The sequence below is a fragment of the Mesorhizobium sp. LNJC394B00 genome, from assembly GCF_000502555.1.
In the GTDB taxonomy this organism is placed as follows: domain Bacteria; phylum Pseudomonadota; class Alphaproteobacteria; order Rhizobiales; family Rhizobiaceae; genus Mesorhizobium.
Window position 1 is genome coordinate 55,295 of record NZ_AYWH01000002.1, and the last position, 57,671, is coordinate 112,965.

A 57,671-nucleotide genomic window follows, 5' to 3' on the forward strand; every position below is an offset into this window, starting at 1 on the left:
ACATCGTTGAGGTACATTGAGGGGTCCAACATAATGAGCAGCGTCATCGTAGACTACTGGCAAGAGCGTAAGAGCAAGAAGCTGGGCAGTTCCAGTTATCGTTATCGGCGCGTCGTTGAGCGAGAGCTGCGCCCTACACTGGGCAAAGGCGAGATCACCATTCCGTTAGGGAACGCCAAGGGTGAGGCGCTGGCGAAATACCGGCAAGTCCATCGCGAGGTCGAGCAGATGCTGGCGTCGGCGTGGGACGAGGTGCGCGGCATCAGCCGCCCCAAGACTGCGCGCGAGTTATTCCAAGAGACCGTCGACCGGATTAGAGCGCTGGGTCTCAACCCTTACCGGCAGCCGACCGACGATGACGAGACTGGCGACGAGGACGAAACGCGTGACTGGATCGAGCGCAGCGTTGTGGCTGATGCCATCGCAGCCAAGTACCCGACCGACCCTGAGACCGATTACCCGATGGGCGTGAGCGCTGAAGACACGCGGCTGGTGCGGATGCTCTACACATCCAGCCCCAAGACCCCCGCACCGACTGTTGAGGATGCCAAGAAGCTCTACCTCACGGACCGCTTTGCGTTGAACGAGCCGGGGCCACTGGCGCGCAAGAAGGATGAGCAGCGGGCAGCCCGAGCGGTCGCGTACATCACGAAGGCCCTCGGGCGAGTGCCGACCGTGGCGAGCATCAGGAGGGAGGATGCGAGGAAAGTGCAGGGGTACATACGTGGCGAGGTCGGCAGCAAGGCGACGGTGGACCGATACCTCAATGACATTCGGGCCATAATCAACCACGCTATCGCTGAGTTCGACGAGTTGCATGGGCTGCCCAATCACTTCACCGGATTACCCGACTTGGCAGGCGGTCGGAATGGTGGGGTTCTGCCACAGGAGGAAGGTCGCCCGCTCACCGATAAGGAGCGGCGACAGATACGGGAACGCATCCAGGCCTATGCGAGGAAAGACGACCTCAAGCTGATTTGGCGAATGCTTGAGGGCACCGGATGCCGACTGTCGGAAGTGACGGGGTTGCGAGCTGCCGACGTGGTGACCCACGGAGAGATGCCCTACATCGAGGTCGAGTGGCACGAGGAACGGCGCGTCAAGACGGTCCCGTCAAGGCGAAGGGTGCCGCTTGTCGGGGATGCCCTCGACGCGGCTGGAGAGGCATTGAAGCTGGCCCGAGGTGCCCGGATGCTGTTCCCGAGGTACGGCAGAGAAGGTGGCGGCAATTCGGCATCCGGCGCGCTTATGAGGCACGTCAGGAAGATTACTGACGACCCCAAGGCGGTCACCAATTCCCTCCGGCATAACATGAAGGACATGCTACGGCGCGCCGATGTCGACAAGCACAAGCAGGACCTAATTCTCGGGCACACCCTTAGCGGCGTGGGGGAGCGCTACGGCGGGCCTGACGTCAGACTTGAAGTCGCTACGAAGGCAATGCGACAGGCGCTGCTAGGGTAAGGATCGCCGCGCTTCGTTCAATGACTGTGCCCTTCAGTGGCGCGCGCGCCGTCGTGGTCTTGGCACTGTCCATGATCGGCAAGTGAACTGATCATGTGTGTGACAGGACGCGCTGGTGAGTACAGGGCCGATGCGCTCAAGCCTGACACTGGCGCGATTGTGCTGGTGAATGACCGGGTTGGCGAGGACCCGCTCAATCCGCGTCCTCAAGTAGCAGGGAAAGTTGAGCCCCGGATTTCGGGAAGGCGTCCTCGAAATGCACCATGAACGTCGCCCAATCCTTGGAAATCCGCATGATCGCCACAAGCTGAAGAAGGTGGTCCCGAAGATCGGGCTGGCCGAGGTCTTCAGACAGGAACTGATGGTGTTTCCATTTGCGCCGCCCGGTGCCTGGCTCGGTCGGGTTCCGCTTGCGAAGTTCCTCTAGCACGCCGTCAGGCAGACGATCATAGACGATCTTGTTCGTCAGCTTCCCGACCAACGGGGTCTTGGCTTTGCCCACGGGCCACCCCCAGCCTCTTAGCCGATAGAGCTGTCGATAGTACTCGTTCGGGAAACGCCGAGCCCAAGCCAGCTTCTCCTCTGAGAGGTAGAGCGAGAGCAACTGGTGGAGGGCGTCCCTGTCTCGCTCGTCTTGGAAACCTGTGGCTTCATCAACGAGGGCTACAATGCCCACCTGAGCGAGCGCGCGAACGAGGATTTCGCACTTGTCGGCGATCTGCTGCTGCTGAGCCGTCAGAAGGTCGAGCCGGCGAGCTTCAAGGAAGAGATCGCAGACCTTGGGCAACAGTTCTGCCCTGTACCCCAGAGCCTTGCCGCCCGTGGGTGTCCGAAAGACGATTGGCACAGTTGCGGCGCGAATGTCGTCGGTGATCAGGGAGGAAAGGCTCACCGTGGCAAGGAACGGCGGCAAGTCCTCCGAGGGCTGCTGCGAGCGACCCTTCGGCTTCGTGGATCGGCCCAGCGCGCCGAGAAATCCTTCCTGCGTTAGGAGGCGCGTGCCATCGGGCAAAACCGCACACGGGATTTCGCTGTTGCCGATGACGAGCTTTCCGGCGTGCGTTGCCTTCGGCAGGGTACGGTCTACATCCCACCGGGTCTTTGCACCTTGGCGAGCGATCTCCCGCTTTTGCTCGGCGGTCAGTTTCTCAGCGCGCGCTTCGCCACCACGGCTCTGGGGAGTTTGTTTGGACATGACGGTTCCTCGTTGCAAGCATGATGTCGATACCATGCTTGCTGTCGTGGCGCAAGCATCGGTTCTACTTGATGCTTGCTGGAGACGAGAAGCGCGTGACACGGCGGACTTCGCAAAGAGCGTCTTGCCTCTTGCTCTACGCCCGCTGACCCGCAAGGACTGGTCGGGTTATGGCGCGCGAACAAGACGTGCCTCATCCGAACATGCGATTGACGTCAAAGTCCAGCTTGGCGGCGTTCATCTCCTGTACGAGCTTCGCCCTCCACCCATCTGACGGGTCCAAGTCGATGTAGAGAACGCCGTAGAGGTCGGATGGTATTTCGACATTGCGTTTGCGGAGCAGGCATACCCTACCGCGCCCAAGGTGCCCGGCAAAATAACCAAGCTCAAAGATTAGGTTTTGCCGTGCCCGATGGTCTGGTCAGTCGCAGTCTTGGAGGCTCCCACATCGTCTGGGGTGAGCAGTACCACCGCAAAAGCCACCTCACTGGCGACACGCCTCGTCCACAATACTCGGCAGCGGAGCGGATGTTAATAGATGGTCACTGGTCGGTGATCTCTGCCACTAGGACCCCCTCCTCCTTGGCTGCCAGCCGGAAGAGCCTGCGGACCTGTTGAGCTGAAGCCCTATGCTCCCCGAAGGCCACGCAAGCCTCGACCGCACGTCGCCATGCAGCGCCCTTCTTGGTGAACTTCAGGAGCAACTCTGCGGCTGCCTCGACCGAGGAGACGTTATAGCGGAGACCTGGGCGTTCCCTGATGGGGACTGCTGGGGTGAACCATGAGAGGACCATCAGGCGAACCCTCCGGGGAACCTGCCGTGGGACAGCCTCCGCTTCAGGTCGTTGGCATTCAGGATGGCCGCCAGTTCCTCAGCGTACTCCATGTCGGGAAGGTCGACAGATGGGTGGCCCGCTACTATAGCCGGCAGCCCGGTGAACAGGTCCAACACAGTCCACGTCCCATCCGGTTCCTGCCTTACCTCGTACCGCAGAGTTGCCATTAGGGAGTTCTAATGCGGGCGGGGAAGTTTTGGTAGAAACTTTCGAGCGGGGGATCGGAGAATTGGCTGGCGCGGAACTCCCCCGTGCCCGGTCGACGTCCATACGGCTGCCGGTTCGCGGGCTAGTCACCATGCTTCTTCGAGCTGGTCGCCGCCTCGCCTCTCAACGTCAGGCCGAAGACAATTGCACTTCACACACAGGGCAGCCGCACCTCGGCTCGGAAGGCAAAGCGCTAGGGGGAGTAGCGTCAAGGGTAGTTCCCGTTGGAGCTTACGATCCACCCTTCAGCCGCCTGATGTGGTCGACCACGGTGGCCGGCTCGTATGGCTTCGCAAGGTGCGGTCCTTCTTCACAAAGGTCGCCCGCCGCGCTCGCAGTTCGTTCTACTGCGGCAGAAAGCACTACCTTGACCTCAGGCTTGTTCTCGCGAACCCACTTCGACAGCTGGAACCCGTTCATGTTGCCAGGCAGGTCAACGTCACACAAGATCGTGTCGACAGCGAACTCCGCATGGTTCAATGCTTGTTGCGCCTCACGGGCGTCATGGGCCTCAATGACCCTGTAGCCACAGTGGCGCAGATAGTCCGAGATGACGGATCGGGTGATGACGTCGCCGTCAACCACGAGGATGGTTTGGCTCTGTTGGTTCGGGGCTTCCATTGGGTGGAGAACGGTCTGCAGCCGACACGGTTCCACGCATCACTGCCTGCAATTCTGGGGCAACCATAAGCGCAGGCTTGGAGAAGAAGCAGTCGAACAGGTGCTGATCTTGTTGCGTCGGCAGGTAATTGCCTGACATGACAGCTACCTTGACGGTCGGACGCTCGCGTCGGACAAAAGCCGCCAAAGCAAGGCCATCTAGCCTGCCGGGCATCTGGACATCGGTTAGCAGCAAGTCGATGTGTATCGGGCTCTGAAGGAACTCTATGGCGTCATCCGCCGTACCCAGTTCATAGACGGTCCAACCGGCCTCCCGTAGTTGATCACCTACGTCCATGCGGATGAGGATTTCGTCCTCAACCAAGAGGACAATCCCGGCGTGCCGCCCATCGGCGGGACCTCCCGCGAGAGACCCGGCCCATATTGTTTCTGCTGGTTCGCTTGCCACTGCGCCCTCCTTGCAGACACCTACCCACAACGCCCACCGAACGTCGCGAGGACATAAAGGTTCCATATTGGGGAAGGCCGGAATGTTTGGTACAAAACCCTGAGCGCATGATCCGATGACAGGCACGCGCGCCGACCCCCCGTACTCCCCTCTCTTCGGCGGATTGCGAACGCGGGCGAATACCTACCTGCTATGCCCGCACGGTGCGACAAGAGACAACGGAACGCCTCTCAAAGCGAAACCTTTACGCTCGTTCTTCCGTGTATGAGGGTGAGCTAATGAAAGATGATACGTTAATAGCCACGCTTGACCTCGCATGGACGCTACGCGAGCAACTCGCGCTAGCTCGGCTTGAGATGGTTCATGCGCGCGACGCTCTTGCCTCAGTCAGGATGCAGTCGAGAGATGCCTCAGCGTATCGGTATCACGAACGGCTCGGCGTCGCGATGCGCCTTAGCTCTTGACCGCCCATCCAAGCTGCCCCGCGCAGTTCTTCTCCTGACATTTCCCCGCGCGGCCCCTGTGCGTGACACAACGCAGACGCGGAAGGCAGCATGGTTCGCTGTGGTGTGCCCTTTCCGAACCGGATCGAAGGTGGTTCGATAAATGCCGCTTGACCAGCCATACCGAACCACGTATTAGCGAACCAGTCAAACCGAACTGGAGCGCAGAACCGTGACATTCATCAGAGCCTACCTCAGGGCGTCGACCAAGGAGCAGGACGCAGGGCGCGCCCGAGGGGACCTTGAGGCGTTCTGCAAGGAACGTGGGCTGACCATAGCCGCCACCTACGAGGAGAACGAGAGCGGGGCTTCGCTGCACAGGCCAGAGCTATTCCGGCTGCTCAGGGACAGCAAGCCCGGCGACATCCTGCTCACCGAACAGGTCGACCGTCTGAGCCGCCTGTCGGATAAGGACTGGGACCAGCTCAAGCGCGAGATCAAGGACCGAGAGGTCAAGGTCGTGGCGCTGGACTTGCCAACCTCGCACATGATGATGAAGACCGAGGACGCCTTCACCGGGCGCATGTTCGACGCCATCAACGGGATGCTGCTCGACATGCTCGCCGCCATCGCCCGCAAGGACTATGACGACCGACGCCGCAGGCAGGCTCAGGGCATCGCCAAGGCGAAGGCTGAGGGGCGCATGAAGGGTCGGCCCGAGGACGCCGAGCGTAACGAGGCCATCATGGACATGCTGCGCAAGGGGCAGAGCTGGAACACCATCGTGAAGGCCACCAACTGCTCACGCTCGACGCTCGCGAAGCTGGCAAAGCGCCTTGCGCCTTCTCCCGTTGCCGTGGCGACCCCCTGACGCTGAGTAATGAGGACGGGACACATTTGTGGTTGTCCCTGCCGCTCGCCCCGCTGTAGACGCTTGCCCTCCCGCCAATGCGGGGTGGCTACTTTGAGGATGATGACCATTGACCAACTGGACGGCTAAGCGCGAGCGGAAGGCCGACGTTAAGGGCCGGGCGAACGAGCCCAGCGCGATGTTTACCCGATGCCGGGTGGTCGGCTGCGGCAGGCCGGCCCGTGCGGGCACAGGGGACGGCTTGGATACGCGCTTCTGCCGTTCCCATGCTGATCACTACGCCCGCCACGGGAGCCCTTACAGGCCGTCGTATGGGGCACGAGAGATGAACCCTTACCGAAGCGCCGCGCTGACATGGCTGGAGGCCAACCAGAATGACACCTACGTAGCCAACGCGGTCGAACGAGTGGCCACGCTTTTGCGGACCGCAGGGCCTCATGTGGAGGCTTTCCGGCTACGTGGGCTCTCGCCGCAGGAACGCGCAAAGGCCGCCTGGGCGAGGCTGCGGAAAGCCGCAGTGGACCCTCGTCGGGTGGTGGCCGCGTGGCTCACAGTCGAAATGATCATTCGGGACGATCCGCTGGCCGAACGCAAGGCGGAGTTCAAGCAGGTGCAGGCGGCGAAGCTGATCCACAAGATGGCCTCAGGGACGCATAAGAGGTGGGGCGAGGGGGCGAACGCTAAGGAACTCCACGTTTACCCTAGGTCCCGTGGCCGCGTCCTAAGGCACGTTGGTGAGGCTCTGGAGGAAGCGTGCGCCCTCCTTGTCGACCATCACAGGGCCGGCTTTCCAACTGCAATCCAACCATGAAGATGCGATAGCGATGGACGCAATGAACCCCCAGATCGACGACCGCGTGACTATCCGCCTTGACGGCTTGGTCATGGACCCTGCGACACAGATCAGGCAGGAAACCAACGCCGCGACTGTGAAGCAGTACCGGGATGCGATGCGGGCCGGGGCGGTCTTCACGCCCATCACGGTCGCCCCGGTTGACCCGCAGGACCCTGATAAGGGATTTGTGCTGATTGACGGATGGCATCGTGTGACCGCTGTGCAGGCCCTTGGCGGGGCCACGATTGACGCTGTAGTGGTCACCGGGGCGACGCCGAACGAATATCGGTGGATCGCCGCTGAGAAGAACCGGACCCATGGCCTTCGGCTGACCAGTGCCGACAAGCGTGAGGTCTTCAGGGCGTATGTGCAGGCCGGAAGGCACCGGATGGAGAACCGGGGTCGGCGGGTGAAGTCGGCTCGGGAGATGGCGCGCGACTTGCAAGGCATTGTCAGTGATAGGCGCATTCCCGTCTGGATGCAGCAGGATTTCCCGAAGGTCTACCGGGCGATGCGCGCAGGCGGCTTGGAGAAGAACCCCGGCTCCGACTTCGGAAGGAAGGACAGGGACGTGATCCATGCCGAATTGGCGACCACAGCCTTGGTGCAATTCAAAGCCTCTTTCTCGGCGATACGGTCGAAGGAACAGCAACAAGCCCTGTTGGTCGAGATCACAAGGGCCGCTCAGGATGTCGCGAAGGTGGCAACGGGTGGGCGCGAACTGCCAGCAGTGATCCCCGAGGACTTCTAAGGAATAGAGCAAAATCAACCACATAGATGGCATGGTGCGAAAGTTCGCATTGCTGGGGGCGCGCTGGCTCACCTATTGCCTTGTTTCTCTTATGGAAATCGGAACTTACTTCGGAACGAGGAGAAGCCTCGACCGGGTCTCGGAAAAGCGGCTTCGGTCGAGGGCAAGCAGCCTTGACGCTGAGGTACAGCATTTGATACCCATTGAGGTACATTGAGGCTTTCGCGCCTCGGGGAGCGACTGACCTGCAAGGTCTTGAATGAAAAGGCTAAATTCCGGTCTGGAGCGATAGTTCGATCCAGCGTGGAGACCCCGGCTAGGGGCACCATTTTTCTGCTGAAAATGCTTTATTTACAGTAGAATACAGGAATTTTGTGGACTTCCATCCACCCGAAAGTCCACCTTAGAATGCTTCGTTGGCAGTTATGAGGCTCGCGTCCTAACTGTACCGTGGCGGTCTGGGCGAAGGGCATCAGTCATCACATTGACCTTGCGGGCCGTATCAAGATTGTCCAATTGGTCGCCCTCAGCTCTAAGCGCTGCGCACTCTGGATAGGTCTGCTTTCGGTGAAAATTTCGAAAAACAGAATCTATCTGGCGGGACCTTTGGCCGGCGCTATCCGCCGAAGATGCGAATGACCTAGCTTTCCAAGACGAACGAACCCTGCGCGGCCGATGAGAAGGTGCCCGGCCCCTCGCCAAGGGTTTGGAGTTTTCCGGAGCAACGCAGGAAAAACAAGAAGTATGGGTCAGCGATATCGAGTGTTGCAGAGTCCCAAGATATTGGACTTGTACCGGGTTGAACCTCTTCGGCAATGATGTGCATCTGTTCCAGAGCGGACGTGACGCTCGAACCGACCGGAGGGTCGCCCAAACAGGCCTTTCTAACTCGATCTAAGATAGCGTCATACGGAAAGGAGAGTTGGGCCGGATCTTCCTTAATGGCAATGAGGATGGCCCTATAAACGTCGCCACCGGACGCGTCCATAAAGTCGTGAAGTTTTCTCTCGGTTCCCCGTGTCCGCGGGCCAGTGTGGAGGGCCGTCAACATTTTGGAGAAGTCCGAAAAAGACGACGTCCGGAGCAAAGTCTCCGTCAAGTCGCCAGCCGTTACCTCAACGCGCTTGTGCTCAGGAATCGTCTCTTTGATCGAAAGCTCATAACAGAGGTTTAGGCAAATGCTCTGCATCAGTTGTGGAGAACCGAAGGACTCGCTGGCCAGTCTGTTTTTGATCGCTGTAGCCAAATCGATGTTCAACTCGGAAAAGCCCTTCTCCGCAATTTGCACTAGCTCGTCGTTTGTCCAATATGCCAAATCGAGTGAGGCGACACGTCCTCTCAGCTCGGGATTACTCCTTACAACGTCGTCCGAGCGGTGTGGGACTGACGCGGTGATTATCTTGACGCCATTCTCTGCTGCAGCCTTGATCTGGCGACCAATCTCCCCCCGGATTTCAGGCTTGATGTAGTGGAAATCGTCGATGAAGACGACGAACTCGCTGCCTGCTATTTCCTTGATGACCTGGGTTAAGCCATCAATGCGAGTAGTAGCGCTTTGCTGCGATCCCCATGATGTGGCAGTCGCTGCCTGAACGGATGCTGTTCCCTCGGCAAAAAACGGTACCCCGATCTTTCCACCAGCTTCCGTCCCGCCTGAGACTTCACCGCCCGAAACCTTTGTTTCGGTCGTCTCCATCGGAGTTCCCATCCAGTGCAAGACCCGCTCCCAGAGGTTGTCAGCACTCGATATCCCTGCTCCGACAACTGGGATTAATAAATCTTCCGACACAACTTTCTTAATCAAAACGGTCTTGCCGGACTTCGACGGCCCCGACAGTGAAATCACTATATTCGGTGTCTCGCAGTAGTCGCGCAATTTCTGCTCGAGCTTGTGTTCACTCCGGTCGACATATGTCACCGTCGGGGTATCATTTGGTGTAAATACTTGCTGGACTTTCACGCGTACCCCCTACAGCAGAAATTGCGGCACTGAGCTGCTTCCTGCCAATGTTCTAACAGTCGCACAATGTCACCGCTGTTGGATAGTCTAAGCAAAGGGGTCTTTGCCGAATTGACCGCAATTATCACACCCTTGTTTGTGCCACCCTTGCCACTGCAAATCCGGACCGGCCCCTTCCGAGCTTGAATTGGGACCGGCCCCTCCTTGTCGGCCCGACTGCCCTGGTGTGGGCAATGGGTCAGTTTGAAATCTTGAATCCACGGATGACCAGTAAGACCAGAACGATGGCGGCACCAAGCGCCAGCGGTGGACCTATCATAAGCTCGGCCAATTCCAAATGAGTTCGGTTCGGCAGGAAAAGACCGGTGATGCACCATGGTTTTCTACTAGTCAGGTCAAAGCCTAGTAGGCATGCAAAGTCGTCATGCCACGACCAGTACGCAATCCACGGCGCTGATAACGCCAGCCAAACCGTCAACAAACCGCGCTTGATGTTCATGCCTTCAGCACCAAAGTCTCTGGCGAACAACAGTCCGCCAAACGCTTTTGAGTATGGCGGCTAACCACCGCACTGGCCTTGCTGCCCGGAGGCCCCGGACATGAGGCTGTCGCGTAGTTGGCTAGCTTGCCGGTGTAGGCGCGCCCGTCAAGCGTGCAGCGGCACTGTCCGGTCACTTGTCGGCCACGACAACGCCATCAGCCCGCCAAGCCCACCTATGCCGTATCCGTCCTTTCTGGAGCTGTGCAGGAAGTCACGACGAAAGGAGCATTGCTGCATGCTGGCTTCGGCGTGTGGTGTAAGAACGGGCAATCTCCACCATAAAGGTACCTCACTTTTCAATGGATGCTTCTTTTCCTTGGAAAGATGATTCCACACGCCACACCCTAGGAAACCAGTCGTTGACGTACCAGGCAAAGCTCAACTCGTAGGTGAGGTGTTTTCCCAGGTCGTCGTGGTTCTATAGTCGTTCGCTGGGTATTCTACGTCGTTCTATCTTTTTGATAGTTCATATGAAAATAGGGGTATTGGTTGGTATGCCTATCTATTAGGGTCGTGACCGCTACGGCTTTCCAGCCTCAGGCGCAGTCGGATGGCAGCTTTGCGATGCCGTTCGTACGTCCGCTTTCCCAGTCTACGGCGGACCGCGCCTCGGCCCAGAGCGGACAGGGCTTTACTCGCTCAAGAAAGACCGCTGGAGAGCGTGAAAGGGGCTTGGCTGCTTGCAAGTACCGGCCACCTACCAAAACGCTGCTGTCGGGCCTTTGTCGTGGCGATGACAGGCATTGCTAGCTGATCGCACGGTCGCCTGGGTCGTTATCGCCGGTCCTTGATGGTGACTGAAGATGCTGGCGCGTGGGTCATCAGCAAGAAGTCAGCAAAGAAATCTGCTGCGATTTCGAAGCAAGGTAACGTGAGAAGGGGACCCCTCCCCATCCGCAAAACTGGACCGGCCCCCCGGCCGAGTTGTCCGTGCTTATGAGCAAGGAGGCGGGGCGTATTTCGCTTACGACCGTTTGGATGCTTTTCCGAGACTATGACAAAGGACCTCAGCCTGATCAAAGTATTCGGACGCTGCACGGGTCGGATGCCGGGTCAGGATCGCAAACCGCCCAGCCGAATGGCCTAAACATATGAACCCGTCGGGCGTCTGGACTTTCTTCTCTGGGCCATAACCCAGACCCGACAACACGGCTAAGATGTCGTTCTTGAACTTGGAGCCAGTAACGAACAGCGCGACTTGCGGTCTGAGTGAAACCAGCTCCTCTGCCAATGCAGCACAGCAGGCACTGGCCACTTGGCGCCATTCCCCGTCCATAGGGGTCTCCGCCGTAGTCGGTTCAATTTTGCAGACATTCGTCCACGCCAACGCGCGTCTTGAGGGATCAAGGCGATCAGCCAACTTCCAGAAAGCTCGGCTGCCGGGATGACTGCGTTCGCGCTTCAGCATCCAACTCAGCGAATTCTCGGCGCTAGTTCCTTGGTGATAGTTGATGCGGACGTGCGGACCTGCCGGACCTAGGCTTTGCCCCACACAGAGAATGCTGGAAAGATCCCCAGGGCGATAGTCCGGGCCGACTGCGCCTGAAAAGACACCGTCTGCCGCCCAGCCGTTGGCTACAGCAGCCTTACCGGCTTCCGCCAAACCGTTCCAGGCTTTCCGACTGATCGGAGACATTCACATCCCTCATGCTTCCGCGTTTCGGACTTTCGTCGCGTATGGCACACGTAGGTCTAGATCATACATGAAGGTGCTTTGACCGGACACCAACGACCGCGAAGTTGGTCGCTCACATTGGAATTCCTGCCGCACTCAATCCATCTTCGAACCGACTGCCCCAACAACTCGGCACGTTGAATGCCTCCTTCATGCGAGAGATCGTGACGTCCGGCCAGATCTCCAGCACCCGCGAAGCCGCGTGTCTTGCCGATTCGAGATCGCTTTTGCCGACAAAGGACGCCGACAAAATGGCGTAGGGCACCCAATAGTCCGGCTTCAACGCGATCGTCTGGTTCGCCCAATGCAGCGTCTTGACGTGGTCGTTCTTGGCAAAGCTCACCGCCGCGAGGATGGCATAGTGAAAAAATGCGGTGGGCGCCCTCGGGTTGAGCCGGATTGCCCTTTCCGCATAAAGCGTCGCTTCATCGGGATTGCCCATGACTAGTGTGACGTCGCCGAGCACCCCATGCGCCAAAGCGAGGTTGGGATTGAGGTCGAGCGCACGCGTCAACAAAGACAGCGCTTCCTCCGGCCTTTTGAAGATATCTAGAAGAACGCAAGCCAGGGCATATAATGCATATTCGTCACTGGGGTCCAGCCGCACCCCTTCTCGCACTTCGCCTAGGATTTCATCCTTCAGAGCCTTGCTACCATCGCGAAACCCCATCAGGGCTTGGGAATAGATCCCATAGCCGAGCATGGCGTGCGCGCGAGCAGCCTCCGGGAAGCGGGCGACGAATTGCCGGTTGATCTGCTCGGCTTTCACCAGGCTCTCGGAAGTGAAGCGGTTGAGTTCGCGAAAGCTCTGGGTCATCAAAGACCATTGATCGAGGCTTCTCGAACGCTGCGATGTCTCTCCTTCCTGGATCAGCACAGTCACCTGCGTGGACGCGACGACTGCCCGCACGACCTCGTCCTGGACTTCAAACAGTTCGTCCAGATTTCGATCGAATTTCTCAGCCCAAATGTGGGTGCCTGAATGGGTATCGATTAGCTGGGCGGTGATCCGGATGCGCGGCCCCATGATGCGGATGCTGCCTTCCAGGACATAGTTGACCCCGAGCTCCCTGCCAACTTGCCCGACGTCCACGCTCCGGCCCCTAAAGGTGAACATGGTGTTGCGGGCAATCACCAGGAAGTGCTTCAGATGCGAGATCTCAGTGATCAGGTCCTCGGTGAGGCCGTCAGCGATATACTCCTGCGCCGGGTCGCGGCCGAGATTGACGAAGGGCAGCACGGCGATCGAGACCCCGCCGGCCTGCGGCAGGTCGAGCCGCCTGTCGGCTTCCCGGATCGCGGCAGGCGCCGCGCCGATCTGTGGCGCCAGAGTATAGGCCTGGACTGGGCGATCGATGTTCTTCAGCATCTGCTCGCCCATTGCGGAAAACGACGCCGGGAGCTTGCCTTGGACGTCGTCCCGGACCGCGCCCGAGGCGACGATGCCGCCCGGTTGCGCGATCCCCTCCAGACGCGCGGCGATATTGACGGCGGTTCCGAGCACGTCGCCGTTGCGATCGACAACGTCGCCCAGATGTATTCCCATCCGGATCTGCAGACCCTGGTTCTCCTGCGCCTGCTGGATCATGACTTCCTGGATAATGAGCGCACAACTCACTGCATCGACGGCACTGGCAAACACCGCGATGATGCTGTCGCCAGCCGTGTTGGCGACCCGCCCGCGATGCAACTCGATTTGTCTTCTGGCTGTTCCGTTGACGATCTCGAGCGCTTGCAAGGTCCGCGCTTCGTCAACCTGCATCAGTCTCGAGTAGCCGACGACATCCGATGCCAATACCGCCGCCAGCTTGTGCTCCAAATTGGGTCCGTCACGCATCGAGTTTCCCGCTCCTCGCAGGAAGAGATTCCCGGTTCCGTTTGTGCTCGTCGGATCAATTTGGGCTGTACGATCCCCGATCGCCAAGCAAAGTACGATGAAGCTTGGCGTTTCTCGTGTCAATCCATTAACCTATTGATCGGGCTGCCTTCTCAGGCGATCTATATTTTATGCAAGTTCCCTCCGGCGCCGCGTAAGGAAATGGCATTTGGTGCAGGAGCACGGGAAGGCTGATCGTAAGCCGAGTTTTTCATGCAGAATGGCAGCTTACAGATAAAATTGCCGGCTTCCACACTGGCCAAATGCCGCAAGCCACTGTGCGGCCTTTTCTCGGGTCACCAAGCCCGCTCGCCGCAGCCGATCACTTGTGCCTGTGATGTATGGTCTAGACCTTTGAGTGGATGGCGCCTGGTCCGGACTGGCTCATCCCGCCAACGCCGATGACTGCGGTGCGGGAAAACAGGTCCTAGAAGCGCACGAAGGCGGTTTGCCAGGGCTTGGCCGGCTGACGTGCCGTTCCAAGCTGTATCGCCCGTTGTCGGCCTGTAAAGGCTGACCTGCCCACCAGCGTTGAACACCGGGAAAGAGCACCGTCCGTCAAGGCCTTAGCGTTAAGCCGACAACGGTGGCCAGCCCTACCTTTTTCGGAGCCGGCAATCGTTTGCACTAGATGGTTCTTTTCCTGGACAGGAAATTACATGTGACCATCACATTAAACAACGCTGTCGTGTTGGTGACGATCAAGGCGTGTTCATCGTGGTCATTCTATGAAAGTCGTGGTTGTCTTATCTCACTGTAATTTCGTGGGAATTAGGCGGTGGTGGTGTCTACGCTTTACATTAGGGTTGTTATGGCGGCTATTTTCTCAACCGTACGCGGTTCCTTCTCAGTGAGATTTTTGTGAAGCAGGTTTGTAGCTTCTTCATTGTAAGCGGGTGTCGCTGAAGCCGTCGCTTGGCAGGCTTTTTTGCGTGTCGCTTTGCCTGCATTTTTCTGATGGCATCCCGGAACCGTCCCTTTATCTGTGCGGGGGAGGATCGCCAAACTTCTTCGGGCACACTGCGGACTTCTTCTATCTGTGGCCATTCGCGCTGTTCGAGCACTTTGATCGCAAGGTGGGCGACCCTACTTGCTCGGTAGTCCGCATCCCGGAAAAGAGCGGTTACCGGAATGGCGTTCGCGCGGGGGTTGCTCGACGTAAGTTTCGCGTGCCGCATCACGGTCCGTGGTGCGAGCAGCTTGCCGAGTTTGACGTAGTCGATCTGTTCCAAGATCAGGAACCGGTGAAGATAGCTCTCCAAGTTCGCATTGATGAGGTCCGAAAGCTGGTCGCCGCCAAAATGAGTCCTCACGGCTCGGCCGCCTTTCGATGTCCATTCTAGGTGGGCAATGATCGATCCAAACTGCCCCAGCGCCAGCTTTCTTCGCCGAATGTATATTTTTAAGTTGTGGGCCGCCTTATCGTGCTCGAAGTAGATCGTGGGGTGGTCGAATAGGCCCCGACGCTTCAGTTCCTTTGCCGTAAGCCTCGGACCTTTTTTCGCCTTGCTTACGAACCCTATGTATCCGCGTTCGTGGTTTATCTTACCAAGGTGCCGAAGCAGCCAGTCTCGAACAAGAAGGGCGGTTTTCTCTGACCTGGCATCAATGTCGAAGGCCGCTTCGACCTTGTTTACCCAATACGAGCCAAGTGCAGCTTCATGTTTTTGGAGCAGCTTCAGGACCGCCTTGTCGGGCAGGCAAACGATCTTAAGCCGGCTGCCTCGCTTCCCGTGTCTCTTCTCAATCTTGAATGAGTGACTGCGCCGCTCGAGTTCCTCGATCGGCAGGAGTTGTCCTAGCTGGTCTTTTGGTACTTCGGTGCAAATGTTGATTGCGTCGAACGTGGGCCGAAACGTCCCAATTCCAGGTATGGTCAAGAAGGCTGCCATGTCGCGCTTACTTCAAGCCGCTTCTATCAAGGTGCACACGAAAGCGATTGTTCTTGGTCTTCGATGTCGGTACCGGCAGTATCGACGCATTTACGTGCGTTTGGCGGATCGCCATTTTCTTCTCAATCACAGCCAGAACTTCCGCCTCAATCCACCACGTATGACCATCTATCCGGACTGGTTCCGGCAAGGTGCCGCGTTCCGCGTAGCGCCAGATGGTCGCGACTGACACATGCATCGTCACGGCAACTTCCTTGACGCTCAGAAATTTCACAGCCTGAGCCATCACCTAACTCCTGTGGCCACGCCAGGCAGGTCTGATTTTATGAGCAGCACGTCGCGGACAAGGAACAGGCGTTGCCCCTTTGGACTCAGTCGGTAGATCTTGAGTTCTCGGCCTAGTTTGCGGAACTGAGCAGCGCTGACGCCGAGCATGTTGGCTGCCACGCTCGCCCTAACGTACCGGTGCTCCCAACCGAAAAACCCCAAGCGTAGTGTGCGCCGCTGGGCCGGGGATAGCAGTTCATCCCGCTCCCGGTCCGTCAGCTCGTGCCAAGTTCTTATCGGCTGGGGGCCTGTGGCATGCTGCCTTACCCGTGGTCCCTTCGTGATCTTTTTGTCCATCGGCGCAACCTTATAGTTTGCATAGGTTGCGGGTCGTTATCAGCACGGTATTGGGTCGACAAGAAATCCGAATCCAGCAATCCGTGGCATGTATTTTGCTACGCGCTACAGTCTCGCGGGCGCGTAACACCCGCGCGTTGGAGTACGGGAGAAAAAGTATTTCAGGCGGTTGAACGAAATCTGACTTTCGCACCTAGAGTCTCACCCGAGCACGATAGTTCTTTCCAACGTGGCTTGCGACATGGCCCGCCCAGCGATCCAGCAAATCACGTCTTTGGTCCAAGAAATCGGTCCGGCGGTAGGACCTTTCAACGCTTGACCCGATCGTATGGCCAAGGATGGTTTCGGCTACCTCATGCCGGGCGTCGGTCGTTTCCGCCAGCCAATCCCTCAATGATGATCTGAACCCGTGCGGTCTGTACTCCAGCTTGGCGCGCTTCATGTGTTGGCTCATGGCCATATCGCTAATGACGCCCTTCTTCGGATTGGCAAAGAGGTATCCGTCACGCTCAAACGCCTGGGCTTTCTCAATCACGGCCAGCGCTTCCGCCGACAAAGGCACCCTGAATTCCGTGGTGGCGTCCCGCCGCCCCTTCATTGCCTCAGCCGGTATCGTCCACACGTCACCTTCAATCTGATCCTCGTGAATATACCTGATAGGCGCCGACCTCACCCCCGTGAGGATTAGCAAGCGCAGGGCCAGGTGCGTAACGTTGTCGTCTTTAAGCGTGGCGTAAAACGCCGGTAGGTGCGACCAGGGCATGGCGGGAATATTCTCGGCTTTGTGCCGCTGCTTTCCCAGCAATGCCCTTGCCTTATCCGTCGCCTGCAGGTCCACTTCCAGGCCCAGCGCGGCGGCGTGTTTGAGACATATACTCAGCCGGTTCATCGCCTTGCGTGCTGTGTCGGCCTTGGCATGCCAAATGGGTGCTAGCGTGTCGCGTATGTCCCGCTGGTCTATTTCCCCGACGGGCACCTTTCCAAGCTTCGGTAGCACGTGCAGTTCCAGCGGCGTGAACCACCGGCCAGCTTTGCCGTCGCCTTTCAGTTCTGCCTTGCGCGATTCAAAGGCATCTTTGGCGATGTCGGCCAAGAGGTGCAGGTTGCGCGCGGCTTCCCGCTTCTCGTGGTCGCGTACCCTGATGGGGTCTTTTCCAGCCCGCACCACCGCCCGCCATTTCTCGGCTCCGTCGCGGGCTTCCTTGAGGCTGACCCCCACGATGGAGCCAAGGCCCATTTCCCGCCGCCTGCCATGCATCGTGTAACGCAAGAACCATTGGCCTCCGCCGTCTTCGCGCCTGAGCAACCACAATCCACCGCCGTCGGCGTGCTTGCCCGGCGCCAACTTCTTGACGGCAATGGCACTTAGTCGGTTGAGGGCACGCATCGCATCCACCTCTCCAAAATTCCCAAAATTCACCTATCACAAACCACCGTAAAATCCACCTTTCTATCTATGATAGGTTGCATTCAATTGCGACAGTGTGAGGCATGAGAATTGGCTAAGTATATGCCCTAGAAGAGAATCTGAGACGCGCTGATACAAGCTGAGGTCGTATGTAAATGCCGGCTAGGGGCACCATTTTTGATCTCACGCCAGTTCGCTTCGCTCATGGGCTCCGATGGGGCGGCCTGACCGGCCGACGGGCGGTCGCCCTTGCGAAACCTCCGGGTTCGAACAGTGCCTCGAACACAGAGCCAACCGCGGCTGCTGAGGATGACAGCGATAGCGCCAATCAGCGGCGGCCGGTAGCCCCGCTCTACGTGCTCTCAGGCCGCCGCACGGTGTTCTTCACGGGCAGCTTCCCACACTTCGCGGGCCGCGTCGGCGTTCATGACCGCGATCCCCAATCCCACCGCCAAATCGGGCCACGCGGAATGCCAGAGCAAGGCCGTGACCAACCCTGCGGCAATAATGGCGATGTTGGCCAAGGCGTCGTTGCGGGCCGACAGGAAGGCCGCCTTTGTGAGGCTGCCGCCACGATGCCGGTGCGCGGCCAGCATGTAGGCACAGGACAGGTTGACGGCGAGAGCGCCAAGTCCCGCCAAGGTCAAGGCGATGGGCTGCGGCGGCACCGGCACGTTGAACTTCTCCCAAGCCGTCCAGAGCGTTGCCAGACCCGGCATGAGAAGGATGAGCGCCAATGCCATCCCCACCCGCGCACGGGAGCGCACAGACCACCCAAGTGCGAGCAGGATAAGGAGGTTCACGGAAGCATCTTCAAGAAAGTCGATGCTGTCGGCGAACAGGGACACTGATCCAATGGCGAGCGCCACAGCGAACTCGATCCCGAAATAGGCAAGATTGAGAAGCGCGACGATGAGGACGATGCGGCGAAGGTTCATCTTCTGGCAGTATCCGAAACCAGTGTGTGGAGCTACAGCTTCGCGGTTTCCAAGGAAAGCCCCTGCTCGTTCCGGGTCCCGGCCGATGGGCGGTTGCCCTTGCGACCTTTTGCGTTCGAGCCGCGCCTCGAACACGGACTTAGCGCATATTCCCCGTATGCCCTTGCGAATACCGCCCCGGCTGTGGCCACACCGTCAGGCCGTGCGGCTCTGAGCCAACCCGAAACTTGGTCACCGCGCCTGATGTCGTGTCGATCATGTAGGCGGCACTGTCGAAGCGGCCGGACAGCCATAGTTGTTTGCCGTCGGCGCTGACATTGCCCATGTCGGGGCTGCCGCCGCCGGGGATCGGCCATTGCGTGACGACCGCGCGGGTAGCGAAGTCGATCACGCTCACGCTGCCCGGTCCCTTTGCCTGGCCCTGCTCCATCTTGTGCGAGCCCCGGTTCGAGACATAGAGCCGCTTGCCGTCGCGGCTGACGACGAAGCCATGGGCGCCGATGCCGGTCGGGATGAAGCCGATTTCCTTGAAACTGTCGCCATCGACGAGGAACACGCCGTCATTCATCATGTCGGCGACGAAAAAAACCTTGCCGTCGGGCGAGAGGCGGATGTCCTGCGGCATGCCCATTTTCGAGAAGTCGAGATGGCCAAGCACCTTCTGGTTCTTCAGGTCGATCTTTGCCAATCCGCCATTGCCGTATTCGCAGGTGAAGATCGCGTAGGCCCCGTCGACCGAGAATTCGGCGTGGTTGATGCCGGGGCAAGTGGGCGTCGGCAGGCTCGACATTAGCGCCATGGTGTGAGGATCGCGGAAATCGAGCCGCTCCAGGGCTTCGTCGACGACGATGGCCGCGCCCGGCATGAAATACAAATTGTAGGGATCGTCCACGGCGATCTGCGGGCCGGGCTTGCCGGTCATCGGGTCGATCGGCGTCAGGCTGCCGTTCTTGCCGGTGCCATTGTTGGCGACCCAGAGCGTCTTCAGGTCCCAGGACGGCACGACGTGCTGCGGTTTGCTGCCGACCGGGAACCTGTCGACTTCCTTGAGTGTCATGGTGTCGATCACCGTGACGCTGTTGGAGGAGCGGTTCGGCACATAGACGCGCGGCAGTGCACCCAGCGTGGCCGGGCTGAGATGGCTGGCGGCGGTGTGGCTGTAGATGTTGATGGACGGCGCGGGCTCGCTGCAATCCTCGGGACAGCTATCGGCCCAGGCGCGGACAGGCAGCAGCGCAAGCAGCAAAAAGGCCGCACGGGGACCGGCGTGACGCAAAAAGGTTCTGATCATCAGGATGGCTTGTCGTGAAGGCCGGCCGAAATTGCCGCCGGAGCCATAGCTGGTGTCTTGCCGTTGATCCAGTGGCTACCGCCGTCCCAGCAAACTCTTCACGCGATTGCGCAGCAGGCGGGCCATGTTGCGGGTTTCGCGGTAGAGATGCAGCTGCGAGGCGGCCTGGCGGGCGAGGCGGTCGGCATCCGGCGTCAGCCCGATCACCAGCGAGCCCATCGGCTTGCGCTCGCTCCACAGCCGGCTCATCACCGGGTGGTCGGGCACGGCGCAGGAATCGGTCATCATGATGTTGGGGTCGTCGAGATGCTGCCTGGTCACCTCGATCATCAGCAGCGTGCCCGGCGAATAGGGCGCCAGCGTCTCGTCATAGGCGGTCTTCCAGGTGTAGGCGACGCCGGCCTCGACGAAGACGACCAGGCAGGCGATCGTGCGGCCGTCCAGCGTCAGCGAATGGATGCGGCACATGTCGTGCTCGGCCAGCCGGTGCACGGCTTCGCGGGCAAAGGCGGCGCGGTAGCGGTCGATGGCCATGGCGGTGCGCTCGCGGCCCTTCCAGCCGGCCGCCTCCAGCGTCAGGAAACTTTCGATGGCGTGGCGGATTTCGTCCGGTCCCCGCGCCACGACATGTTCCAGCCTGCCGAGATCCCCTAGGCGCCGCTTCAGGCGGCGGAATTCGCGGTAGTGGTGCGCGCGCAGCGATGCCTTCAGATAGGCCTCGCCGTCGAGCGTGCTTTCAAGCACCGGCCGGTCCGCCTTGCCGGTGGTGACCATTGTCAGGCCGCGCGTCTCGGCAACGGTGGCAAGCACGCTGGCCAACGGGCCGTCGAGGCGCATGTCGGGCAGCACGAAGACCTTCGGCAACTTGAGATGCGGCCGCGATAGCATGCCGAAGAAATCCTCGACGACGCCGATCGGGTCGTCATGGTCGACCAGCGGTGTGCCGATCGGGCCGAACGGGCTCGACCAGGTGCGCATCACCGGAACGCCGAGCGGCACGGCCGGCCGCTCGACCGAGAACGGCACCAGCAGGCGCAGCCGGTTGCGGTATTCGTCGCCGTCGCGGATCACCGCCAGCTTGACCTCGCGATCTTCCAGCCGGGGCATGGCCGGCGCCAGGAAGCGCGGGTTGAAGAAGACGTTGGGCTCGATCGTGCGGGTGCACAGATAGTCGAGTTCCTCGACCAGTTCGAAGCCGGCCGAAGCCGGATAGATCGCCAGCTTGCGCAGCGGCCGGTTGTTGGCGAGGATCTCGAGATGCGCCGGATCGGCGTCGCGCGCCAGGCCGGCAAGGCCCGACACCATTGCGCCGGCCGGGCCGCCGCTGGTTTCCTCGATCAGCGGGATGGCGGCCATCAGGCGGCTCCCTCGGCAGCGGGCACGAAGATCAGCATGACGATGCCGAGCTTGCGCCAGACGGTGAAGGACAGGGCGCTGGCCTCGAAGACCATGGCGAGGCTGGTGGCGATCGCCGCCCCCCACAGGCCAAAGAGCGGGATCAGCACCACGTTGAGGCCGATGTTGAAGGCCAGCGTCATGGCATAGACGGCGGCGCAGATGTTCTGGTTGCCGCTCATCGTCAACAGGCTTTCGCAAGGGCCGACGGCGGCGCGCGCCACGACGCCGAACACCAGCAGGAACAGCAGCGGATAGCCGGCGGTGAATTCGGGCCCGAACAGCACCAGCATCGGTTCGCCGAGCGCCAGCACCAGCAGCGCCATCAGCAGCGACGGCCAGAACGTCCACGACACGGTCTCGCGGGCGAAGGCGGCGAGCTTTTCCGGCTCGCCATGGGTGAACTGCGCATAGCGCTGGGCAACGCCGGCCTTGACGGAGAAATAGACGAAATGCACCAGCGCCAGCGTCTTGACGGTGGCGAAATAGACGGCGACGTCGTTGGGCTGAAGATAGGCGCCGACCATCAGCACATCGGCGTTGGTGAGCAGGAAGAAGAAGCTTTCGACCAGGAAGATCGGCAGCGAGACGATGAACCACTCGCTGAAATGCACCTTCATCGGCCCGGCCGGGATATTCCTGCCCATGCGCGTGGTCACGCCGATGAGCTGGCCGAGCGTGGTGGCGTAGGTGGCGGCGATCGAAGCGAAGATCGCTGTCCTGGCGTCGGGCGCATAGCCCATTGCCAGCATCAGCGCCATTAGCGCCAGGATCAGCACCGGCCGCACCAGATAGGTCGGCGACAGCGCAAACAGCGCCCAGGAATTGGCGCGTGACTGGCCTTGCAGCAGGTCGCCCATGGCGATCATCGGCAGGCAGAACAGGCCGAGGATGAAGGGCATGACATAGTAGCTCTCGATCCAGTTCGCGCACAGCCAGACGCCCAGTGCGCCTAGTCCGGCGATCGCGGTTGAGGCAATCAGCACGAACAGGCGGCTGGCGACCACGATGCCGCGCAGCTCGGCCAGCATGTTGCGTTCGCGGTATTCGGGGATGAAGCGGATGACCGAGGTGTGGAAGCCGAGGCAAGCAAGGTTGCCGACGATGACCATCGTCACCCAGACGAGGACGAAGATTCCGTATTCGAACGAGCCCATCCAGCGCGCCATCAGCACCTGGCTGATGAAGGCGATGACGGCGCTGACGATGCGGATGGCAAAGGCGATCAGCGACATGCGCCCGGCTTCGCCGCGCTCGTCGGCGGTGAACAGCACCGCATCGATCCGGCCAAGCAGCGGCCCCATGCGCAGCGCCAAGCGCTGCGGCAAGAACCGCCCGGCCGTCGTCGCCGCGGAAAACCGCACCCCGATGTCTCTCCGTTTTCCGCCTCTTTTCAAGGTTTCGATGTATCCGAAACACCTTAAGAAAGGGTGGGCAGGTGCGGGTGCGCCGAGGGGCCAAGGACGGCCGCGTGTGCAAGGTGCGTCATCGTATGCCGGGGCATAACAAAAGGCGAGCGAACGCCGGGGAAGACTGGGGAGCCGGTCGGCGTTTCGCTCGCCCCTCCCCCGCCAAGGGGGATGGCCAGGCACCGGATGTCCGGTGCCCGAGGTGTCACATGTGAGGCGTTACATCCCCTTCATCGCGTCACAGGACACGTTCGGGTTCATGTCGGCGAAGGCGCCCGTCGGGTTCTGTTTCCATGCCCAGACGTGCAGTTCGTAGAACGGGCCGAGGCCGTAGCGATTGGGGGCGCTGTTGAAGTTGAACAGCTGGCCTTCGAGCGAGGCCGGGCCTTTCGAGGTGATGTATTCGACCGCTATCAGCTTCAGGCTGCCGTCGGCCGTCGGCTCGTACATCACCGCTTCGGGCTTGGCGACATCGACGGCATCGTCCTTGAGATAGGCGCCGTTGACATAGTGGATGCCCATGGCGCCGCCGGTGATGCCGCTGGCGCAAGGGATGGGGGCATAGCCTTCGGCCGTGGCAGTTGCCACATTCTCGAACCGGCTGTTGGCGGCGCGCACCTTTTCGGCCAACGGGTTGGCGTCGTGCGCCTGGGCGGCCGCACCCGCCGCGATCGAGATGGCGGCGAAAGCCGCGAAGCGTGTCGTCCAAAGAGTTATGGTCATGGTCTTCCGTCCGTTTGTTGACGCTCGAGGCGACGGCGGCCGATCAGGCTGCCCGAAACGCTGCGGCGTTGGTTTAGGATTTGGTTTGTCCGTCCCGGTTCATGCGATGCGGCTTCCGTTGCCGGGCTTTGGCCGCAGCCCCTAAAAACCGTGCAAAATCAACGATCCCAAAAATAGTATTGCCAATACTCATGCGGGATCTCTCGCTCCGAGAGCCCGATGTCGCGCCTCAGATAGTCGCCTTCCGGGGGCAAGCGCCGCCTTTCAGACAGATACGCCGGCAGCTTCGACGCGAACCGCCATAGACGGCCGAGCACGGAGGTTGGCCGGCCGGTCTTTCCCAGCACAGGCCCGATTCCACCGAGCGGCAGGCCATCAGGCAGTTCGCCATGGCCGCGAAGGACAGTTTGATGCTCATCATCGTGGCGACCGAACGCAGGATCAGAGGTAAAAGTAAGGGTCAAGAACCCGCACCTCCGTGATCTTGTCGACCGGCAGCGAGTTTTTCTGAGCGGTGCTGCGGATAGCTTCGGGCGTCGGCGCGTCGTAGATGCAGAAGCTGTGCTTCTTGTCGGGCGTGACGAAGGACTGGATCCAGGTGACGCCCTTTTCGGCATTGCGCATGACGACGCCGCCGACCGCAGTGGCGCCGATATCGGTCATCGGAATGTTGAGGCCGTCCGGAAATGTGCGTTCAATCAGGTAGCGAGGCATGGAAGGTTTCCTTTTCCATTGGTTCACGCTCGATCGGAGCGTTGCTGGACGTTGACCACGCCGGCCCGGCCCGCGCATCGGAACGATTCCCCATATTTGGCGGGACGATTCCCTATATTGGCGTCGTTCTTTGTGGAAAGAGGCACGGCAATGTGTGCAAGGTCACATTGCGTCGCTTTCTTCACGGGCTAATCGTGAGCGGCCCGCCATGGTGGGAAAACTCCGATCCTGTGAGACGATGACAATGATGCTTCTGGAACGGCAGACGCAGCTGCAGCAGCTGGAGACACTGCTTGGCGATGCAATAGGCGGCCATGGCCGCGTCGCGGTACTGGCGGGGGAGGCCGGCGCCGGCAAGACGGCGCTTGTCGAGGCATTCGCGGCCCGCGTCGGGCAAAGCGCGGCAATGTTGCGCAGCGCTTGCGAGGATCTGTCGATCCCCGATCCGCTGGGGCCGCTCTACGATCTGGCCCGTGAGGCGCAATGGGCGCTGCCGCGCGCCATCGACGCCCGGCATGGGCAGAGACTGCCGCTGTTTTCCGATGCGCTCGACGCTTTTGCGGCCAAGGGACCGAGCCTGCTGGTGATCGAAGACCTGCACTGGGCCGACGATGCCACGCTCGATTTCGTGCGCTTTCTCGGCCGGCGTATCGCCAACACCCACATCCTGCTGTTGCTCACGGCGCGCACCGACCGCAGCGAAGGACAGATGCGCGTGCGCCGCGCCCTTGGCGAAATCCCGGCCGGCAGCGTGGCGCGCATCGACGTGCCGCTGCTTAGCGAGGCGGCCGTGCTGTCGCTCGCCGATGCGGCCGGACGCGATGGCGACGCCATCTACCGGGCGACCGCAGGCAATGCCTTCTTCGTCACCGAATTGCTGTCGGCCGAAAACGAAATGGCACTGCCGGCAAGCGTGCGCGACGCGGTGCTGGCAAGGGCCGAGCGGCTGTCGGTTGGCGCCCGGGCCATGCTCGACGCGGTGTCGGTGTTTCCGCGCCGCGCCGACGCCTGGGCCCTGCAGGGCCTGTGCGGCGTTGCCAGCGCCGGCCAGTTGGCCGAGTGTGTCGCCAACGGCCTGCTTGACGATCTGGGCGACGGCTACGCCTTCCGCCACGACATCGCGCGACGCGCCATCGAAATGATGCTGACGACGTCGCACAGGCGGCAGTTCAACCAGCGTGCGCTGGCGGCACTGCTCGAAAATGGCGACGTCTCCACAGGCCGCCTGGTGCATCATGCGGTCGAGGCGCACAATCTGGCGGCGGTGCGCGAACTTGCGCCAATCGCCGCGCGCGAAGCGTCGCGTGTCGGCGCCCATCGCGATGCCGCCGGCTATTACGAAATCGCCTTGCAGCAGGCCGACAGCCTGCCGGCCACGGAACGTGCGGTACTCTACGAAAGCCATGCGTTCGAGTGTCATCTCATCGGCAAGATCGACGACGCGCTTGCGGCGCAGGGCGAGGCGCGCCGACTGCATCAGGCAGACGGCAACAGGCTGAAGGAGGGCGACAGCCTGAGATGGCTCTCCCGGCTGAGCGAAATGGGCGATGACCGCGAGGCGGCGGCCGCCTACGGAGCCGAGGCGGTGGCGATGCTGGAAGCGGCGCCCGCCGGCCCCGAACTCGCCATGGCCTATTCCAACCTTTCTCACCTGGCGATGCTGTCGGAGAGGGTGGAGGACACGCTGTTCTATGGCGAGAAGGCAGCGGCGCTGGCTGCGCGGATGAACCGTCCCGACATCGCCTCGCATGCCCTCAACAATGTCGGCTGCGTCGAGCAGTGGCTCAATCCAGATGCCGGACGCCTGCGCCTCGACGAAAGCCTTGAAATTGCGCTCCAAGGCAATTTCCAGGAACATGCCGCGCGCGCCTTCACCAACCGCGCCTGTTTCGAGATCACCCAGATGAGCTACGACGCGGCACGTCCGGTGCTCGAGAGCGGCATCCACTATTGCACCGAGAACGACCTCGGCACCTGGCGCGACTATCTCAGGGGCATGCTGGCCGATGTGCAACTGCGTCAGGGCCAATGGGATGAGGCCGCCGCGACGGCAAGCGATGTCATCGACAATGAGCGGACAACCACCGTGGGCCGGTTTCCGGCGCTGCTGGCACTGGCGAAACTGCGCCTGAGGCGCGGCGATCCCTCGGCCGAGCCGCTGTTCGCCGAAATGGCGCGCCTGGTCGGAAGCGGCGGCGACCTGCAGATGCTGAGCTCCTATGCGGCCTTGATAGCGGAGCAGGCATGGCTGGGCCTGGCCGACAGGCAAGAGGCGCTGGCGCTGATCACCCGCGCCGAAACGCCGGTGCGCTCGCGTGCCCATGTCGGGGAGCTGGCGCTGTGGCGAACATTGCTCTCTCCCGATATGCCGGCCGGCGACACCGCCGACATGGCGACACCATACCGGCTGCTTCTAACCGGCGACTGGCGTTCGGCTTCTGCACTCTGGGCCGAATTGAATGCGCCATACGAGCGCGGACTGGCGCTCATCCTCGGCGACGACGAGGGGCAGCGGCTGGCATTGGATATTTTCGACGGCCTGGGGGCAAGGCCGGCAGCCCAGCGCCTGCGCGATATCATGCGCAAGAACGGCGTTGGCGGCATCGCCCGCGGCCCGCGCCGCTCGACGCGCGCCAACCTCGCCGGCCTCACCTTGCGCCAGATGCAGGTGCTGCAGCTGATCGAACGCGGCCTCTCCAACAAGCGGATCGCCGAGCAATTGACGATTTCGCCAAAGACGGTCGATCACCATGTCTCGGCGGTGCTGGGCAAGCTGGATGCGGTGTCGCGCGGCGAGGCGACGGCGGCGGCGCGCGATTCGGGGTTGTTGTGAGAAGCTTGTTTTAAAATTTCGACTGAGAGGTCGCGATCCTTCGCGCCCCCCTCTGTCCTGCCGGACATCTCCCCCTCAAGGGGGGAGATTGGCTGTCACTGTGGCTTTCGCCAATTGTCGAAATTGAAAGAAAGTTACGGCGCCGAAGCTGCTGATCTCCCCCCTTGAGGGGGAGATGGCCGGCAGGCCAGAGGGGGGTGCTGTCCCGCCGACCTAATGATCAAGCAAACGCGCCATGGCAGTGCTTGTATTTCTTGCCTGAGCCGCAGGGGCAGGCTTCGTTGCGGCCGATCTTGCCCCAGGTCGCCTGGTTGTTCGGATCACGGTCTTCAGGAGCGACAATGGCGTTGCTCTCCTGGCGGACCAGAAGTGCGGTCTCGCCACCCTCGAAATCGTCCTCGCCCGTGGTGCCGTCAATGTGGCTGCCGAACATTTCAGGCGCTTCGGGCGGCGGCGCTTCGGCGGCCTGGCGGACCAGTTCGACGCGCATCAATTGCGCGGTGACGGCCTGGCGCAGATTGCCGAGCAGCGCCTGGAACAGCTCGAACGCCTCGCTCTTGTATTCCTGCAGCGGATCGCGCTGGGCGTAGCCGCGGAAGCCGACGACCGAACGCAGATGGTCGAGGTTGACGATGTGCTCGCGCCACNCTCGCGCCACAGATGATCGAGCGTCTGCAGCACCACCGAGCGTTCGACATAGCTCATCACGTCGGGGCCGAAGCGCTCGGCGCGCTCCTTGGCGGCGGCGTCGGCGGCCTTGGTCAGGCGCTCGCGGATGTCGTCCTCGGCAATGCCTTCTTCCTTGACCCAGTCCTCGACCGGCAGGTCGAGATTGAGGAATTCGGCGACCTCGGCCTTGAGGCCGGCGACGTTCCACTGCTCGGCATAGGCGTTTTCGGGGATGTTCTTGGTGACGATCTCCTCGATGACGCCTTCGCGCATCTCGGCGATCGTCTCGGACAGGCCTTCGCCGTCCATCAATTCGATGCGCTGCTCGAACACCACCTTGCGCTGGTCGTTCGAGACGTCGTCGTATTTCAACAGGTTCTTGCGGATGTCGAAGTTGCGCGCTTCGACCTTCTTCTGCGCCTTTTCCAGCGCCTTGTTGATCCACGGATGGATGATGGCCTCGTCTTCCTTGAGGCCAAGCTTCTGCAGCATGCCGTCCATGCGCTCGGAGCCGAAGATGCGCATCAGATCGTCCTGCAGCGACAGGAAGAATTTCGAACGGCCGGGGTCGCCTTGGCGGCCGGAGCGGCCGCGGAGCTGGTTGTCGATGCGGCGCGATTCATGGCGCTCGGTGGCCAGCACGTAGAGGCCGCCGGCGGCCAGCGCCTTTTCCTTCAGGCGCTCGACATCGGCAATGATTTCCTTTTCGCGCGCCTCGCGCTCGGGACCAGCAGGCATGTCGCCCAGTTCGTCCTCGATGCGCATCTCGGCGTTGCCGCCGAGCTTGATGTCGGTGCCGCGTCCCGCCATGTTGGTGGCGATGGTGATGGCGCCGGGTTTGCCGGCCTGGGCGACGATGGCCGCTTCGCGCTCGTGATGGCGGGCGTTCAGCACTTCGAAATCCTTGAACCCTTCCTTGCGCAGGCGCTCGGCCAGCTGCTCGGATTTTTCAATGGAGGTGGTGCCGACCAGCGTCGGCTGGCCCTTGGCGCGCGCTTCCTTGATCTCCTTGACGATCGCCTTGTACTTCTCCTCGACCGTCCGGTAGACCTCGTCGTCCTCGTCCTTGCGGATGACCGGCAGATTGGTCGGGATCTCGGTGACTTCGAGGCCGTAAATGTTGCCGAACTCCTCGGCCTCGGTCAGCGCCGTGCCGGTCATGCCGGACAGCTTCTTGTAGAGGCGGAAATAGTTCTGGAAGGTGACGGATGCCAGCGTCTGGTTTTCCGGCTGGATCGCCACATGCTCCTTGGCTTCGAGCGCCTGGTGCAGGCCTTCCGAATAGCGGCGGCCCGGCATCATGCGGCCGGTGAATTCGTCGATGATGACGATCTCGTCGTTGCGGACGATGTAGTCCTTGTCCTTCTGGAACAGCCGGTGCGCCTTCAGCGCGTTGTTGACGTGGTGGACGATGGCGACGTTCTCGACGTCATAGAGCGACTCGCCCTTGAGCAGGCCGGCCGCGCGCAGCAGGTTTTCCAGCTTCTCGGTGCCTTCCTCGGTGAAGATCGAGGTCTTCTGCTTCTCGTCGATCTCGTAGTCGGCCGGGCCGAGCTGCAGCATGAAGGCATCGATGGTGTTGTACATTTCCGAACGGTCCTCGAGCGGACCGGAAATGATCAGCGGCGTGCGCGCCTCGTCGACCAGGATGGAATCGACTTCGTCGACAATCGCGTAATTGTGGCCGCGCTGCACCATCTGCGCGCGCTCATACTTCATGTTGTCGCGCAAATAGTCGAAGCCGAGCTCATTGTTGGTGGCATAGGTAACGTCGGACGCGTAGGCGACGCGGCGTTCCTCGTCGGACAGGCCATGGACGATGACGCCAACCGAGAGGCCGAGGAATTTGTAGACGCGGCCCATCCATTCGGAGTCGCGGGTGGCGAGATAGTCGTTGACGGTGACGACATGGACGCCCTTGCCGGCAAGCGCGTTGAGATAAACGGGCAGGGTGGCGACCAGGGTCTTGCCCTCGCCGGTACGCATTTCGGCGATGCCGCCATTGTGCAGCACCATGCCGCCGATCAGCTGCACGTCGAACGGGCGCATGCCGAGCACGCGGCGGGATGCCTCGCGGACGGTGGCGAAGGCCGGCACCAGCAGGTCATCGAGCGTAGCGCCGTTGGCGATATCCTGGCGGAATTTTTCCGTGCGGGCCTGAAGCTCGGCGTCGGACAGCGCCCGCATCTCGTTTTCCATGGCGTTGATCGCCTCGACACGCGGCCGGGTCGATTTTACGCGACGATCGTTGGAGGAACCGAAAACCTTACGGGCGAGACCGCCGAGACTGACCATCCGATGGTCCTTTCGATAGAATTCTCAATTTTGAGATGAGCGCCGGCCGGCCCCATCAATTCCGCGTGAAACGCGGACAAACACAAAAAGCGCCCGGAAAACGGTTCTGGACGCAAAGTCGTTGGACAGATAAGAGGGGGCTCAACTGATGTCAACGCCGCGTTAGCCCTATGGGCAGCGCCAAATTCCGCCACAATCCGGCTGATCTGCAAGCCCTACCAATCCCCCCTTGGAGTTAATCTTGATGTCCTTACTGTTTCGCCGTGCGTCGCTCGCCAGCCTTGGCCTGGCCTTCGGCCTGTCGGCCCTGTCGCTGTCTCCGCTGATGGCCCAGGAAGCCGCTCCCGCCCCGGCCGATGCCGCAGCAGCGCCGGCGGCAGCCCCCGTCGATCCGAACGCCGTTATCGCTACCGTCAATGGCCAGAAGCTGACCGAGGCGGACCTTGGGCTTGCCGAGGGCGAGCTGTCGCAGCAGTTCTCGCAGTTGCCACCCGAGCAGCGCCGCGCCGCCGCCCTTTCGGCGGCCATCGAAATCCGCGTCATGGCCGCCCAGGCGGTCGCTACCGGGCTCGACAAGGATCCCGAATTCCAGCGCCGCATGGCGTTCCTGCAGCAGCGCGCGCTGCATGGCGAGATGGTCGAGAAGGGCGTCGTCGACAAGGTTACCGATGCCGAGGTGCGCGCCCGCTACGACCAGGAAATCGCCAGCACGCCGCCGGTCAATGAGATTCATGCCCGTCACATCCTCGTGAAGACGAAGGAAGAGGCCGAGGCGATCATCAAGCAGCTCGATGGCGGTGCCGACTTCCAGAAGCTCGCCAACGAGCATACCAGCGATCCCTCGGGCAAGACCAATGGCGGCGATCTCGGCTGGTTCGGCCCGGGGCAGATGGTGCCGGAATTCGACAAGGCGGCAGTTGCGCTCGAAATCGGCAAATACACCAAGGAGCCGGTGCAAACGCAATTCGGCTGGCATGTCATCAAGCTCGAGGACAAGCGCACCAAACAGCCGCCGGCCTTCGACGACGTCAAGGACCAGGCCAAGCAGGCGGTGATCCGCGACAAGTATTTCGCACTGGTCAAGCAGCTGCGCGGCGACGCAAAGGTTGAAATCCCCGACGCCAATCTGAAGAAGGCCGTCGACACGATGGAAGCCGGCAAGTAAGGCCGGCACCGAAAACATGCAAAGGGCGCCGTTCGGCGCCCTTTTCAATTGCGGGAGATGCCTGACATCACATAGCGGACAGTGGCAAGGATTGTCGCCTCATCTTCGTCCAGCCGGTTGGTCAAAAGGTGTTTCCAGGCATAGGAAGCGATGAGGTCGGCGACCAGCGCTGCGTCGATATCGGCCGCAACCTCGCCGCGCGCTTTGGCGCGCTCGATGATCCGAGCGGTGTGGGACACGCGCCCATCGGCATAGCCAGTCAGGGCCGCGGCCGCCGCTTCGTCCGACTGGGCCTCGGCGATCAGCGAGCGGAATACGCTGCCCGAGGATGTGTCGCGCCAATGCGCGAAGAGGTTCCTCAGGAAACCGACGAGGTCGTCTTCGAGACTGCCGGTATCGGGGACGTCGACACGCTTTTGCCGCTTGTAGACCTCTAACAGCAAGGCCGCCTTGCTCGGCCACCAGCGATAGATCGTGGGTTTGCCGGCGCGCGCCCGCCGCGCCACGGCCTCTATGGAGAAGCCGGCATAGCCGGCCTCGACCAGCACCGCCTCCGCGGCCTCGAGAATGGCCTCGGCGCTGTCTGGGTTGCGCCGCGCCCCGATCGATCTGCGCGCCGGATCCTCGCCCATGTCTGTCCTCGCCAGCAATCTCGCCGGCAATCCTGGCCAACAATCTCGCCGGCAATATAGGTGAGCTGGCAGGCAAACGAAACGGCCCGTTTCCAGCGCTTGTAGAAGCAGGCCTCACGTTCGCCCTGCGCGGGGATTTTCAGTTCATCGCTTGCGAGGTTTCCGAGGCGATCCGCCACTGGCCGTCGCTCTTCACCAGCCCAAGCGTGACGCGTGCCTTGCCGGTCATGCGCGCCGCCGATTTGTCTTTCGACATATAGTCGTAGCTCATCGCGAACACGGCTTCGGCGCGGTTCTCGCCCTGCCGCGTCACATTGAGGCTGCCGGGCTCGAGACTGAACGACCAGGATGCAAATTGCGCGAACCAGTCCGTCTTGAGCTTGACGACGGCGTCGCTGTCATAGCGCGTGCCGAAGATGGTGGCGGAAGGCGCATAGAGCCGCTTGACGGTCTCGCCGATCGCCGCGGCATCGGGCGCAAGATAGTCGTCGCGCAGGAATTTCTCGATTGCGGTCTTGTCGTCGCCTACAGACCGTTCGAGTGCCGCAACCTTTGTTTCGGGCGCCGGGGGGACGGCGGGCTTCGGCTGTGCAACCGTTTCGCCGCCGGGCACAAACTCAAACCGTTCGAGCAGCGAACCCTGTTCCCATGGGCGCTGTCCCTCGCGGGTTTCGGAGACCACGTCGCGGCGCACCGCGATCATCATGTCGTTGATGCTCTGGCCGGGCTCGGCCATGTGTCGCAGCAGGGCGGCGGCGAACGGCGAATTGCGCCCGGTGCCGTCCATGGCGACAGCGCCTGGCGCCGTCGAGAAGGCGATGAAGGAGCCGCGCGTCGAATCGAACTGCGCCAGACCGGCAAGCGCCGTTGCCGAGCGCGTGGTGGCGGTGCGGCTCAGGCTGCGGGCAAAGGGATTGTTGCGGCAGGCGTCAAGGAAAACCAGGCTGACCTTGGTCTGCTGCTCCATGATGTCGAGGACTTCGTCGATCGGCACGGCTTCGAGCTGCAGCTTGACCGGCATGTCGAGCCGGGCGTCGACCGGCACGATGTAGTTGCGCCCTTCCACCTGCAGGCCGTGGCCGGCGTAATAGAAAAGCCCGACGCCCGCACCTTCCAGCGCATCGGAAAATTCGCCGATCTTGCGCTCGAGTTCGCGCTTGCCGAGATCGTTGCCCTCGATGACGTCGAAGCCGATCGAGCGCAGCTTGCCGGCAATATCGAGCGCATCGTTGACCGGATTGGTGAGCGTGCCGGCTTCGGCATAGGTGCCATTGCCGATGACCAGCGCCACGCGCCGTTCCGGCTGCGCATCGGCGCTCAGGACCAAAAGCCCCATAAACGCCACCGCCAAGATCACCAGCCTGCCCATGGCCGATATCATAACGCCAGAGGCCCCGCCGACGCCAACGGATTTGAAATGCAAGCTTAATCCCTGGTGGCTTGCCCACAGCGGCGGCCAAGAAAACGCCCTTGCGCCGGGCCGTGCTATCGGGCAAACCGGCCTTCGCCCAGCGTTTTTCCGTCGCCCGAGGTCCCCAATGTCCGCAACGATTTCGCCGCTCGCGCCGAAGAAATATCCCAAAATGCCTGCCATTGAGGGCGTGCGCATCGCCACCGCAGAGGCCGGGATCAAGTACAAGAACCGTACCGACCTCTTGGCCATAGTCTTCGATGCCGGCACAGCGGTTGCCGGCGTGTTCACGAAGTCGAAATGCCCCTCGGCGCCGGTCGACTTCTGCCGCGAGAACCTTGGCGCCGGCAAGGCGCGGGTGCTTGTGGTCAATTCCGGCAACGCCAACGCGTTCACCGGCAAGAAGGGCCGCGCCTCCACCCAACTGACCGGCGAGGCCGCGGCCAAGGCCGCAGGCTGCACGCCAGGCGAAGTGTTCCTCGCTTCTACCGGGGTAATCGGCGAGCCGCTCGACACCACCAAATTCAGCCATTTGCTGGCCGGACTGGTCAAGGACGGCAAGCCGGATCTGTGGACCGAGGCGGCAAAGGCCATCATGACAACCGACACCTATCCGAAAGTGGCGACAGCGACGGTCAAGCTCGGCGACACCGACGTCATCATCAATGGCATCTCCAAGGGCGCCGGCATGATCGCGCCCGATATGGCGACTATGCTGTCCTTCATCGCCACCGATGCGCCGATCGCCGCCCCCGTGCTGCAGGACTTGTTGTCGCGCGGCACCGCCAAGACCTTCAACGCCGTCACCGTCGACAGCGACACCTCGACCAGCGACACGCTGCTGTTGTTCGCCACCGGAGCCGCTGCCAAGCGCGGCGCGCCCGCCATCAGCGATCCCAAGGATGCGCGTCTCGGCGCGTTCCGCCGGGCGCTGGGCAAGGTGCTCAAATCGCTGGCGCTGCAGGTGGTGCGCGACGGCGAGGGCGCCCGCAAGCAGGTCGAAGTCACCGTTACCGGCGCCAAATCGGCGCGCTCGGCCAAGCGCATCGCGCTGTCCATCGCCAATTCGCCGCTGGTCAAGACGGCGGTTGCCGGCGAGGACGCCAATTGGGGCCGCGTCGTCATGGCCGTCGGCAAGGCCGGCGAGCCGGCCGATCGCGACCGGCTGTCGATCTGGTTCGGCGACAACCGTCTGGCGCATGAGGGCGAACGCGACCCGGGCTACTCCGAGGAAGCGACCTCGGCCTATATGAAGCGCGACGACATTCGCATCCGCGCCGATATCGGTATCGGCCGCGGCAAGGCGACGGTGTGGACCTGCGACCTCACCAAGGAATATGTCGCCATCAATGGCGATTACCGGAGCTGATGGAGTTGGCTTCCAGGCATCCGGCAAGCATGCTGGCCATCGTGCGCCGCTACGAGGCGGCGGGTTTTCGCGCCTGGCCGGCGGCGGCCGTGCATTATGACGGCACCTGGGTGGTGCGGCTGACAGCCGGCCATCCGGCCAAGCGGCTGAACTCGGTCAACCCGCTCGATCCCGGCGACACCCAGCACATTGCCGAGCGCATCGGCCGCGCCAGCCGGCGCTTCGACGCCTATGGCAGGCCGCTGACCTTCCGCATCTCGCCGCTGTCGGGGCCGGACCTGGCCAAGCATCTCGACAATGAGGGCTGGAGCACATTCGACGAATCCCTGGTGATGCGGCTGCCGCTGGCAGACGCGCAACTGGCGCCGGCCATGGACCAGATTCCGCTGAAGGATATCAGCCGCTTTCTCGGCGCGTCGCTCAAGGTCAGCGGCTCGGATGCATCGCTGCGGCCCGGTCTTTCGGAAATCATCGGCGCCATCCAACCCGAAGTCGGGCTGTTTGCGCTGGAGGAAGGGGCCGACCCTCTGGCGGTGCTGATCTGCGTCCATGACGGCGATCTTGCCGGTCTGTTCGAGATCGCCACCGCCAAGTCGGCGCGCAATCAGGGCCATGGCCGCAACCTGATCCTGTCGGCGCTGAAGTGGGCGAGGCTGCGTGGCGCTCGCGAAGCCTGGCTGCAGGTCGAGGCCGGCAATGCGCCGGCGCTGGCGCTCTATCGCTCGCTGGGCTTCGACGAAGTCTATCGCTACCACTATCGCCGGCCGCCGGGCGCATGAGCGAGATCACCGGCAAACGCCTGCTGCTGGTCGCCGCGTGCGCGCTGGTCGATACCGATGGGCGGGTGCTTCTGGCGCAGCGGCCCGAGGGCAAACAGCTTGCCGGCCTGTGGGAATTTCCCGGCGGCAAGGTAGAGCCAGGCGAGACGCCGGAACAATGCCTGATCCGCGAACTGCAGGAAGAAATCGGCATCGAGACCGACATTCCTTGCCTGGCGCCGCTCACCTTCGCCAGCCATTCCTATGATGATTTCCATCTCCTGATGCCCCTGTTCGTCTGCCGCCGCTTCCGCGGCATCGCGCAGCCCAGGGAAGGGCAGGCGTTGAAATGGGTGCGGCCAAAGCAGATGCGCGACTATCCCATGCCGCCGGCCGACGCGCCGCTGATCCAGTTCCTCATCGACCTGTTGTGATACAAAGCCATTTCGCGGTCTGATCTAGCCAGCGTTAATGGAAGATTTATCTCGTCGTGAAAAATTGCGGCAAAGCGGGTTCGCGGGGAGCGATTGCATGAGCCTCGACAGGGAATGGGACTCGATCCGGCCAGATCGCAGCTTTCGCGCCGCCGGCGTCGGCTTATTGCGCGTCACGCTGTTGTTCGGCTCGGCCGCAGTGGCGCTGGCGCTGATCGCGGTCCCCGTGCTGGACAACCAGACGCGATCATCCAGCTGCGATGCTCTTGCAGGCGGTCTCGACCCGATGAGCACGGGTTCGATCGGCTCGCGGGCCACCTATACGCTGCGCAGAAGTGTGCTGCAGCCCTCACCGAGCTCAGTCTGCATCATCCGCGCCGACGGCCAACGCAGCGGCGACTGCTGACCAACAAGGTGGACACCAGCTTGAGAACTTCCTCAACGCAGGCCCATTTCACAGCCTGTTAAGCTTGTGCCGTTAACCTTTCTTAACAGGTCGGCGATATGGTCGGGGATGAGAGGGATCGACGATCATGAAGCCATTGCTGCGCCGATTTTTGCAGGACGAAACAGGCGCCACGGCCATTGAATATGGCCTGATCGTTGCGGTGCTGTCGCTTGCCATCGTCGGGGGTGTCGGCAAGGCCAGCAATGCGATCCAGTTTCTGTTCAGCGACAACAACAGCAGGCTCGCAAACGCCTTCGCCGAGCACTGATCCGGAGCGCCGTCACCGCCCGCCGGGGTTTTCCAGTATCGTCTTCAGCGAGACCTTCGCCGAACCCGGTTTCAAGGGCTTTTGCTGCGAGGCATCGGGCGCCCAGCCCGACATCCAGACGATGGAAAAGCTTGCCCTGATGCGGCCATCAGCGTCCGAAAAGCGTTCGGCATAGATTTCGGCGGCACGGGTAAAAAGCTTTCGCGCTCCCGGTCGCCGGCTGCGATCAGTCAGCGCGCTGGTTTCGCCCATCGCCCTGAGATCGGCAATGAGGTCGAAGAGGGTATCGTAGCGGACGGTCACCGATTCGACGTCGGCCACCGGCAGCGCCAGTCCGGCGCGCTGCAGCAGTGCGCCGGCGTCGCGAACATCGGTGAAGGGGATGACACGCGGGCTGGCGCCGCCATAGAGTTCGNGTTCGGTCTCGGCGGCGAGCAGGCTTTCGCGCAATTCGGAAAGCGTGCCGGCGCCGGCAAAGGCGCCGAGGAAAAGCCCGTCGGGCCGCAGAGCGCGGCGGATCTGCACCAGCATGCCGGGAATGTCGTTCATCGCCTGCAACGACAGAAGTGAAACGACGAGGTCGAGGCTTTCCGGCTGGAACGGCACTGTTTCCAGCGGTGCTATCAGCCCTGGCCGGCCGTCCAGAAACGCTGGATCTGCCTCGACGCGCACGATCTCCGCTGCCTTGCCGCTTGCAGCGACCACGTCCGTTGCGTCCGGCGTCTGGCAAAACAGCACCGCGGCCTTGCCGAATTTCCGCTCGACCGCGCCGAGCCGGTCGGCAAGGTCTTCCGCCGCCCGCCGCATCAGAAAATCCGCGCCGGCTACGGGGTGGGCCAGCGCCCTGCGCTTGCGCACCAGCCAAAGTTCAGTATCGATGATCGGCTGCAACGGTAGACATCCCTGTTTGTCCGTCTAGTGATATCCTGGCGCGGACGACAAAACCACGTGGCCGATCCGGTGATGGAGATCAAGAGCCTCGCTCAAACCATGTTGAAACTGGCCATGTTGGACTGGCCGGCGCGGATGCTGTTCCCGCCGGTCTGTGCCGGCTGTCGCAGGCACGTCTCGCAACCCGGCGTTTTGTGCGGTGCCTGCTGGCCGAAACTCAGGCTGCTGGAGCGGCCATGGTGCGCGGTGATGGGCACGCCATTCACGCACGATATGGGCGAGGGATTCCTGTCGGCCGAGGCGATCGCCGATCCGCCGCCGTTCGAGCGGGCGCGGGCGGCCGTGGCCTATTCAGGTGTCGCCGGCCAGATGGTGCAAGGTCTGAAATACCAGGATCGCACCGATCTGGCGCCGTGGATGGCGCGCTGGATGCTGCGCGCCGGCGCTGAGGTAATTGCAGACGCCGATGTCGTCGTACCGGTGCCGCTGCACTGGCGGCGCTTCTTTCGGCGGCAGTTCAACCAGTCGGCGGAGTTGGCAAGGGCGGTTGCGCAGCTTAGCGGGCTGCCTTTCTCGCCCTCGGCGGTCCGGCGCGTCAAGCTCACGCGCCAGCAGGTCGGGCTGGAGCGGCAGGAGCGCGAGGACAATGTGCGCGCCGCCTTCCGTGTGCCTGCGGAAGCCGAAATCGAGATCACTGGGCGCCGCGTGCTTCTGGTCGACGATGTCTACACCACCGGCGCTACCGTGCGCTCGGTCGCCAAGGCGCTGAAGAAGGGCGGCGCCGGAGCGGTCGATGTGCTGACCTTTGCGCGTGTCCTGCCGGGGGACTTTCGGGCCGACGAGTCCGCGATTATATAAGGTCAAAGAAAGGCACGGACCGATGCTCGATGTGACGATTTACACCCGTATGATGTGCGGCTATTGCGCAGCGGCCAAGCGGTTGCTCGACCGCAAGGGCGTCGCCTACACCGAGCATGACGCTTCGTTTTCGCCGGAATTGCGCCAGGAAATGATTTCGCGGGCGCATGGCCGCTCGACCTTTCCGCAGATTTTCATCGGCGACACGCATGTCGGCGGCTCCGACGACCTCCACGAGTTGGAGGCACGGGGGCAGCTGGATAGGCTGCTTGCCAACGGCTCGACGACAAAGAGCGGTTCGTAGCGCCGCTCTATGTCTTTGTTTTTACGCAATTCCGGACGGAAAACCGTTACACACTTTTCCTGGAATTGCTCAAAGAGGACGTGACGATGGGTATTTTCAAGGCGGCGGCGATCCAGATGCGTTCGGGCGAGAGCCCCGAGCGCAACGCGGTGGATCTCGAACGGCTGGTGCGCGAAGCGGCAGGCCTCGGTGCAACCTACATCCAGACCCCGGAAATGACCGGTGCGCTGATCCGCGACAAGGAAGCCAGGGCTGCTTCCTTCACCTTGGAAGACAAGGACATCGTCGTGGCGGCCGCGCGCAAGCTCGCCAGCGAACTCGGCGTCTTCCTGCACATCGGCTCGACCGCCATCCTGCGCACCGACGGCAAGCTCGCCAACCGGGCGCTGCTGTTTGGGCCGGACGGCGCCACCCTTGCCACCTACGACAAGATCCACATGTTCGATGTCGACCTCGACAATGGCGAGAGCTGGCGCGAATCCGCCGCCTATGAGCCGGGCACCGAGGCCGTCGTCACCGAGATCGACGGCGCTAGTCTCGGCTTTGCCGTCTGCTACGATCTACGCTTTCCACAGCTGTTCCGCGCCGAGGCGATGGCCGGCGCCGACCTCTTGTCGGTGCCTGCCGCCTTCACCCGCCAGACCGGCGAGGCGCACTGGCATGTGCTGCTGCGAGCCCGTGCCATCGAGAACGGCGCCTATGTGGTTGCTGCAGCACAAGGTGGCCTGCATGAGGATGGCCGCGAAACCTATGGCCATTCGCTGATCGTCGACCCATGGGGTCGAATTCTCGCCGAGGCCGACCATGACGATCCGGAGGTGATCATCGCCGAGATCGACACGGCGCAGTCGTCGGCCGCGCGTAAGAAAATCCCCAATCTCAAGAACGCGCGTGATTTTGCCGTCAATGCCGGCGCAGTGGAAGCGCCGCGGCTCAGGGGCGCGGCTTCGTGATCCGCTTTGCCCTGATCTGCGAGCACGAGCACGAATTCGAGGGCTGGTTTCGCAGCAATGACGATTTCGACACGCAGAAGAAGCGCGGCTTCGTCGATTGCCCGAGCTGCGGCTCGCACAAGGTGCAAAAGGCGCTGATGGCGCCAGCCGTCTCCACCGCGCGGAAGCAGGAAACAATTGCGCTGGCCATGGGCGAAACCCAGAAGCAGGCTTTGGCGCAACTGAAGGCGATGGCCGAGAAGGTGCGCGAGAATGCCGACTATGTCGGCGACAAGTTTGCCGAAGAAGCGCGCAAGATCCATTTCGGCGAGAGCGATGCGCGCGGCATCTATGGCGAGGCGACGTTGGACGAAGCCAAGAGCTTGGCCGAGGATGGCATCGATTTCATGCCGATCCCGAGTTTTCCCGAGGAGCGCAATTGAGCGATCAGCTGGCGCTATCGATCAATTTGCCAAGCAACTGAGCCAGTGCCCCCCGCTCCGTGCCGGTGAGCCCGGCGAGGATTTCATGCTCGTTGGCGACGTGGGCGGTCAGGGCTTCGTCGATCAAGGCCAGACCTTTTTCGGTCAGTTGCACGACAATGCCACGCCGGTCGTTGGGGTGCGGGCCGCGCAGGATCAGTCCGGCCTTCTCAAGCCGGTCGAGCCGGTTGGTCATGGCGCCGGAGGTCACCATCGTCGCCTCGTATAGAGCGGTCGGTGTCAGCGCGTAGGGCTGGCCGGAGCGGCGCAGCGTCGCCAGCACATCGAATTCGCCGGCCTGCAGTCCGAAACGGGCAAACAGCGGGGCGAGGCGCTCGCGGGCGATTAGCGACGAGGCTTCGTTCAGCCGCCCAAGCACCAGCATTGGCGACACCTCCAGGTCCGGCCGTTCCCGCTTCCATTGCTCCACCGCCTTTGCCGCGCGATCCATCTGTCTCACCGCTAAGTATCTTGACGTTAAGAATCTTTGTGGTATGCTACCTCAAGATACAGTTTCGACCCAGTGCCGCAAGTGAGTGACGGGACCATCCGATGAAATTTCTCTGGGAATCGGCGCTTGGCCTGCTGGTCGTCACCGGCGGCCTGCTCGGCCTGACCCTGCCGTTCGGCAAGCTGGCGACGGCTGCCGGCGTTCCGGCCATGGTCTGGGCCTTCGTCATCTCGTTCGGCGCCGGGGGCGTGCTGCTGTGCCCGTTGCTCGCGAACGGCGAGCGCATGCGGCTCACGTCGCACAGACTGCGCTATTTCTTCATCACCGCCGCCGTGTCCTACGCCGTGCCCAATCTGCTGATGTTTTCGGCTATCCCGCATCTCGGCGCCGGCTATACCGGCATCATGTTCACGCTGTCGCCGGTCATCACACTGGTGTTTTCGATCCTGCTCGGCGTTCGACGGCCAAATACGCTCGGCAGTATCGGTATCGCCGTCGGCTTCATCGGCGCCGTCATGGTGGCGGTGACGCGCGGCGAGGCCGGCCAGCCGGCCGATGTCTACTGGGTGCTGGTCGGACTTTTGATCCCGGTCAGCCTTGCCGCCGGCAATATCTATCGCACCGTCGACTGGCCCGAAGGCACCGGTCCGATCGAACTGGCCGTCGGCAGCCACCTGGCCTCGGCGACGCTGCTGCTGATCGGCATTCTCACGCTGTTCGGCGTCGGCGCTTTCGCCCCGCTCAGGGCCGTGCCGCTGGTTGTCGTGGCGCAAGTCGCTTCGGCCTCGGCGATGTTTGCCTTCTTCTTCCGGCTGCAGGCCGTGGGCGGTCCGGTCTATCTCAGCCAGATCGGCTATGTGGCGGCGGCCGTCGGCCTGTTTGCCGGAACCATCTTCCTCGGCGAGCACTACCAGTTGCTGACCTGGGCCGGCGCGGTGATCATCACCATCGGCGTGATCATCACCACCAAGGCGCAGAGCCAGAAGGCATAGGGTCTTTGGTTTACGCAATTCCCTAGGCAAAGCGCTATGCGCTTTTCCCGGGAAAACCGCTTCACACTTTGCTCGAACTGCTCAAGCTTAAATTTGGCTCGCGTCGAGGCGCTTCCGTAGCGCCGGCGGGGCGACGTTTCGCCAGGCCGTCCGAACGGCGCTGCGGAATGTCTGTTCGTCGCAGGCTTCGAGCATGATCGACGTCCATCCCTTTTGGCCCCAGCCGCCTGTCACGGGCCTGAAAACCGATGGCTCAGCCGCGGCCATCATCTCTTGCTGGTCCCGGTCGAGCTTGACGACAGCACGGTCGGCTTCGGGCAGCGAGACGAAGATACGGTTGCGGACGCGGAAGTCAGCCTTGCCGAAATGCGATTGCTCGACCGTTTCGGGAAGATCGAGCGCCAGCTCTCGGGCCCTCATAGTGTCCACGGCCGCCCCTTCGTTCAGACCGATCGTTTTTCCGCCAGCACCATATAGTTGACGTCCATGTCCTTGGAGCGTGCCCAGCGGTCGGCGAGAGGATTGTAGGTCACGCCGGTGCGGTCGATGATGGTCATGGCGGCGCTGCCGAGCGCCTTTTCAAGCTCTTCGGGCCGCACCAGCTTGCCGAACTGGTGGGTGCCGCGCGGCAGCCAGCGCAGCACATATTCGGCGCCGATGATGGCCAGGCCCAGTGCCTTCAGCGTGCGGTTGATGGTGGCCACGAACATGATGCCGCCGGGCTTGACCATTTCGCCGCACTTGCCGATGAACAGGTCGACATCGGCAACATGCTCGACGACTTCCATGTTGAGGACGACGTCGAATTTCTCGCCGGAATCGGCCAAATCCTCAGCGGTCGTAGCGCGATAATCCACCGTCACGCCGCCTTCGGCCGCGTGCAGCTTCGCCACCTCGATGTTGGTTGCCGAGGCGTCGGCGCCGACCACTTCGGCTCCAAGCCTTGCCATCGGCTCGCACAATAACCCACCACCGCAGCCGATATCGAGGAAACGCAGGCCTTCGAACGGCCGCGCCGCCCGCGGATCGCGGCCGAAGCGCGCCGCCACCTGGTCCCGGATATAGGCCAGCCGGACCGGGTTGAATTTGTGCAGCGGACGGAATTTGCCGTTCGGGTTCCACCATTCGGCGGCAAGCGCGGAAAAGCGTTCCACTTCTCCGGCATCGATTGTCGATCGTCGGGCCTCTGGCATGGGGCGGGTCTCCTCGGACGCTAGGAAGTCGGGTGCCGGGGCAAGAAAGTCAAGGCCGGTTTTATGCGACTGCTGGCAAGTCGACCTAGGGCCTCGAGATCACAATCGCCGCATGTCCCATCTCAACACTCGCGGGATCGATGGCCCGCATCGCTTCGCAATCGCCGATCTCGGCGATGATGCGGCCGGCGGCGGCGAGAGCCTGCTCGCGACTTCGCCAGCGCACGACATCGACCCAGCTGCCATCGTCCCGCCGCGCCAGGCAGCGGTTTACGAAACCAGGTTGCCGCGCCAGCCAGTCGGCGACCAGGTTGTTGGCGGCGGCAAAGCCCGCTTCCGCTCCAGGCTTGAGGCGAAAGGTGACGATTTCCAGGGCCTCGGTCATTTTGCGTCCAGCACGTCGCGCAATTTCGCCGCCAGCTGCTCGATGGTGAAGGGCTTGGCCAGGAAATGCACGTCATGGTCGAGCACGCCATTGTGGACGACGGCGTTCCTGGTGAAGCCGGTGGTGAAGATCACCTTCAGCTTCGGCATGCGCGCCAGCGCCTCCTCGGCGAGCTTGCGGCCATTCATCACCGGCATGACGATATCGGTGAACATGAGCGCCACACCAGGGTTGTCGCCCAGCTTTTCCAGCGCTTCCTGGCCGCTTGTGGCATGAATGACGGTGTAGCCGAGTTCGCGCATGGCATCCGTGGTGGAAGCCCGCACGCGTGGATCGTCCTCCACGACAAGGATGGTTTCGGTGACCGGCACGGCAGGATTTCCGGCTCGTTCCGAAGATATGGCGGCCTCTTCCGGGCCGAAGAAGCGCGGCAGGTAGATCCTGATCGTGGTGCCTTGGCCGGGTTCCGAGTAAATCTTGACGTGTCCGCCGGACTGTTTGACGAAGCCGAACACTTGGCTCAGCCCGAGGCCGGTGCCCTTGTCGACTGGCTTGGTGGTGAAAAATGGCTCGAAAGCCCGCTCCATGACGTCCGCCGGCATGCCGGCGCCGGTGTCGCTGACCGCAATCATTACATACTGGCCGGCTTTGACCTCGGCATGGGTGGCGGCGTAGCCCTCGTCGAGGTGGCTGTTGGCGGTCTCGATGGTCATCTTGCCGTCCTCGCCCATGGCGTCGCGCGCATTGACCGCCAGGTTGAGAATGGCATTTTCGAGCTGGCTCGGATCGGCATGGGTCTTCCACAGGCCGCCAGCCAGCACGGTTTCGATGCGGATGGTTTCGCCGAGCGCCCGCCGAAGCAGGTCCGACATGCCGGCGACCAGACGATTGGCGTCTACAACCTGAGGCGCGAGCGGCTGCTGGCGCGAGAAGGCAAGCAGCCGTGACGTCAAGTTTGCGGCCCGGGTCGCCGCATCGGTCGCCGCTTCGATGAATTTCATGATGTCGTGCTCGCCCCGCGTCAGCTTGCGCTGGGCGAGGTTCATGGCGCTGATGATCACCGCCAGCATGTTGTTGAAATCGTGGGCGATACCGCCGGTCAGCTGGCCCACAGCCTCCATCTTCTGCATCTGGCGGATCTGTGATTCGGCCTTTTCACGCGTCTGGATTTCGTTGCCGAGCTCGATGTTCTTGCGCATCAGCTCTTCCTGGGCGATGGCCACTGCGCGGAACCGGCGGCGCGAAAGGCGAACCGTGTAGGCGCCAAGCAGGAAGATCGCCAGCAGCGCCGCTATCGAGCCGATTCGCAGCCAGTTTTCGACCCGGTCGGTATGAGCGTCGCGCGCGGCGATGGCTGCGCCGCCAATGCGCCGGATCGTGTCCATGCTGGCCCGGATCTGGTCCATGGCGGCCTTGCCCTGGCCGCTGCGGACCAGTTCCAGAGCTTTTGCCGCATCGCCGCGATCGTAGAGTGCAATCGTCTCAGCCAATTCGGCCTGGTTTTGTGAAAGCGCGTCCTTGACGTGGTTGATCTGCTGCACGAGTTCGTCGTCCGGCGCGGTCATGCCGTCGATGCGCGCAAGCTGGCCCGGAATGGCGTCGACCGCCTGCCGATAAGGCTGGAGGTAGGATTTCTCGCCGGTCAGGAGATAGCCGCGCTGGCTGGTCTCGGCCTCCTGAGCCATGGCAAGCAAACCGGAAAGCAATTCCTGATACTCGACCGCCTCGCGCGCGGCCTCACGATTGGCTCTCTGGGTCTCGACCAGCACGGCGCGTGTGCCGACGATCAACGCCAGCACGGCGAAGCCGATGAACAGCGGCAGCGATTGCCACCGCATGGCGCGTCGAAGGCGAACAATCATTCGATATGCCGGACCAAAAGGAGTTTCCCGCGGGCAGCATTTGGTAAGCGGCGGCGGGGCCGAACGCAATATGCCGCGATCCTGAAGCCGGCATCCGCCGCCAGCCTTGCGAAACCGTCATCATTTGGCTAAGGAGGCGCGCATTCAGCGGCCGGCTTCTGTCGAGCGCTTACTTCCCCTTTCGGTCCTGGGCCGGCTTCAGTCAAAGGCATTTCGCTTCCATGGCGCGCATCGTGATGAAATTCGGCGGAACCTCCGTCGCCGACATCGCCCGCATCCGCAATGTGGCGCGTCACGTCAAACGCGAGGTCGATGCCGGCCATGAGGTCGCTGTCGTGGTTTCGGCGATGGCGGGCAAGACCAATGAACTGGTTGGCTGGACGCGCGAAGCCTCGCCCATGCACGACGCGCGCGAGTATGACGCCGTGGTCGCCTCGGGCGAGCAGGTGACTGCCGGCCTGCTGGCGATCACACTGCAGAATATGGGCGTCCATGCCCGCTCCTGGCAGGNGCAGGTGACTGCCGGCCTGCTGGCGATCACACTGCAGAATATGGGCGTCCATGCCCGCTCCTGGCAGGGCTGGCAGATCCCGATCAAGACCGACAACGCGCATGGCGCGGCGCGCATCCTCGAAATTGACGGCGCGTTCCTGATCAAGCGCTTCGGCGAGGGCCAGGTGGCTGTCGTCGCCGGCTTCCAGGGCATCGGCCCGGACAACCGCATCGCCACGCTCGGCCGCGGCGGCTCCGACACAAGCGCGGTGGCCATTGCCGCGGCGGTCAAGGCCGACCGCTGCGACATCTACACCGATGTCGACGGCGTCTACACCACCGATCCGCGGATCGAGCCGAAGGCGCGGCGGCTCAGCAAGATTTCGTTCGAGGAAATGCTCGAAATGGCCTCGCTCGGCGCCAAGGTCTTGCAGGTGCGCTCGGTCGAGCTTGCCATGGTGCACAGGGTGCGTACGTTCGTGCGGTCGTCCTTCGACGATCCCGATGCGCCCGGAATGGGGGATTTGCTCAATCCTCCGGGAACGCTTATTTGCGACGAGGAAGAGATCGTGGAACAGCAGGTCGTCACCGGAATTGCCTACGCCAAGGACGAAGCGCAGATTTCTCTGCGCCGCGTTGGCGACCGCCCGGGCGTTGCCGCCGGCATTTTCGGCCCGCTGGCCGAGGCCAACATCAATGTCGACATGATCGTCCAGAACATCTCAGAGGACGGCAAGTTCACCGACATGACCTTCACCGTGCCGTCCGGCGACGTGGACAAGGCGCTGGCCGTGCTGGAGCGTCTGAAGGCTTCGATCGGCTATGACGTGGTGCAGTCGGAAGCCGGCATGTCGAAGGTTTCGGTCATCGGCATCGGCATGCGCAGCCATGCCGGTGTGGCCGCCACCGCTTTCAAGGCGCTGGCCGACAAGGCGATCAACATCCGCGCCATCACCACCTCCGAGATCAAGATTTCGATACTGATCGACGGTCCCTACACGGAACTCGCGGTTCGCACTTTGCATTCCGTGTACGGTCTGGATAAGCAGTAGCGAGAGCGATTTGAGTTGTTGCGTGTGCGCCGGTGGCAGTGGAAACTGCGGCGGGCAAAATGCCCATTGGAGAAGAAGCCGCGATGCGTGATACGGCCAGTGGCCCGCGCGTTCTGCTGAAACGGCTCCGCGAGCTCATGCAGGAGCCGCTGGAGCCGCAGGAGCGGCTCGACCGGATCGTGCGCGACATCGCCTCCAACATGGTCGCCGAGGTCTGCTCGCTCTATGTGCTGCGCGCCGATTCGGTGCTCGAACTCTATGCCACCGAAGGTCTGAACCCGAACGCCGTCCATTTGGCGCAGCTGCGGCTGGGGCAGGGCCTCGTCGGCACCATTGCCGCCAGCGCGCGGCCGCTCAACCTCTCCAATGCGCAGGAACATCCGGCCTTCGCCTACCTGCCGGAGACCGGCGAAGAGATCTACAATTCCTTCCTCGGCGTGCCGGTACTAAGGGCAGGGCGCACGCTCGGCGTGCTGGTGGTGCAGAACAAGACCATGCGCCACTACCGCGACGACGAGGTCGAGGCGCTGGAAACGACCGCCATGGTGATCGCCGAGATGATCGCCACCGGCGATCTCGCGCGCCTGACCCGGCCCGGCCTCGAACTCGACCTGCGCCGTCCCGTCAGCTTTACCGGCCTGTCCTTCAACGAGGGTGTCGGCCTCGGCCATGTCGTGCTGCATGAGCCACGCATCGTCGTCACCAATCTGTTCAACGAGGACAGTGAGGAAGAGGTGCGCCGGCTGGAGACGTCGCTCGGTTCGCTCAGGCTTTCCATCGACGACATGCTGGAGCGGCGCGATGTCGCCTTCGAGGGAGAACATCGCGAGGTGCTCGAGGCGTATCGCATGTTTGCCAACGACCGCGGCTGGGTGCGCCGGCTGGAAGAGGCGATCCGCAACGGCCTGACGGCGGAAGCGGCGGTGGAAAAGGTGCAGAGCGACATGCGCGCCCGCATGCTGCACATGACCGATCCTTATTTGCGCGAGAGGATGAGCGACTTCGACGATCTCGCCAACCGGCTGCTGCGCCAGCTGATGGGGCGCGGGCCTGACGACGTCGCGGCGTCACTGCCGAAGGATGCCATCCTGGTCGCGCGCTCGATGGGCGCGGCCGAACTGCTTGATTATCCCAGGGACAAGCTGCGCGGCGTGGTGCTGGAAGACGGCGCTGCCACCAGCCATGTCGTCATCGTAGCGCGCGCCATGGGCATTCCGGTCGCCGGCCAGATGAAGGGCGCCGTTTCCATGGCGGAAAACGGCGATGCCATCATCGTCGACGGCGAGGAAGGCACCATCCATCTGCGGCCGCAGCCCGACCTCGAAGCTGCCTATGCCGAAAAAGTGCGCTTCCGGGCGCGCCGGCAGGAAGTCTACCGGGAACTGCGCAAGAAGCCGTCGGTGACCAAGGACGGCGTCCAGGTCGACCTGCTGATGAATGCGGGCCTGGCCGTCGACCTGCCGCAGCTGGCCGAGGCGGGTGCGGCCGGCATCGGCCTGTTCCGCACCGAATTGCAGTTCATGGTCGCCTCGACCTTCCCGCGCGCCGAGGCGCAGGAGCGGCTCTACCGCGACGTGCTGGACGCGGCGCGTGGCAAGCCGGTCACCTTCCGCACCATCGACATCGGCGGCGACAAGGTGCTGCCCTACTTCAAGGGCGCTGTCCAGGAAGAAAACCCTGCGCTCGGCTGGCGCGCGATCCGGCTGACGCTCGACCGGCCGGGTCTGCTCAGGACCCAGATCCGCGCTCTGCTGAAGGCCTGCGGCGGGCGCGAACTGAAGCTGATGCTGCCGATGGTGACCGAGCTCGGCGAAATCGCCCAGGCGCGCGAGATCATCGACCGCGAAGTGCGGCATCTCTCCCGCTTTGCCCACCATCTGCCGACCAGCCTCAAGGTGGGCGCCATGCTGGAAGTGCCGTCGCTGCTGTTCCAGCTCGACGAGTTGATGAAGGCGGTCGATTTCGTCTCGGTCGGCTCCAACGACCTGTTCCAGTTCGTCATGGCGGTCGATCGGGGGAACACGCAGCTCTCCGACCGCTTCGACACGCTGTCGACGCCGTTCCTGCGGGTTCTGAAGCAGATCGCCGACGCCGGGGTTCGCAACCACACGCCGGTGACGCTGTGCGGCGAGCTTGCCGGAAAACCCATTTCCGCCATGGCGCTGATCGGCCTCGGCTACCGCTCGATCTCGATGTCTCCAGCCTCGATCGGCCCGGTCAAGGCGATGTTGACCGAACTGCCACTGGAGGAATTGGAGGCTTTCTTTGCCGACAATCTGATGGCGCCAGCTCAAGGGCTGCCGATGCGAGCGCTGCTGCAGGCCTTCGCCGACGACCGCTCCATCCCGCTATAGCATTAGCCATGGTCAATCTTCCCCGCGAGCGTATGGATCAGGTCGTCAAGCGTTTCGAGATGCTCGAAGCGCAGATGTCGGCCGGCCCGGCAGCCGATGCCTATGTGAAGATGGCTTCCGAATATGCCGAGCTGCAGGACATGGTGGCCAAGGTCAGGGAACTGCGCTCAGTCGAGCGCGAGCAAGCCGACCTCGAGGCGATGCTTGCCGACAAGGGCACCGACGCCGAGATGCGGGCCCTGGCGGAGGCAGATTTGCCGGGCGTCGAAGCGCGAATCGAAGAGCTGCAGAAGGACATCCAGATCCTGCTGTTGCCCAAGGACGCGGCCGACGACAAGAACGCCATCCTTGAAATCCGCGCCGGCACCGGCGGCGATGAGGCGGCATTGTTCGCCGGCGACCTGTTTCGCATGTATGAGCGCTATGCCGCCGAACGCGGCTGGCGCTTCGAGACGGTGTCGGCCAGCGACGGCGACGCCGGCGGCTTCAAGGAAATCATCGCCACCATTTCCGGTAGGGGAGTCTTTGCCAATCTGAAGTTTGAATCCGGCGTGCACCGCGTGCAGCGCGTGCCGGCGACCGAGGCCAGCGGGCGCATCCACACTTCGGCGGCGACGGTTGCCGTACTGCCGGAGGCCGAAGAGGTCGACATCGACATTCGCGCCGAAGACATCCGTATCGACACGATGCGCGCCTCGGGTTCGGGCGGCCAGCACGTCAACACCACCGATTCTGCGGTGCGCATCACCCATTTGCCGACCGGCATCATGGTGGTGCAGGCGGAGAAGTCGCAGCATCAGAACCGGGCGAAAGCCATGCAGATTCTGCGTGCGCGGCTTTACGACCTCGAGCGCAGCAAGGCGGACGAGGAGCGCTCGGAGTCACGCAAATCGCAGGTTGGTTCGGGCGACCGTTCGGAGCGCATCCGCACCTACAACTTCCCGCAGGGCCGCCTTACCGACCATCGTATCAACCTGACGCTCTACAAGCTCGACCGGGTGATGATGGGCGAGCTCGATGAGGTCATCAATGCGCTGATCGCCGACCATCAGTCGAAGCTGCTCGCCGATATCGGCTTCGATGGCTGACATGTTGCCCGGCGCGCTCGGGCCGTTGTTGCGGGTGGCGCGGGAGCGGCTTGCCGCGGCCGGCCTTTCCGACCCGGCGCTGGATGCCAGGCTTATCGTCGAGCATTTTTCCGGCACGGACCGTACGCAGGCGATCGCCGACCCGCAACGGACGGTCGATGCGGGTGCGGTTGCCGCAATCGGCGCTGCTCTGCAGCGCCGCATGGCCGGCGAACCGGTTCACCGCATCCTCGGGTTTCGCGAGTTTTACGGCCTGCGGCTGTCGCTGTCGCCGGAAACGCTGGAGCCGCGGCCGGACACCGAAACGCTGGTCGAGGCGATCCTGCCTTTTGCCGGCGCGACGGCCGAAAGGCTGGGGGAATGCCGTATCCTCGATCTCGGCACCGGTACCGGCGCGATTGCGCTGGCGCTGCTCAGCGCGGTTCCGGCCGCGACCGCCACCGGGGTCGATATTTCACAAGACGCGCTGGCAACCGCGATACGTAATGCCGAGCAACTCGGACTCGCCGGCCGGTTCGTGGGGCTGCATTCCGACTGGTTCGAAAAAGTTTCGGGCCGATACCATGTAATTGCCGCAAACCCTCCCTATATATCGTCTGGAGACATTGGAAATCTGCAGGACGAAGTCCGCGATTTCGATCCGCACAGAGCCCTTGATGGCGGTGTGGACGGTCTTGGCCCCTACAGGATCATCGCCGCCGAGGCGGCAAAGTTTCTGGAAGCAGAAGGCAAGATAGCGGTCGAGATCGGCCACTCGCAGCGCAATGAGGTCAGAGACATATTCGCGGCAGCCGGCTACAGGCTGGCCGGGGCATTCGTCGATCTTGGCGGAAACGACAGGGTTCTTATGTTTGAACAGGGAAAGCCTTGATGCAGTGCAAAAAAGCGCTTGGCAATGCCGGGGAATGCGGCTAGGGTCCGCCCTAACCGGATGAGACGAAGCAGGCAGTGCTCTTAGCGATTCGGTTTTCCTTGGAAATAGCTGCCTTCTTGCGCAAACGACGCCCAAGCTTCGTGCGGGAATCGTCCGGCAAGTGATGTAACCGGAACGGGATGACACGTGGCGCCAACGCAATTGATGCGGGCGAACGCCGGTGAAGAAACGAAACGGCTGGCTGCATGAGCGCCTCCGTTCGTGAAACGTTTTTCGAAAATTTCAAAATGAAGAGAGTCTTATGAGGCCACAACAGCAGAACAGGCGCATGCGCGGTCGCAACAACAATGGCGGCGGCGGTGGCAACAACAATAACAACAACAACAACCGCAAGGGCCCAAATCCCCTGACGCGCAACTACGAGAGCAACGGCCCGGACGTGAAAATCCGTGGATCGGCTCAGCAGATCGCCGAAAAATACGCCACTCTGGCCCGTGATGCGCAAAGCTCCGGCGACCGGGTTATGGCGGAAAATTACCTCCAGCACGCCGAGCACTACAACCGCATCATTGCCGCCGCACAGGCGCAGATGCCGATCCAGAATGCCCCGCAGAACCGCGACGAATTCGACGACGATGAAGATCGCGACGATTTTGACAATGCCGGCAGCGGCAATGGCGGCGAGACGCAAGCGCCGATGGCGAACCACGGCAACGGTCCGCAGCCGACGATTGAGGGCACGCCGGCCGAACTCGCATACGGCCAGGAAAACGGCCGCGAGAACAACAGTGGCCGTGACAATAATGGCCGTGACAATAATGGCCGCAACAACAACGGCCGCGACAACAATGGCCGCAACCGTGACCGCCGCCCCAATGGCGGCTATGGCCAGAACGACCAGCGTGGCGACTTTGCCCAGCGTGGCGAGCAGAACGGCCAGCGCGGCGACCAGCAGCGCTTCACCGAAACCCCGGCACAGGCGGAAACCGTTTCCGCGGTTGAGCCCGAAGCCGAGAGCGGTTTCTCCGAGTCGGCGCCGCTGTACGAAAACCTGTCGCCGGCGGCTCTTGCCGCCCGGGCCGAACTCAATGAGGCAGCCGCCGAGAGCGGCGCTGCCCGTCGCCCGCGGCGTCCGCGCCGCCCGCGCAACAATGCCGATCAGGTCGGTGACGAACAGTCTGGTGGTGGCCAGGTGGTGGATGGCGCCGGCGAGACCGCTGCCGCTGTTGACGTGGTTGATGCGGCGCCGGCCGAAAGCCCTGCCGGCGACCCGTTCGCCGTCGACGCCAACAACTGACCCACAAGACATAAGTCGATGAAACGGCGGAGAGAGATCTCCGCCGTTTTCGTTTGCTCGGCCATGCAATATCATCAGCCGGACGTCTTGAGCGGCAATGGCTTGCGCCCCATATCTGGCGTGAACTGGACCCGGCTCGGATGAGCGGGTCCGTCACCGCAATCTGATCCGGTGCCGCAAAGCGGGCCGGTGATGGAAGGAGACAGATATGAACCTCGAAAAATACTCCGAGCGCGTCCGCGGATTCATTCAGTCCGCCCAGACCATGGCGCTCTCGCGCAATCACCAGCAATTCACTCCCGAACATATGCTGAAGGTCCTCGTCGATGACGACGAGGGGCTGGCCGCCTCGCTGATCGAGCGCGCCGGCGGCAACGTGCGCGACGTCAAGCTTGGCGTCGAGACCGCCCTTGAGGCCATGCCCAAGGTGGAAGGCGGCAACGGCCAGCTTTATCTGGCGCAGCCGCTGGCCAAGGTGTTTTCGACCGCCGAGGAATTGGCCAAGAAAGCCGGCGACAGTTTTGTCACGGTCGAGCGGCTGCTGCAGGCGCTGGCGATGGAGAAGTCGGCCAAGACGGCCGATATCCTGTCCAAGGCCGGCGTCACAGCGCAGGCGCTGAACCAGGTGATCAACCACGTCCGCAAGGGCCGTACCGCCGATTCGGCGAGCGCCGAGCAGGGCTATGACGCGCTGAAGAAATACGCGCGCGACCTCACCGCCGATGCCCGCGCCGGCAAGCTCGACCCTGTGATTGGCCGTGACGACGAGATCCGCCGCACCATCCAGGTGCTGTCGCGGCGTACCAAGAACAACCCGGTGCTGATCGGCGAGCCGGGCGTCGGCAAAACGGCGATCGCCGAAGGTCTGGCGCTGCGCATCGTCAATGGCGACGTGCCCGAATCGCTGAAGGACAAGCAGTTGATGGCGCTCGACATGGGCGCGCTGATTGCCGGCGCCAAATATCGCGGCGAGTTCGAGGAGCGGCTGAAGGCCGTGCTCAACGAAGTCACCTCGGCGGCCGGCGGCATCATCCTGTTCATCGACGAGATGCACACGCTGGTCGGCGCCGGCAAGGCCGATGGCGCCATGGACGCTTCGAACCTGTTGAAGCCGGCGCTGGCGCGCGGCGAACTGCACTGCGTCGGCGCGACCACGCTCGATGAATACAGGAAGCATGTCGAGAAGGACGCGGCCCTTGCCCGCCGGTTCCAGCCGGTCTTCGTCAACGAGCCGTCGGTGGAAGATACCGTGTCGATCCTGCGTGGCCTGAAGGAGAAGTACGAGCAGCACCACAAGGTGCGCATCTCGGATTCGGCGCTGGTCGCGGCGGCGACCTTGTCCAACCGCTACATCGCCGACCGTTTCCTGCCGGACAAGGCGATCGACCTTGTCGACGAAGCCGCGTCGCGGCTGAGGATGCAGGTCGATTCCAAGCCCGAGGCGCTGGACGAAATCGATCGCCGCATCATGCAGCTCAAGATCGAGCGCGAGGCACTGAAGGTCGAGAAGGACGAGGCGTCAAAGGACCGGCTCGCGCGTCTCGAAAAGGAACTCGTCGGCCTCGAGGAGGAATCGACCGAGATCACCGCCAAATGGCAGTCGGAGAAGCAGAAGCTTGGCCTCGCCGCTGACCTCAAGAAGCAGCTCGACGCGGCCCGCAACGACCTCGCCATTGCCCAGCGCAAGGGTGAATTCCAGCGCGCCGGCGAGCTTGCCTATGGCAAGATCCCGGAACTGGAAAAGAAGCTGAAGGAAGCCGAAGCCCAGGACGGCAAGGCCGGCATGGTCGAAGAGGTGGTCACGCCCGACCACGTCGCCCATATCGTGTCCCGCTGGACCGGCATTCCGGTCGACAAGATGCTGCAGGGCGAGCGCGACAAGCTGCTGCGCATGGAAGACGAGATCGGCAAGCGAGTCGTCGGCCAGGGCGAAGCGGTACAGGCGGTGTCCAAGGCCGTGCGTCGTGCCCGGGCCGGGCTGCAGGATCCGAACCGGCCGATCGGCTCGTTCATGTTCCTCGGACCGACCGGCGTCGGCAAGACCGAACTGACCAAGGCGCTGGCCAATTTCCTGTTCGACGACGAGAGCGCTATGGTGCGCATCGACATGTCGGAATACATGGAGAAGCACTCGGTCGCCCGGCTGATCGGAGCGCCTCCCGGTTATGTCGGCTATGAGGAAGGCGGTGCGCTGACCGAAGCGGTGCGGCGCCGGCCCTATCAGGTCGTGCTGTTCGACGAGATCGAGAAGGCGCATCCGGATGTCTTCAACGTGCTGTTGCAGGTGCTCGACGACGGGCGGCTGACCGACGGGCAGGGCCGCACGGTCGACTTCCGCAACACGCTGATCGTCATGACGTCGAACCTCGGCGCCGAATATCTGGTCAATCTCAGCGAAGAGCAGGACGTCGATGCCGTGCGCGACGAGGTTATGAGCGTGGTGAGAGCCTCGTTCAGGCCGGAGTTCCTCAACCGCGTCGACGAGGTGATCCTGTTCCACCGGCTGCGCCGGCAGGATATGGGCCGCATCGTCGAGATCCAGCTCAAGCGGCTGGAAAGCCTGCTAGCCGACCGCAAGATCACACTGTCGCTCGACCAGGATTCGATCGACTGGCTGGCGGCGAAGGGCTACGACCCGGCCTATGGCGCGCGGCCGCTGAAGCGGGTGATGCAGAAGGACCTGCAAGATCCGCTGGCGGAAAAAATCCTGCTTGGCGAGATACTCGACGGCTGGACCGTCAAGGTCACCGCCGGCTCCGACCGGTTGAATTTCCGGTCCAGGCCCACTGTGGTGCCGACCGACGCGGCAGCCTGATCCAACGCCGCGCGTCCGACCGGACGCGCGGCATTTTCTTATGAAACAACAATCCTTTGACGGGGGTGCAGATGACGCTGGACGACTACAACAGCTTCTGCGCCTCGCTGCCGCAGACGACGCACGTCGTGCAGTGGGGCGGGGCCGATGTCTGGAAAGTCGGTGGCAAGGTCTTCACCATCGCCGGCCATGACCGGGAGGGTGGCGTCTTCGTCACCTTCAAATGCTCTGAAATGGCTTATGACGTGCTGAAGGATCAGCCCGGCTGCCGGCCGGCGCCCTATCTCGCCTCGCGCGGCATGAAATGGATCCAGCGTCAGACAAGCCAGAGCATGGATGATGATGCGCTGAAGGACTATCTCGGCGAAAGCCACCGCCTCGTCGTCCTCAAGCTGACGAAGCAGACGCGCAAGGAATTGGGCCTGTAGCAACCAGTAATCCGCCATCTTCATGCCCGGTTCATGTTGGAAAGCTTATGTTGTGGTTTGCTGGCGAAGGGGTTTGCCTGCAGGCTTTTGACGATCAGGGCGTTCCTTGCGCATCCAAACGGTGGCGAGAACGTTCTGGTGGGAACACTGCCGGGCGGCGGCAATTACGCATGACCCCGAAAATCGAAATTCGATTTTCGGAAAGGATCATGCGCAGACATGAAGTGTTACAGCGTCCTTTGCGCGTCCAAACGGGCGCGCGGCGCTGTAAGTGCCGGAGAGTTTGACCACCATGTTCCGCACGATCCTTGCCTTTTCGGTGCTCGCCGCCGGGCTGCTCACGTCCAGCGCCATGGCATCGCCGACTGTGGACAACGCACTGCCGGCCGTCCGCGCCGCCGATAGCGGCGGCATTGTGCTTGCCCAGGACGGCAATCTCGACATCTATTACGACGCCAGGGGCAACCGCGTCATCGTCGATGCCGAGACCGGCAAGGTCATCGCCATCCAGCCGCCGCAGACCAGGCTCGACCGCCGCGCGCTGCGCCGGGAAATGCGGGCACGTGAGCTTGGACGCGCACCGGTCGAAGACGACGACCGCTACTATCTCGACGATCCCGAAGACATGGCGCGTTTCCGCCGCAGGCAACTGGACGATCAGGGACGAATCCCCGGCCCGCCGGTTGATGAATACGATCCTGAAAGCGACAGATTCCTGGGGGCCGCTCCGCAGGATGATGCCAATGACAGCGACACCTATCCGGAAGCGCCGAAATCCGCTGAACCGCGGCCCGTCAAGCGCCAGCCGCTGAACGAAGCCTCTATCGATCCCGCCGAACCGGCGGCGCCCGCCGACCAGGCCGCGCTGCCGCCGAAAGCCGGTGGCAAGACCGTGGTCGATCCCTCGCTTTCACTCGGCGCACGCCAGGATGTAGCCGCCTTGCAGGTGCTGCTCGACCGCGCCGGCGCTTCACCCGGCGTCGTCGACGGGCGCTTCGGCTCCAATGTCGACAAGGCGCTTGCCGCCTATAACCAGATCACCGGCAGCAATCTGCGCTCGACCGACGCGGTCGGCATCCAGGCTGCGCTGGCGCAGACCGGTGGCGATGCTTTCGCCAATTATACGATCACGCCCGAGGACGCGGCCGGGCCTTATGTCGCCTCGATACCGGAGGATTATAGCCAGAAGGCGCAGCTCGACCGCATGGCTTACACCTCCGTCACCGAAGCCTTGGCCGAACGGTTCCACATGGACGAGAACTACCTGAAGGGGCTCAATCCCGAGGCCGACTTCAGCCGTCCCGGCACCATCATCAAGGTCGCCAATTTCGGCAGGCTGGTGGCGACGCCGGTTGCCCGCATCGTCGCCGACAAGGACAAGAAGCAGGTGTTCGCCTATGACGCCGGTGGCAAGCTGGTCGCGGCCTATCCGGCCACCATTGGTTCAGCCGACACGCCCTCGCCGACCGGCACTCATACGGTGTCGCGCGTCGCGCTCGATCCGAACTACACCTACAACCCCAGCATCAATTTCAAGCAGGGCCAGAACGACAAGATCCTGACCATCCCGCCGGGTCCGAACGGCCCGGTCGGCTCGGTGTGGATCGCGCTGGACAAGCCGACCTATGGCATTCACGGCACGCCCGATCCCTCCAAGATCGGCAAGACCGAAAGCCATGGCTGCGTGCGCCTGACAAATTGGGATGCGCGTGAACTGGCCAAGCTGGTGTCGCCGGGCGTCACCGTCGAGTTCGTCGGCGGTCCCTCGGCCGATGATGTTGCGGAGCAAGTGAGCGCTCCAGCGCAGTGATATCGGCCTGCCCATAAGGCAGGCCGATATCCAAAGCTGGATTCATGAGCGCAGGGTGCTGGCTGGTTGTTGCCGGCCCGCAAGAAGTCTAAGCAGACGCTCATGAAGTCTCCGAGCGAAGCCGCAGCCGTTCCCCTGACCAGGTCGCTTTCCAACGGTACATTTTGCCCGCAGTCGCAGCGCAAGTTCGTGCTGGTAGCGGCGATCCTGGCGTCAGCGCTCGGCTTCATCGACGGGTCGACCCTGGCCATTGCCATGCCGGCAATGCGCGTCGACCTCGGCGCCAGCCTGGCCGAGGTCCAGTGGATTTCCAACGCCTATGCGCTGACGCTGTCGGCGCTGATTCTGGCCGGCGGCGCCGCCGGCGACCGGTTTGGCCTCAGGCGCGCCTTCGTTGCCGGCATTGCGCTGTTCATCGTCGCTTCGCTGGCCTGCGCGGTGGCGCCGAATGCGCTGGTGCTCATCGCCTTTCGCGCCATTCAGGGCATTGGTGCGGCGATCATGGTGCCGGGCAGCCTCGCCATCATCGCCAAGGCCTATCCGAAGAAGGAGCGCGGCCGGGCGATCGGCATCTGGGCCGCCGCCTCGGCGCTGACGACTGCGCTCGGTCCGGTGCTCGGCGGCTTCGTCCTGTCGGCCTTTGGCGGCGGTATCTGGCGGGCGATCTTCGCCGTCAACCTGCCGCTCGGGCTGATCTCGATCTATCTCCTGC

Annotated in this window: 51 protein-coding genes and 1 pseudogene (1 of these 52 cut by a window edge); 24 read left to right on the top strand and 28 right to left on the bottom strand. The window is 62.4% G+C overall.

Annotated elements, in window-relative coordinates:
• The first annotated feature begins 33 nt into the window (after positions 1–33).
• The gene (locus X751_RS158765) at positions 34–1,464 is read left to right on the top strand and encodes a tyrosine-type recombinase/integrase (RefSeq protein ID WP_156936358.1); all 1,431 of its coding nucleotides are present in this window, start codon (positions 34–36) and stop codon (positions 1,462–1,464) included.
• A gap of 193 nt (positions 1,465–1,657) precedes the next feature.
• On the opposite strand, the gene X751_RS158760 is transcribed toward X751_RS158765, so the two are convergent.
• The 5 genes from X751_RS158760 to X751_RS1000000165320 form a co-directional block, all read right to left on the bottom strand.
• Positions 1,658–2,659 (bottom strand): P63C domain-containing protein, encoded by a 1,002-nt coding sequence (locus X751_RS158760; RefSeq protein WP_023744008.1) that lies wholly within the window; start codon positions 2,657–2,659, stop codon positions 1,658–1,660.
• 193 nt (positions 2,660–2,852) lie between these two features.
• Positions 2,853–3,053: a TIR domain-containing protein gene (locus X751_RS1000000165315; RefSeq protein WP_245265764.1), complete on the bottom strand. Its 201-nt coding sequence runs from the start codon at positions 3,051–3,053 to the stop codon at positions 2,853–2,855.
• Between the two features lie 148 nt (positions 3,054–3,201).
• On the bottom strand, positions 3,202–3,453 hold the full coding sequence (locus tag X751_RS158755) for a DUF982 domain-containing protein (protein WP_023744009.1): 252 nt from the start codon (positions 3,451–3,453) through the stop codon (positions 3,202–3,204).
• A 480-nt stretch (positions 3,454–3,933) separates the two neighbouring features.
• Entirely contained in the window at positions 3,934–4,287 is a 354-nt protein-coding gene (locus tag X751_RS158745; protein WP_245265735.1) for a response regulator, read from the bottom strand.
• The gene (locus X751_RS1000000165320) at positions 4,280–4,687 is read right to left on the bottom strand and encodes a response regulator (RefSeq protein WP_245265736.1); all 408 of its coding nucleotides are present in this window, start codon (positions 4,685–4,687) and stop codon (positions 4,280–4,282) included. The genes X751_RS158745 and X751_RS1000000165320 overlap by 8 nt, the downstream gene beginning before the upstream one ends.
• A gap of 759 nt (positions 4,688–5,446) precedes the next feature.
• Here X751_RS1000000165320 and X751_RS158735 point away from each other — a divergent pair.
• Both X751_RS158735 and X751_RS158730 read left to right on the top strand, forming a co-directional pair.
• A complete protein-coding gene (locus tag X751_RS158735) occupies positions 5,447–6,085 on the top strand; it encodes a recombinase family protein (protein ID WP_023744014.1) in 639 nt (212 codons plus the stop codon).
• 764 nt (positions 6,086–6,849) lie between these two features.
• On the top strand, positions 6,850–7,671 hold the full coding sequence (locus tag X751_RS158730; RefSeq protein ID WP_156936359.1) for a ParB N-terminal domain-containing protein: 822 nt from the start codon (positions 6,850–6,852) through the stop codon (positions 7,669–7,671).
• Positions 7,672–8,311: 640 nt separating this feature from the next.
• On the opposite strand, the gene X751_RS158725 is transcribed toward X751_RS158730, so the two are convergent.
• The 14 genes from X751_RS158725 to X751_RS158665 form a co-directional block, all read right to left on the bottom strand.
• Positions 8,312–9,631 (bottom strand): hypothetical protein, encoded by a 1,320-nt coding sequence (locus X751_RS158725; protein WP_156936360.1) that lies wholly within the window; start codon positions 9,629–9,631, stop codon positions 8,312–8,314.
• 238 nt (positions 9,632–9,869) lie between these two features.
• Positions 9,870–10,130: a hypothetical protein gene (locus X751_RS158720; RefSeq protein ID WP_023744018.1), complete on the bottom strand. Its 261-nt coding sequence runs from the start codon at positions 10,128–10,130 to the stop codon at positions 9,870–9,872.
• 1,006 nt (positions 10,131–11,136) lie between these two features.
• The gene (locus X751_RS1000000166790) at positions 11,137–11,808 is read right to left on the bottom strand and encodes a hypothetical protein (RefSeq protein ID WP_156936361.1); all 672 of its coding nucleotides are present in this window, start codon (positions 11,806–11,808) and stop codon (positions 11,137–11,139) included.
• Positions 11,809–11,920: 112 nt separating this feature from the next.
• Positions 11,921–13,684, bottom strand: coding sequence for an adenylate/guanylate cyclase domain-containing protein (locus X751_RS158710; protein WP_023744020.1), 1,764 nt, complete (start codon positions 13,682–13,684; stop codon positions 11,921–11,923).
• An 857-nt stretch (positions 13,685–14,541) separates the two neighbouring features.
• Positions 14,542–15,615, bottom strand: a complete 1,074-nt coding sequence (locus X751_RS158705; RefSeq protein WP_023744021.1) for a hypothetical protein — start codon at positions 15,613–15,615, stop codon at positions 14,542–14,544.
• A gap of 7 nt (positions 15,616–15,622) precedes the next feature.
• Entirely contained in the window at positions 15,623–15,901 is a 279-nt protein-coding gene (locus tag X751_RS0132770; protein WP_023744022.1) for a DNA-binding protein, read from the bottom strand.
• 531 nt (positions 15,902–16,432) lie between these two features.
• Entirely contained in the window at positions 16,433–17,626 is a 1,194-nt protein-coding gene (locus tag X751_RS158695; RefSeq protein WP_023744024.1) for a site-specific integrase, read from the bottom strand.
• A gap of 383 nt (positions 17,627–18,009) precedes the next feature.
• Positions 18,010–18,585, bottom strand: a complete 576-nt coding sequence (locus tag X751_RS158690; RefSeq protein ID WP_023673757.1) for a cation transporter — start codon at positions 18,583–18,585, stop codon at positions 18,010–18,012.
• Between the two features lie 139 nt (positions 18,586–18,724).
• A complete protein-coding gene (locus X751_RS158685) occupies positions 18,725–19,876 on the bottom strand; it encodes a YncE family protein (protein ID WP_023744025.1) in 1,152 nt (383 codons plus the stop codon).
• A 75-nt stretch (positions 19,877–19,951) separates the two neighbouring features.
• Positions 19,952–21,232 carry a GNAT family N-acetyltransferase gene (locus X751_RS158680; protein WP_023744026.1) on the bottom strand — a complete coding sequence of 427 codons (1,281 nt, stop codon included), beginning with the start codon at positions 21,230–21,232 and terminating at the stop codon, positions 19,952–19,954.
• Entirely contained in the window at positions 21,232–22,635 is a 1,404-nt protein-coding gene (locus tag X751_RS158675; protein WP_023744027.1) for a lipopolysaccharide biosynthesis protein, read from the bottom strand. The genes X751_RS158680 and X751_RS158675 overlap by 1 nt, the downstream gene beginning before the upstream one ends.
• Positions 22,636–22,899: 264 nt before the next feature.
• On the bottom strand, positions 22,900–23,403 hold the full coding sequence (locus X751_RS158670; RefSeq protein ID WP_023744028.1) for a hypothetical protein: 504 nt from the start codon (positions 23,401–23,403) through the stop codon (positions 22,900–22,902).
• Between the two features lie 158 nt (positions 23,404–23,561).
• Complete coding sequence (locus tag X751_RS1000000165325) at positions 23,562–23,867, bottom strand: hypothetical protein (RefSeq protein ID WP_081725564.1); 306 nt, start codon at positions 23,865–23,867, stop codon at positions 23,562–23,564.
• On the bottom strand, positions 23,845–24,117 hold the full coding sequence (locus X751_RS158665; protein ID WP_023685308.1) for a DUF4242 domain-containing protein: 273 nt from the start codon (positions 24,115–24,117) through the stop codon (positions 23,845–23,847). Before X751_RS158665 ends, X751_RS1000000165325 begins: the two co-directional genes overlap by 23 nt.
• Before the next feature lie 244 nt (positions 24,118–24,361).
• Between X751_RS158665 and X751_RS158660 the strand changes: the two genes are divergently transcribed.
• Positions 24,362–26,950: a LuxR family transcriptional regulator gene (locus X751_RS158660; protein WP_031246947.1), complete on the top strand. Its 2,589-nt coding sequence runs from the start codon at positions 24,362–24,364 to the stop codon at positions 26,948–26,950.
• A 220-nt stretch (positions 26,951–27,170) separates the two neighbouring features.
• Here X751_RS158660 and secA read toward each other — a convergent pair.
• Positions 27,171–29,914 (bottom strand): annotated as a pseudogene (secA, locus tag X751_RS01000000163550) (preprotein translocase subunit SecA).
• A gap of 244 nt (positions 29,915–30,158) precedes the next feature.
• Between secA and X751_RS158655 the strand changes: the two are divergent.
• On the top strand, positions 30,159–31,079 hold the full coding sequence (locus X751_RS158655) for a peptidylprolyl isomerase (RefSeq protein ID WP_023744030.1): 921 nt from the start codon (positions 30,159–30,161) through the stop codon (positions 31,077–31,079).
• Between the two features lie 44 nt (positions 31,080–31,123).
• On the opposite strand, the gene X751_RS158650 is transcribed toward X751_RS158655, so the two are convergent.
• Together X751_RS158650 and X751_RS158645 are read right to left on the bottom strand one after the other, a co-directional pair.
• Positions 31,124–31,711: a TetR/AcrR family transcriptional regulator gene (locus tag X751_RS158650; protein WP_023714960.1), complete on the bottom strand. Its 588-nt coding sequence runs from the start codon at positions 31,709–31,711 to the stop codon at positions 31,124–31,126.
• A gap of 139 nt (positions 31,712–31,850) precedes the next feature.
• Positions 31,851–33,080, bottom strand: coding sequence for a caspase domain-containing protein (locus X751_RS158645; RefSeq protein ID WP_023744031.1), 1,230 nt, complete (start codon positions 33,078–33,080; stop codon positions 31,851–31,853).
• Positions 33,081–33,249: 169 nt separating this feature from the next.
• Here X751_RS158645 and argJ point away from each other — a divergent pair, with 169 nt between their 5' ends.
• The 5 genes from argJ to X751_RS158620 all read left to right on the top strand — a co-directional run bounded on the left by argJ (position 33,250) and on the right by X751_RS158620 (position 36,399).
• Positions 33,250–34,491, top strand: coding sequence for a bifunctional glutamate N-acetyltransferase/amino-acid acetyltransferase ArgJ (gene argJ / locus X751_RS158640; RefSeq protein ID WP_023727008.1), 1,242 nt, complete (start codon positions 33,250–33,252; stop codon positions 34,489–34,491).
• Positions 34,492–34,520: 29 nt separating this feature from the next.
• A complete protein-coding gene (locus X751_RS158635) occupies positions 34,521–35,270 on the top strand; it encodes a GNAT family N-acetyltransferase (protein WP_023713717.1) in 750 nt (249 codons plus the stop codon).
• The gene (gene mutT, locus X751_RS158630) at positions 35,267–35,683 is read left to right on the top strand and encodes an 8-oxo-dGTP diphosphatase MutT (RefSeq protein WP_023685791.1); all 417 of its coding nucleotides are present in this window, start codon (positions 35,267–35,269) and stop codon (positions 35,681–35,683) included. Before X751_RS158635 ends, mutT begins: the two co-directional genes overlap by 4 nt.
• A gap of 97 nt (positions 35,684–35,780) precedes the next feature.
• Positions 35,781–36,089: a hypothetical protein gene (locus X751_RS158625; RefSeq protein ID WP_023744032.1), complete on the top strand. Its 309-nt coding sequence runs from the start codon at positions 35,781–35,783 to the stop codon at positions 36,087–36,089.
• 127 nt (positions 36,090–36,216) lie between these two features.
• Positions 36,217–36,399 carry a Flp family type IVb pilin gene (locus tag X751_RS158620; protein WP_023672984.1) on the top strand — a complete coding sequence of 61 codons (183 nt, stop codon included), beginning with the start codon at positions 36,217–36,219 and terminating at the stop codon, positions 36,397–36,399.
• A 12-nt stretch (positions 36,400–36,411) separates the two neighbouring features.
• On the opposite strand, the gene X751_RS158615 is transcribed toward X751_RS158620, so the two are convergent.
• Positions 36,412–37,290 (bottom strand): methyltransferase domain-containing protein, encoded by an 879-nt coding sequence (locus tag X751_RS158615; RefSeq protein ID WP_023744033.1) that lies wholly within the window; start codon positions 37,288–37,290, stop codon positions 36,412–36,414.
• A gap of 99 nt (positions 37,291–37,389) precedes the next feature.
• On the opposite strand from X751_RS158615, the gene X751_RS158610 reads away from it, so the two are divergent.
• The 4 genes from X751_RS158610 (at position 37,390) to X751_RS158595 (ending at position 39,827) form a co-directional block, all read left to right on the top strand.
• Positions 37,390–38,148, top strand: coding sequence for a ComF family protein (locus X751_RS158610; protein WP_245265765.1), 759 nt, complete (start codon positions 37,390–37,392; stop codon positions 38,146–38,148).
• Positions 38,149–38,170: 22 nt separating this feature from the next.
• Complete coding sequence (gene grxC / locus X751_RS158605; RefSeq protein ID WP_023672982.1) at positions 38,171–38,452, top strand: glutaredoxin 3; 282 nt, start codon at positions 38,171–38,173, stop codon at positions 38,450–38,452.
• Between the two features lie 86 nt (positions 38,453–38,538).
• Positions 38,539–39,405, top strand: coding sequence for a carbon-nitrogen hydrolase family protein (locus tag X751_RS158600; protein WP_023672981.1), 867 nt, complete (start codon positions 38,539–38,541; stop codon positions 39,403–39,405).
• A complete protein-coding gene (locus tag X751_RS158595) occupies positions 39,402–39,827 on the top strand; it encodes a DUF1178 family protein (RefSeq protein WP_023672980.1) in 426 nt (141 codons plus the stop codon). Before X751_RS158600 ends, X751_RS158595 begins: the two co-directional genes overlap by 4 nt.
• A gap of 4 nt (positions 39,828–39,831) precedes the next feature.
• Here X751_RS158595 and X751_RS158590 read toward each other — a convergent pair whose 3' ends face one another.
• Complete coding sequence (locus X751_RS158590; RefSeq protein WP_023672979.1) at positions 39,832–40,317, bottom strand: MarR family transcriptional regulator; 486 nt, start codon at positions 40,315–40,317, stop codon at positions 39,832–39,834.
• 101 nt (positions 40,318–40,418) lie between these two features.
• Between X751_RS158590 and X751_RS158585 the strand changes: the two genes are divergently transcribed.
• A complete protein-coding gene (locus tag X751_RS158585; protein WP_023735167.1) occupies positions 40,419–41,309 on the top strand; it encodes a DMT family transporter in 891 nt (296 codons plus the stop codon).
• Between the two features lie 87 nt (positions 41,310–41,396).
• Here the strand turns inward: X751_RS158585 and X751_RS158580 are convergent, their stop codons facing one another.
• From X751_RS158580 to X751_RS158565, 4 genes are all read right to left on the bottom strand, one after another.
• On the bottom strand, positions 41,397–41,729 hold the full coding sequence (locus tag X751_RS158580; protein ID WP_023685781.1) for an MmcQ/YjbR family DNA-binding protein: 333 nt from the start codon (positions 41,727–41,729) through the stop codon (positions 41,397–41,399).
• 23 nt (positions 41,730–41,752) lie between these two features.
• On the bottom strand, positions 41,753–42,502 hold the full coding sequence (ubiG, locus tag X751_RS158575) for a bifunctional 2-polyprenyl-6-hydroxyphenol methylase/3-demethylubiquinol 3-O-methyltransferase UbiG (protein ID WP_023672976.1): 750 nt from the start codon (positions 42,500–42,502) through the stop codon (positions 41,753–41,755).
• 85 nt (positions 42,503–42,587) lie between these two features.
• On the bottom strand, positions 42,588–42,887 hold the full coding sequence (locus X751_RS158570) for a hypothetical protein (RefSeq protein WP_050588469.1): 300 nt from the start codon (positions 42,885–42,887) through the stop codon (positions 42,588–42,590).
• Positions 42,884–44,725: a CHASE3 domain-containing protein gene (locus X751_RS158565; RefSeq protein WP_023731038.1), complete on the bottom strand. Its 1,842-nt coding sequence runs from the start codon at positions 44,723–44,725 to the stop codon at positions 42,884–42,886. Before X751_RS158565 ends, X751_RS158570 begins: the two co-directional genes overlap by 4 nt.
• 245 nt (positions 44,726–44,970) lie before the next feature.
• Between X751_RS158565 and X751_RS158560 the strand changes: the two genes are divergently transcribed.
• The 9 genes from X751_RS158560 to X751_RS158520 form a co-directional block, all read left to right on the top strand.
• Positions 44,971–46,293 (top strand): aspartate kinase, encoded by a 1,323-nt coding sequence (locus X751_RS158560; RefSeq protein WP_023744035.1) that lies wholly within the window; start codon positions 44,971–44,973, stop codon positions 46,291–46,293.
• 83 nt (positions 46,294–46,376) lie between these two features.
• On the top strand, positions 46,377–48,647 hold the full coding sequence (ptsP, locus tag X751_RS158555) for a phosphoenolpyruvate--protein phosphotransferase (protein ID WP_023672972.1): 2,271 nt from the start codon (positions 46,377–46,379) through the stop codon (positions 48,645–48,647).
• Between the two features lie 8 nt (positions 48,648–48,655).
• The gene (gene prfA, locus X751_RS158550; RefSeq protein WP_023686670.1) at positions 48,656–49,735 is read left to right on the top strand and encodes a peptide chain release factor 1; all 1,080 of its coding nucleotides are present in this window, start codon (positions 48,656–48,658) and stop codon (positions 49,733–49,735) included.
• Positions 49,728–50,606 (top strand): peptide chain release factor N(5)-glutamine methyltransferase, encoded by an 879-nt coding sequence (gene prmC, locus X751_RS158545; RefSeq protein ID WP_023686669.1) that lies wholly within the window; start codon positions 49,728–49,730, stop codon positions 50,604–50,606. The genes prfA and prmC overlap by 8 nt, the downstream gene beginning before the upstream one ends.
• Before the next feature lie 304 nt (positions 50,607–50,910).
• Positions 50,911–51,906 carry a DUF4167 domain-containing protein gene (locus tag X751_RS158540; RefSeq protein WP_023686668.1) on the top strand — a complete coding sequence of 332 codons (996 nt, stop codon included), beginning with the start codon at positions 50,911–50,913 and terminating at the stop codon, positions 51,904–51,906.
• 208 nt (positions 51,907–52,114) lie between these two features.
• Entirely contained in the window at positions 52,115–54,721 is a 2,607-nt protein-coding gene (gene clpB / locus X751_RS158535; RefSeq protein WP_023744036.1) for an ATP-dependent chaperone ClpB, read from the top strand.
• A 71-nt stretch (positions 54,722–54,792) separates the two neighbouring features.
• A complete protein-coding gene (locus tag X751_RS158530) occupies positions 54,793–55,149 on the top strand; it encodes an MmcQ/YjbR family DNA-binding protein (protein ID WP_023685771.1) in 357 nt (118 codons plus the stop codon).
• A gap of 292 nt (positions 55,150–55,441) precedes the next feature.
• A complete protein-coding gene (locus X751_RS158525) occupies positions 55,442–56,959 on the top strand; it encodes a L,D-transpeptidase family protein (protein WP_023701438.1) in 1,518 nt (505 codons plus the stop codon).
• A gap of 102 nt (positions 56,960–57,061) precedes the next feature.
• Positions 57,062–57,671: the beginning of an MFS transporter gene (locus X751_RS158520; protein ID WP_023744037.1), read on the top strand. It continues 950 nt past the right edge of the window; the window shows 610 of its 1,560 coding nt (coding positions 1–610); its start codon is at positions 57,062–57,064; its stop codon lies beyond the right edge, outside the window.

Bases quoted from the DNA above. Each gene is read 5' to 3' on its own strand.
- X751_RS158705 (WP_023744021.1), bottom strand. From the start codon at position 15,615: ATGGCAGCCTTCTTGACCATACCTGGAATTGGGACGTTTCGGCCCACG.
- X751_RS158655 (WP_023744030.1), top strand. From the start codon at position 30,159: ATGTCCTTACTGTTTCGCCGTGCGTCGCTCGCCAGCCTTGGCCTGGCC.
- clpB (WP_023744036.1), top strand. From the start codon at position 52,115: ATGAACCTCGAAAAATACTCCGAGCGCGTCCGCGGATTCATTCAGTCC.
- prmC (WP_023686669.1), top strand. From the start codon at position 49,728: ATGGCTGACATGTTGCCCGGCGCGCTCGGGCCGTTGTTGCGGGTGGCG.
- X751_RS158525 (WP_023701438.1), top strand. From the start codon at position 55,442: ATGTTCCGCACGATCCTTGCCTTTTCGGTGCTCGCCGCCGGGCTGCTC.
- X751_RS158690 (WP_023673757.1), bottom strand. From the start codon at position 18,585: ATGAACCTTCGCCGCATCGTCCTCATCGTCGCGCTTCTCAATCTTGCC.
- X751_RS158685 (WP_023744025.1), bottom strand. From the start codon at position 19,876: ATGATCAGAACCTTTTTGCGTCACGCCGGTCCCCGTGCGGCCTTTTTG.
- grxC (WP_023672982.1), top strand. From the start codon at position 38,171: ATGCTCGATGTGACGATTTACACCCGTATGATGTGCGGCTATTGCGCA.
- X751_RS158680 (WP_023744026.1), bottom strand. From the start codon at position 21,232: ATGGCCGCCATCCCGCTGATCGAGGAAACCAGCGGCGGCCCGGCCGGC.
- X751_RS158600 (WP_023672981.1), top strand. From the start codon at position 38,539: ATGGGTATTTTCAAGGCGGCGGCGATCCAGATGCGTTCGGGCGAGAGC.
- X751_RS158665 (WP_023685308.1), bottom strand. From the start codon at position 24,117: ATGCCTCGCTACCTGATTGAACGCACATTTCCGGACGGCCTCAACATT.
- X751_RS158645 (WP_023744031.1), bottom strand. From the start codon at position 33,080: ATGGGCAGGCTGGTGATCTTGGCGGTGGCGTTTATGGGGCTTTTGGTC.
- X751_RS158650 (WP_023714960.1), bottom strand. From the start codon at position 31,711: ATGGGCGAGGATCCGGCGCGCAGATCGATCGGGGCGCGGCGCAACCCA.
- X751_RS158620 (WP_023672984.1), top strand. From the start codon at position 36,217: ATGAAGCCATTGCTGCGCCGATTTTTGCAGGACGAAACAGGCGCCACG.
- X751_RS158625 (WP_023744032.1), top strand. From the start codon at position 35,781: ATGAGCCTCGACAGGGAATGGGACTCGATCCGGCCAGATCGCAGCTTT.
- prfA (WP_023686670.1), top strand. From the start codon at position 48,656: ATGGTCAATCTTCCCCGCGAGCGTATGGATCAGGTCGTCAAGCGTTTC.
- X751_RS158765 (WP_156936358.1), top strand. From the start codon at position 34: ATGAGCAGCGTCATCGTAGACTACTGGCAAGAGCGTAAGAGCAAGAAG.
- ptsP (WP_023672972.1), top strand. From the start codon at position 46,377: ATGCGTGATACGGCCAGTGGCCCGCGCGTTCTGCTGAAACGGCTCCGC.
- X751_RS158710 (WP_023744020.1), bottom strand. From the start codon at position 13,684: ATGCGTGACGGACCCAATTTGGAGCACAAGCTGGCGGCGGTATTGGCA.
- mutT (WP_023685791.1), top strand. From the start codon at position 35,267: ATGAGCGAGATCACCGGCAAACGCCTGCTGCTGGTCGCCGCGTGCGCG.
- X751_RS158720 (WP_023744018.1), bottom strand. From the start codon at position 10,130: ATGAACATCAAGCGCGGTTTGTTGACGGTTTGGCTGGCGTTATCAGCG.
- X751_RS0132770 (WP_023744022.1), bottom strand. From the start codon at position 15,901: ATGGCTCAGGCTGTGAAATTTCTGAGCGTCAAGGAAGTTGCCGTGACG.
- X751_RS1000000166790 (WP_156936361.1), bottom strand. From the start codon at position 11,808: ATGTCTCCGATCAGTCGGAAAGCCTGGAACGGTTTGGCGGAAGCCGGT.
- X751_RS158660 (WP_031246947.1), top strand. From the start codon at position 24,362: ATGATGCTTCTGGAACGGCAGACGCAGCTGCAGCAGCTGGAGACACTG.
- argJ (WP_023727008.1), top strand. From the start codon at position 33,250: ATGTCCGCAACGATTTCGCCGCTCGCGCCGAAGAAATATCCCAAAATG.
- X751_RS158590 (WP_023672979.1), bottom strand. From the start codon at position 40,317: ATGGATCGCGCGGCAAAGGCGGTGGAGCAATGGAAGCGGGAACGGCCG.
- X751_RS158565 (WP_023731038.1), bottom strand. From the start codon at position 44,725: ATGCGGTGGCAATCGCTGCCGCTGTTCATCGGCTTCGCCGTGCTGGCG.
- X751_RS158610 (WP_245265765.1), top strand. From the start codon at position 37,390: ATGTTGAAACTGGCCATGTTGGACTGGCCGGCGCGGATGCTGTTCCCG.
- X751_RS158760 (WP_023744008.1), bottom strand. From the start codon at position 2,659: ATGTCCAAACAAACTCCCCAGAGCCGTGGTGGCGAAGCGCGCGCTGAG.
- X751_RS158585 (WP_023735167.1), top strand. From the start codon at position 40,419: ATGAAATTTCTCTGGGAATCGGCGCTTGGCCTGCTGGTCGTCACCGGC.
- ubiG (WP_023672976.1), bottom strand. From the start codon at position 42,502: ATGCCAGAGGCCCGACGATCGACAATCGATGCCGGAGAAGTGGAACGC.
- X751_RS158540 (WP_023686668.1), top strand. From the start codon at position 50,911: ATGAGGCCACAACAGCAGAACAGGCGCATGCGCGGTCGCAACAACAAT.
- X751_RS158635 (WP_023713717.1), top strand. From the start codon at position 34,521: ATGCTGGCCATCGTGCGCCGCTACGAGGCGGCGGGTTTTCGCGCCTGG.
- X751_RS158580 (WP_023685781.1), bottom strand. From the start codon at position 41,729: ATGAGGGCCCGAGAGCTGGCGCTCGATCTTCCCGAAACGGTCGAGCAA.
- X751_RS158755 (WP_023744009.1), bottom strand. From the start codon at position 3,453: ATGGTCCTCTCATGGTTCACCCCAGCAGTCCCCATCAGGGAACGCCCA.
- X751_RS158570 (WP_050588469.1), bottom strand. From the start codon at position 42,887: ATGACCGAGGCCCTGGAAATCGTCACCTTTCGCCTCAAGCCTGGAGCG.
- X751_RS158670 (WP_023744028.1), bottom strand. From the start codon at position 23,403: ATGACCATAACTCTTTGGACGACACGCTTCGCGGCTTTCGCCGCCATC.
- X751_RS158695 (WP_023744024.1), bottom strand. From the start codon at position 17,626: ATGCGTGCCCTCAACCGACTAAGTGCCATTGCCGTCAAGAAGTTGGCG.
- X751_RS158530 (WP_023685771.1), top strand. From the start codon at position 54,793: ATGACGCTGGACGACTACAACAGCTTCTGCGCCTCGCTGCCGCAGACG.